Annotated in this window: 53 protein-coding genes, 4 tRNA genes and 1 pseudogene (1 of these 58 cut by a window edge); 33 read left to right on the top strand and 25 right to left on the bottom strand. The window is 62.0% G+C overall.

All coding sequences use genetic code 11. From position 1 onward, the window contains the following. The first annotated feature begins 108 nt into the window (after window positions 1–108). From SM763_RS15665 to SM763_RS15675, 3 genes are read left to right on the top strand one after another with little or no spacing between them, the layout of a single operon-like run. The gene (locus SM763_RS15665; protein WP_368999111.1) at window positions 109–891 is read left to right on the top strand and encodes a VWA domain-containing protein; all 783 of its coding nucleotides are present in this window, start codon (window positions 109–111) and stop codon (window positions 889–891) included. Then, window positions 888–2,435, top strand: coding sequence for a type IV secretory system conjugative DNA transfer family protein (locus SM763_RS15670; protein WP_368999112.1), 1,548 nt, complete (start codon window positions 888–890; stop codon window positions 2,433–2,435). The genes SM763_RS15665 and SM763_RS15670 overlap by 4 nt, the downstream gene beginning before the upstream one ends. Before the next feature lie 3 nt (window positions 2,436–2,438). Continuing rightward, complete coding sequence (locus tag SM763_RS15675; RefSeq protein WP_368999113.1) at window positions 2,439–2,861, top strand: hypothetical protein; 423 nt, start codon at window positions 2,439–2,441, stop codon at window positions 2,859–2,861. Between the two features lie 70 nt (window positions 2,862–2,931). Here the strand turns inward: SM763_RS15675 and SM763_RS15680 are convergent, their stop codons facing one another. Next, window positions 2,932–3,321, bottom strand: coding sequence for a hypothetical protein (locus tag SM763_RS15680; RefSeq protein WP_091846436.1), 390 nt, complete (start codon window positions 3,319–3,321; stop codon window positions 2,932–2,934). Between the two features lie 233 nt (window positions 3,322–3,554). Between SM763_RS15680 and SM763_RS15685 the strand changes: the two genes are divergently transcribed. The 3 genes and pseudogenes from SM763_RS15685 to SM763_RS15695 all read left to right on the top strand — a co-directional run. Continuing rightward, window positions 3,555–4,211 carry a hypothetical protein gene (locus SM763_RS15685; RefSeq protein ID WP_368999114.1) on the top strand — a complete coding sequence of 219 codons (657 nt, stop codon included), beginning with the start codon at window positions 3,555–3,557 and terminating at the stop codon, window positions 4,209–4,211. Further along, complete coding sequence (locus SM763_RS15690; protein WP_368999115.1) at window positions 4,208–4,909, top strand: hypothetical protein; 702 nt, start codon at window positions 4,208–4,210, stop codon at window positions 4,907–4,909. The genes SM763_RS15685 and SM763_RS15690 overlap by 4 nt, the downstream gene beginning before the upstream one ends. A gap of 27 nt (window positions 4,910–4,936) precedes the next feature. Then, a pseudogene (locus tag SM763_RS15695) lies at window positions 4,937–5,914 on the top strand (recombinase family protein); the annotation flags it as partial. A 559-nt stretch (window positions 5,915–6,473) separates the two neighbouring features. Here SM763_RS15695 and SM763_RS15700 read toward each other — a convergent pair. Then, window positions 6,474–6,557 (bottom strand) — tRNA-Tyr (locus SM763_RS15700). A 120-nt stretch (window positions 6,558–6,677) separates the two neighbouring features. Here SM763_RS15700 and rlmB point away from each other — a divergent pair. From rlmB to SM763_RS15720, 4 genes are all read left to right on the top strand, one after another. Beyond that, on the top strand, window positions 6,678–7,469 hold the full coding sequence (rlmB, locus tag SM763_RS15705; protein WP_065273016.1) for a 23S rRNA (guanosine(2251)-2'-O)-methyltransferase RlmB: 792 nt from the start codon (window positions 6,678–6,680) through the stop codon (window positions 7,467–7,469). Window positions 7,470–7,573: 104 nt separating this feature from the next. After that, a complete protein-coding gene (locus SM763_RS15710; protein WP_274833000.1) occupies window positions 7,574–7,825 on the top strand; it encodes a hypothetical protein in 252 nt (83 codons plus the stop codon). Window positions 7,826–7,984: 159 nt separating this feature from the next. After that, window positions 7,985–8,437: a YHS domain-containing (seleno)protein gene (locus SM763_RS15715; protein WP_368999116.1), complete on the top strand. Its 453-nt coding sequence runs from the start codon at window positions 7,985–7,987 to the stop codon at window positions 8,435–8,437. 296 nt (window positions 8,438–8,733) lie between these two features. After that, the gene (locus tag SM763_RS15720) at window positions 8,734–9,204 is read left to right on the top strand and encodes a CoA-binding protein (protein WP_368999117.1); all 471 of its coding nucleotides are present in this window, start codon (window positions 8,734–8,736) and stop codon (window positions 9,202–9,204) included. Between the two features lie 251 nt (window positions 9,205–9,455). Here SM763_RS15720 and SM763_RS15725 read toward each other — a convergent pair whose 3' ends face one another. The 4 genes from SM763_RS15725 to hisA are packed head-to-tail and all read right to left on the bottom strand — an operon-like array spanning window position 9,456 to window position 11,600. Next, window positions 9,456–9,773, bottom strand: coding sequence for a phosphoribosyl-ATP diphosphatase (locus SM763_RS15725; RefSeq protein ID WP_368999118.1), 318 nt, complete (start codon window positions 9,771–9,773; stop codon window positions 9,456–9,458). 15 nt (window positions 9,774–9,788) lie between these two features. Further along, window positions 9,789–10,550, bottom strand: a complete 762-nt coding sequence (gene hisF, locus SM763_RS15730) for an imidazole glycerol phosphate synthase subunit HisF (protein WP_368999119.1) — start codon at window positions 10,548–10,550, stop codon at window positions 9,789–9,791. Between the two features lie 2 nt (window positions 10,551–10,552). After that, entirely contained in the window at window positions 10,553–10,873 is a 321-nt protein-coding gene (locus tag SM763_RS15735) for a hypothetical protein (RefSeq protein ID WP_368999120.1), read from the bottom strand. A gap of 4 nt (window positions 10,874–10,877) precedes the next feature. Continuing rightward, window positions 10,878–11,600 (bottom strand): 1-(5-phosphoribosyl)-5-[(5-phosphoribosylamino)methylideneamino]imidazole-4-carboxamide isomerase, encoded by a 723-nt coding sequence (gene hisA, locus SM763_RS15740; RefSeq protein ID WP_368999197.1) that lies wholly within the window; start codon window positions 11,598–11,600, stop codon window positions 10,878–10,880. 158 nt (window positions 11,601–11,758) lie between these two features. On the opposite strand from hisA, the gene SM763_RS15745 reads away from it, so the two are divergent. Next, complete coding sequence (locus SM763_RS15745; protein ID WP_368999121.1) at window positions 11,759–12,157, top strand: DUF2147 domain-containing protein; 399 nt, start codon at window positions 11,759–11,761, stop codon at window positions 12,155–12,157. A 48-nt stretch (window positions 12,158–12,205) separates the two neighbouring features. Here the strand turns inward: SM763_RS15745 and SM763_RS15750 are convergent, their stop codons facing one another. The 3 genes from SM763_RS15750 to SM763_RS15760 form a co-directional block, all read right to left on the bottom strand. Next, entirely contained in the window at window positions 12,206–12,457 is a 252-nt protein-coding gene (locus SM763_RS15750) for a WGR domain-containing protein (protein WP_065273023.1), read from the bottom strand. 172 nt (window positions 12,458–12,629) lie between these two features. Continuing rightward, window positions 12,630–13,625, bottom strand: coding sequence for a calcium-binding protein (locus SM763_RS15755; RefSeq protein ID WP_368999122.1), 996 nt, complete (start codon window positions 13,623–13,625; stop codon window positions 12,630–12,632). Between the two features lie 397 nt (window positions 13,626–14,022). After that, window positions 14,023–14,559 (bottom strand): peroxiredoxin-like family protein, encoded by a 537-nt coding sequence (locus tag SM763_RS15760; RefSeq protein ID WP_368999123.1) that lies wholly within the window; start codon window positions 14,557–14,559, stop codon window positions 14,023–14,025. 137 nt (window positions 14,560–14,696) lie between these two features. On the opposite strand from SM763_RS15760, the gene SM763_RS15765 reads away from it, so the two are divergent. Next, entirely contained in the window at window positions 14,697–15,425 is a 729-nt protein-coding gene (locus tag SM763_RS15765; protein ID WP_065273784.1) for a helix-turn-helix transcriptional regulator, read from the top strand. A 31-nt stretch (window positions 15,426–15,456) separates the two neighbouring features. On the opposite strand, the gene hisH is transcribed toward SM763_RS15765, so the two are convergent. Together hisH and SM763_RS15775 are read right to left on the bottom strand one after the other, a co-directional pair. Beyond that, on the bottom strand, window positions 15,457–16,095 hold the full coding sequence (gene hisH / locus SM763_RS15770; protein WP_065273025.1) for an imidazole glycerol phosphate synthase subunit HisH: 639 nt from the start codon (window positions 16,093–16,095) through the stop codon (window positions 15,457–15,459). 55 nt (window positions 16,096–16,150) lie between these two features. Beyond that, entirely contained in the window at window positions 16,151–16,759 is a 609-nt protein-coding gene (locus SM763_RS15775) for a TetR/AcrR family transcriptional regulator (protein ID WP_368999124.1), read from the bottom strand. Window positions 16,760–16,862: 103 nt separating this feature from the next. Between SM763_RS15775 and SM763_RS15780 the strand changes: the two genes are divergently transcribed. Then, on the top strand, window positions 16,863–17,498 hold the full coding sequence (locus SM763_RS15780) for a DUF2306 domain-containing protein (protein ID WP_368999125.1): 636 nt from the start codon (window positions 16,863–16,865) through the stop codon (window positions 17,496–17,498). Between the two features lie 18 nt (window positions 17,499–17,516). On the opposite strand, the gene hisB is transcribed toward SM763_RS15780, so the two are convergent. Next, on the bottom strand, window positions 17,517–18,104 hold the full coding sequence (hisB, locus tag SM763_RS15785; protein ID WP_274830035.1) for an imidazoleglycerol-phosphate dehydratase HisB: 588 nt from the start codon (window positions 18,102–18,104) through the stop codon (window positions 17,517–17,519). Between the two features lie 214 nt (window positions 18,105–18,318). Between hisB and SM763_RS15790 the strand changes: the two genes are divergently transcribed. Continuing rightward, window positions 18,319–18,558, top strand: a complete 240-nt coding sequence (locus SM763_RS15790; RefSeq protein ID WP_065273027.1) for an Lrp/AsnC family transcriptional regulator — start codon at window positions 18,319–18,321, stop codon at window positions 18,556–18,558. A 92-nt stretch (window positions 18,559–18,650) separates the two neighbouring features. On the opposite strand, the gene SM763_RS15795 is transcribed toward SM763_RS15790, so the two are convergent. From SM763_RS15795 to SM763_RS15825, 7 genes are all read right to left on the bottom strand, one after another. Continuing rightward, complete coding sequence (locus tag SM763_RS15795) at window positions 18,651–19,469, bottom strand: calcium-binding protein (protein WP_368999126.1); 819 nt, start codon at window positions 19,467–19,469, stop codon at window positions 18,651–18,653. 154 nt (window positions 19,470–19,623) lie between these two features. After that, window positions 19,624–20,976, bottom strand: coding sequence for an aminotransferase (locus SM763_RS15800; protein ID WP_368999127.1), 1,353 nt, complete (start codon window positions 20,974–20,976; stop codon window positions 19,624–19,626). Window positions 20,977–21,189: 213 nt separating this feature from the next. Further along, a tRNA-Gly gene (locus tag SM763_RS15805) sits at window positions 21,190–21,264 on the bottom strand. Window positions 21,265–21,421: 157 nt separating this feature from the next. Continuing rightward, a tRNA-Gly gene (locus SM763_RS15810) sits at window positions 21,422–21,496 on the bottom strand. Window positions 21,497–21,609: 113 nt separating this feature from the next. Continuing rightward, complete coding sequence (locus SM763_RS15815; RefSeq protein ID WP_368999128.1) at window positions 21,610–22,506, bottom strand: NaeI family type II restriction endonuclease; 897 nt, start codon at window positions 22,504–22,506, stop codon at window positions 21,610–21,612. A 57-nt stretch (window positions 22,507–22,563) separates the two neighbouring features. Continuing rightward, complete coding sequence (locus SM763_RS15820) at window positions 22,564–23,523, bottom strand: DNA cytosine methyltransferase (protein ID WP_065273031.1); 960 nt, start codon at window positions 23,521–23,523, stop codon at window positions 22,564–22,566. Between the two features lie 187 nt (window positions 23,524–23,710). Next, window positions 23,711–23,785, bottom strand: a tRNA-Gly gene (locus SM763_RS15825). A 154-nt stretch (window positions 23,786–23,939) separates the two neighbouring features. Between SM763_RS15825 and SM763_RS15830 the strand changes: the two genes are divergently transcribed. Next, complete coding sequence (locus SM763_RS15830) at window positions 23,940–24,137, top strand: hypothetical protein (protein ID WP_274834960.1); 198 nt, start codon at window positions 23,940–23,942, stop codon at window positions 24,135–24,137. A gap of 18 nt (window positions 24,138–24,155) precedes the next feature. On the opposite strand, the gene SM763_RS15835 is transcribed toward SM763_RS15830, so the two are convergent. The 4 genes from SM763_RS15835 to SM763_RS15850 form a co-directional block, all read right to left on the bottom strand. Continuing rightward, window positions 24,156–24,542: an MAPEG family protein gene (locus tag SM763_RS15835; protein ID WP_274834958.1), complete on the bottom strand. Its 387-nt coding sequence runs from the start codon at window positions 24,540–24,542 to the stop codon at window positions 24,156–24,158. A 199-nt stretch (window positions 24,543–24,741) separates the two neighbouring features. Further along, window positions 24,742–26,316 (bottom strand): hypothetical protein, encoded by a 1,575-nt coding sequence (locus SM763_RS15840; protein WP_368999129.1) that lies wholly within the window; start codon window positions 26,314–26,316, stop codon window positions 24,742–24,744. 212 nt (window positions 26,317–26,528) lie between these two features. Continuing rightward, window positions 26,529–29,972 (bottom strand): pyruvate carboxylase, encoded by a 3,444-nt coding sequence (locus SM763_RS15845; protein WP_368999130.1) that lies wholly within the window; start codon window positions 29,970–29,972, stop codon window positions 26,529–26,531. Between the two features lie 136 nt (window positions 29,973–30,108). Next, on the bottom strand, window positions 30,109–31,299 hold the full coding sequence (locus SM763_RS15850; RefSeq protein ID WP_368999131.1) for an alpha-hydroxy acid oxidase: 1,191 nt from the start codon (window positions 31,297–31,299) through the stop codon (window positions 30,109–30,111). 172 nt (window positions 31,300–31,471) lie between these two features. On the opposite strand from SM763_RS15850, the gene SM763_RS15855 reads away from it, so the two are divergent. Next, entirely contained in the window at window positions 31,472–33,826 is a 2,355-nt protein-coding gene (locus tag SM763_RS15855) for an ATP-dependent helicase (RefSeq protein ID WP_368999132.1), read from the top strand. 669 nt (window positions 33,827–34,495) lie between these two features. Here the strand turns inward: SM763_RS15855 and SM763_RS15860 are convergent. After that, window positions 34,496–34,714, bottom strand: coding sequence for a DUF1127 domain-containing protein (locus SM763_RS15860; RefSeq protein WP_274828928.1), 219 nt, complete (start codon window positions 34,712–34,714; stop codon window positions 34,496–34,498). Window positions 34,715–35,026: 312 nt separating this feature from the next. On the opposite strand from SM763_RS15860, the gene SM763_RS15865 reads away from it, so the two are divergent. From SM763_RS15865 to murD, 9 genes are all read left to right on the top strand, one after another. Then, window positions 35,027–36,112, top strand: coding sequence for an Mrp/NBP35 family ATP-binding protein (locus SM763_RS15865; protein ID WP_368999133.1), 1,086 nt, complete (start codon window positions 35,027–35,029; stop codon window positions 36,110–36,112). 996 nt (window positions 36,113–37,108) lie between these two features. Continuing rightward, window positions 37,109–37,612, top strand: coding sequence for a division/cell wall cluster transcriptional repressor MraZ (gene mraZ / locus SM763_RS15870; protein ID WP_368999134.1), 504 nt, complete (start codon window positions 37,109–37,111; stop codon window positions 37,610–37,612). Window positions 37,613–37,615: 3 nt separating this feature from the next. Next, window positions 37,616–38,608: a 16S rRNA (cytosine(1402)-N(4))-methyltransferase RsmH gene (rsmH, locus tag SM763_RS15875; protein ID WP_368999135.1), complete on the top strand. Its 993-nt coding sequence runs from the start codon at window positions 37,616–37,618 to the stop codon at window positions 38,606–38,608. After that, window positions 38,605–38,967 carry a cell division protein FtsL gene (ftsL, locus tag SM763_RS15880; protein ID WP_274831768.1) on the top strand — a complete coding sequence of 121 codons (363 nt, stop codon included), beginning with the start codon at window positions 38,605–38,607 and terminating at the stop codon, window positions 38,965–38,967. Before rsmH ends, ftsL begins: the two co-directional genes overlap by 4 nt. Next, a complete protein-coding gene (locus SM763_RS15885; RefSeq protein WP_368999136.1) occupies window positions 38,964–40,748 on the top strand; it encodes a peptidoglycan D,D-transpeptidase FtsI family protein in 1,785 nt (594 codons plus the stop codon). The genes ftsL and SM763_RS15885 overlap by 4 nt, the downstream gene beginning before the upstream one ends. Window positions 40,749–40,766: 18 nt before the next feature. Then, window positions 40,767–42,269, top strand: coding sequence for a UDP-N-acetylmuramoyl-L-alanyl-D-glutamate--2,6-diaminopimelate ligase (locus SM763_RS15890; protein ID WP_368999137.1), 1,503 nt, complete (start codon window positions 40,767–40,769; stop codon window positions 42,267–42,269). After that, window positions 42,266–43,687 carry a UDP-N-acetylmuramoyl-tripeptide--D-alanyl-D-alanine ligase gene (locus tag SM763_RS15895; RefSeq protein ID WP_368999138.1) on the top strand — a complete coding sequence of 474 codons (1,422 nt, stop codon included), beginning with the start codon at window positions 42,266–42,268 and terminating at the stop codon, window positions 43,685–43,687. The genes SM763_RS15890 and SM763_RS15895 overlap by 4 nt, the downstream gene beginning before the upstream one ends. Before the next feature lie 12 nt (window positions 43,688–43,699). Beyond that, window positions 43,700–44,782, top strand: a complete 1,083-nt coding sequence (gene mraY, locus SM763_RS15900) for a phospho-N-acetylmuramoyl-pentapeptide-transferase (protein WP_065273045.1) — start codon at window positions 43,700–43,702, stop codon at window positions 44,780–44,782. Between the two features lie 232 nt (window positions 44,783–45,014). Beyond that, window positions 45,015–46,418 (top strand): UDP-N-acetylmuramoyl-L-alanine--D-glutamate ligase, encoded by a 1,404-nt coding sequence (murD, locus tag SM763_RS15905; RefSeq protein WP_274833466.1) that lies wholly within the window; start codon window positions 45,015–45,017, stop codon window positions 46,416–46,418. 222 nt (window positions 46,419–46,640) lie between these two features. On the opposite strand, the gene SM763_RS15910 is transcribed toward murD, so the two are convergent. Beyond that, on the bottom strand, window positions 46,641–47,834 hold the full coding sequence (locus SM763_RS15910) for a BaiN/RdsA family NAD(P)/FAD-dependent oxidoreductase (protein WP_368999198.1): 1,194 nt from the start codon (window positions 47,832–47,834) through the stop codon (window positions 46,641–46,643). 168 nt (window positions 47,835–48,002) lie between these two features. Here SM763_RS15910 and ftsW point away from each other — a divergent pair, with 168 nt between their 5' ends. From ftsW to SM763_RS15950, 8 genes are all read left to right on the top strand, one after another. Then, complete coding sequence (ftsW, locus tag SM763_RS15915) at window positions 48,003–49,172, top strand: putative lipid II flippase FtsW (RefSeq protein WP_274831772.1); 1,170 nt, start codon at window positions 48,003–48,005, stop codon at window positions 49,170–49,172. Window positions 49,173–49,200: 28 nt separating this feature from the next. Then, window positions 49,201–50,292 carry a UDP-N-acetylglucosamine--N-acetylmuramyl-(pentapeptide) pyrophosphoryl-undecaprenol N-acetylglucosamine transferase gene (locus SM763_RS15920; protein WP_368999139.1) on the top strand — a complete coding sequence of 364 codons (1,092 nt, stop codon included), beginning with the start codon at window positions 49,201–49,203 and terminating at the stop codon, window positions 50,290–50,292. 3 nt (window positions 50,293–50,295) lie between these two features. After that, window positions 50,296–51,711 carry a UDP-N-acetylmuramate--L-alanine ligase gene (gene murC, locus SM763_RS15925; protein ID WP_368999140.1) on the top strand — a complete coding sequence of 472 codons (1,416 nt, stop codon included), beginning with the start codon at window positions 50,296–50,298 and terminating at the stop codon, window positions 51,709–51,711. Between the two features lie 21 nt (window positions 51,712–51,732). Next, window positions 51,733–52,932 (top strand): APC family permease, encoded by a 1,200-nt coding sequence (locus SM763_RS15930; protein ID WP_368999141.1) that lies wholly within the window; start codon window positions 51,733–51,735, stop codon window positions 52,930–52,932. Then, entirely contained in the window at window positions 52,929–53,180 is a 252-nt protein-coding gene (locus SM763_RS15935; protein ID WP_274831776.1) for a DUF2484 family protein, read from the top strand. The genes SM763_RS15930 and SM763_RS15935 overlap by 4 nt, the downstream gene beginning before the upstream one ends. A 98-nt stretch (window positions 53,181–53,278) precedes the next feature. Continuing rightward, window positions 53,279–54,217, top strand: a complete 939-nt coding sequence (gene murB / locus SM763_RS15940) for a UDP-N-acetylmuramate dehydrogenase (protein WP_368999142.1) — start codon at window positions 53,279–53,281, stop codon at window positions 54,215–54,217. 354 nt (window positions 54,218–54,571) lie between these two features. Then, window positions 54,572–55,492, top strand: coding sequence for a D-alanine--D-alanine ligase (locus SM763_RS15945; protein WP_065273053.1), 921 nt, complete (start codon window positions 54,572–54,574; stop codon window positions 55,490–55,492). Continuing rightward, on the top strand, window positions 55,480–55,993 hold the 5' portion of the coding sequence (locus SM763_RS15950; RefSeq protein ID WP_368999143.1) for a cell division protein FtsQ/DivIB. The gene runs 380 nt beyond the window's last position; 514 of the gene's 894 nt are visible here — the first part of the coding sequence; its start codon is at window positions 55,480–55,482; its stop codon lies beyond the right edge, outside the window. The genes SM763_RS15945 and SM763_RS15950 overlap by 13 nt, the downstream gene beginning before the upstream one ends.

A 55,993-nucleotide genomic window follows, 5' to 3' on the forward strand; every position in this document is an offset into this window, starting at 1 on the left:
AGTTCGCATCGCCGTGCTGAACGGCTACACCGCGCTCGGCATACCCGTCACTGTGGCCGTAGGATAGGTCCGTCCGGGGAAAGGGGAACCACGCTCAGACCCCGATTTGTGCAACAGCGCCCTGCTGACGGTGAAGGCCTCGTCATTACGGCGCTCATCCGTGATGACGCAGGCAATCTGATCGATCCGCCGCAAGGAACGCTCGCTCTGTATAGAACAGGCGGCGAGCGGCTCTGCTTCGAAGAAGAAGTGGTGCAGGTTCGCGGTAGCACGCCCGTGCCGCTTACCGCGAGTGAACCTGCCGATCCGAACAACCGCCTTCCCATGAACTTCGTCATCTTGCTGGATCGTTCCGGCTCGATGATGAACGTCATGGATGATGTGAAGGCGGCGGCGCAAGCCTTCGTGGATGATCTGCCCGACAACGCCACTTGCGCGGTCGGGGCGTTCGCTGATGAGGGCGGCAGCTTCGAGCCGTCCGAAGGGCTCGGAGTTGGTCAGTGCATTGCCTCCAATTTCCCGATGCACGGGGTGGAGGCAGGCGGCGGAACGGATCTGTTCGCCCCCCTCAAGGTCACGTATGAGTGGCTCGCCGAAGAAAGGGCTGGCCAGCAAAGCGCGGTCATCACCATCACAGATGGGGCTGTCAACAGGCAGACCGATTTGGCGCATGTTGTCCGCGATCTCAAAGGCAATGCGCTGACCTTCGTTTACTTCCTGGGTGGGCGCGAAGAGCGATATCTTCGTTCTCTCGCGGACAGCTACCTCACCCATGAAGGCGATCTCGCCGATCAACTGCCGCGCTACTTCGAAGTCTTGAGCGAGACCTATTCGAGCCAGACTGTGCTGCGGCAGGTGGCCTGCGGCTCGGGTGAAAGCGCTCAGCCATGAGTTGGCGCGATTTCAAAAAAGAGCAGGATCAACGGCGTCTCTGGAGCTTCGATCCAGACAGCCATGGTTCTGCGAGGTGGGCGGATAGCGCCCACCTCACCGCACGGGGCTACGGCCCTGATGGTCGCCATACCCTTGGTTATCTGCCTGCAAGAGTTGCTAAGGGCCGCGCTGTTCCCGTCACCTATGACGGGGATCGCCATGAGTTGATCGTCGCGCCGACGCGCGGCGGCAAGGGCGTCTCGGGCGCGATCCCTCGACTTCTGGAGCATCCTGGCAGCGTCATCGTGCTCGACATCAAGGACGGCGAGCTTGCCCTGATCACCGCCAAATACAGACGAGATGTTCTTGGCCAGAACCTCATCCTGATCGATCCGATGGATGTGGTTGCCAGCAAGCTTGGGCTCACCAGCTCGTCCTTCAATCCATGCGCCCGCATCCAGCCTTTCGGCGATGATGCCTTTGACGATGCCATGCTCGCCGCCGATAGCCTGGTCATCCCTGACGGCGGGGCGGAGTCACATTGGTCGGGCGAAGCGGCCAGCATGATTGCAGGCCTTCTGCTTCATGCCGCCGAACATGGCACGGCCAGTCTCAAGGGCGTGCGCCAAACCTTGAATGCCAGCCGAGATGACTTCCGCGCTACCATCGATCAAATGCTGGCCTCGCCCTTTGAGCTGGTCAGGGCTGCTGGCGGGCGGATCGATAACAAGGAAGAGCGTGAGCTGTCGGGGGTAATCTCGACCGCGCAGCGCAACACTCACTTCCTAGAAAGTAGCAGGCTGGCGGATTGCCTGTCTGGTTCGGACTTCGATCCCAAGGATATCGGCGAAAATACCAGCATCTATATCATCTTGCCCGCGCGCCGCATCGCTGTGGCGCGTCGGTTTCTGCGGGTGCTAATCGGCGCGCTGATTGCCAGCGTGACGGCGCTACCCAAAAGACCGTCCGTGCCCGTGATGTTCCTGCTGGAAGAAATGGCCACGCTGGATCGCATGTCCATTATCGAGCAAGCGGTCGGCCTGATGGCCGGATTTGGCATGCAGTTTGTCATGGTGGTACAGGACTTCACCCAGCTCAAAGAACTTTACAAAACACGCTGGGAGTCTTTCCTCGCCAATAGCGCGTCCATTCAGTGTTTCGGCACAAATGACCGCTTCACAGCGGATTATCTCTGTGCGCTTTGCGGCCAGACCAGTTTGCACCAGCTCAGCCTGGACAGTGCCATCGAGCGCGGGCGGATACTGGGCGATCCCAATTTCCGATCCAGCAGTGATGCCAGCCAGTCTCGCCGCCTGATTACCTCGGACGAGATGATGAGCCTGCATCCATCCGTGCAGGTGGTGGCGCTTGCCGCTGCCCGTCCGATGATCGGTTACAGGCCCGTCTACTTTCTGGAGAAGCGCTTCCGCGATAGGCGCGGCAAGCCGCTCTACAGCATTCATCCAAGCCGTGTGGGCCAGCCTATCACGCGGAGTGTGGATTTCACCGCGCCCGGTCTCGCGCTTGGCGCGATGCTCGGCGACTATTTGAATGTGGGGTAAGCCATGGGAAAATTTGCCATTCTGACATGCGCCAACATCGTCTTCGGATATGCTGCGCTCGTCATTGTCCTGCGGGGCGTGATCAACCTGCCGCTCTTCCATGCGTATTTCGCGCAAGTAATCGGGCTCTTGGGGCCGATCCCGCTGTTCATCACGGCGGTTTGGAGCGCGGTCCTTCTCTGGCAGGTGCGCCAGGTCTCGAACTTGCGCATTGTCGATCTGCCCGATGTTTCCGACGCACTTGCAAGAGGACAGCACGATCCTATCCGCTTGGCGAGCGACACTCCCGCCGCGCCTGAACTTCTGGCGCGCGGTTTGGTATGGCTTGCGATTTTCGCAATGCCGACCTGGCTCGGCTGGCCGATGCCGATCCTTTGGCCTGCGATGCTCTACGGGCTTTGGGCGCTGATCCGCTGGGCGCTCTGATAGCTAAAAGAAAAAGCCCCGAAGCGGGTGCGTCGCTTCGGGGCTTGTCTTGTCGTCGGGGCGGCTGGTCTTAAGCGGCGAGGCTCAAGCCTGCGCCATGCAGGCGGCAGTAGCATTCGATCAAACGCAAGCGATCATAGGTGACTGGTCTCGGGTAGCGTTTCGGCATCGTCCCGCAAGGCGCGGCTTCGAGGACGTATGCCATCCAGCGGTTGCAGACGTCTGGGAACATGTCCGTGACTTCGGGGTGACGGAAGGGGCGCTGATCTGGGAAGTAGAGCCGCCCGTCATAGTCCTCGATTTCGGCCAGAACGCGCCGCCATGCGGCGTAGGAGCCGACTTCTTCGTGCATGGCGCGGGCTGGAAGCCAGATGCGCTCTCTGTAGAGTTTGCGGTTGGCGATGTGGTGATCGGCCAAAACGATGATCTTGTCGTCCTTTGTGCTGATGGATGGGGTCATGGTGAGCTTTCTTTATCTATGGGGTCATGGGGTGGTTTCCGTTGTGCTTTATTGTCGGCATCGTTCTACATGGGTCCTCTTTCTTCCGGCAGGGGCTCTTGCCCGTGCTGGGGTAGATGTGGGAGGTTTCCGAAGAATTTCAGATTCGGGGCTAAGATACGGGGTTAGGTGAAAACGTGATCTGTCATTTTTATCAGTATGTTGCGACGTTATTTTTGAACGAAAAATGAGCCATGAAAAACCGCTACTGCATAGGCTCCAAGCTTCCCGAGGCGACCTTTCGCGCGCTCGTGCGGGCCTACTTCACAGGTGAGAATACCGAAGATGCCGCCAAGACAACCAAGACCAGCCATGCCACGGTCAAGAACCTCTACCGCCGCATCACGTACCGCCTGATCGATGATCTGGAAATCTTCAGCTTCCACCGCGAGTTACTGACCGACTGCTTCGAGACGGGAGGGCGGCGTGTGGAAACCCTCAAGCGCTGCCTCTGGCAATGCCCTGGTGACAAGGGCTATGGCGACTTGCCTGACCGGGATACCTGCGCCGAATGTCCCTTCGCCGCCGAATTCAGGGAAGGCATGCAGTACGACCACGCTGCGCTAGCCATGTTTTTCGAACGCCGTTCGCTTGCGCCTCTGAGCTCTTTCAGTTTCGTCAACCGCGCCGCCTACATATTTTCACAGCACCGAGTGTTCTATGGCTCCCATGATGCACGCCGACACGATGCAGCAAGCTTCATTGCGCGGCTCAAGAAAAGGCCACTCGGTTCGGCGGGATCAAAGGAGCAGATCGCAGATCGCTATGTGAACTTAAGAGGCACGCGCCCCCTTTGGTACGTTACCACGCACGGCGAGGCTTACTACTTGCCGGACCACGACATGATGTGAGTAATCGCTTCGCATCCGTTTCCGATTTGTCGCTGCCGCGCATCGCGGCCAGCGTCAAACGGCAATGCCTTGGATGGCCAGCTTTTCATCATCGAACAACGATGATGGGAAGATCAATGCCGAGAAAACGAACACGCGCTGCGAAGCAAGGTTCACCGCAAGTTTGCGGGGAGCGCATAAATTATGCTAAGCTAAAAGAAGATAAAGAATTCAAAGAGCCACGCTCTTTGTACAAGGCTTCCGAGATTGAAAAAGCTCGGGACCAAAATCTCAACAGATCGGCTGAAGAGCATCAGGGGCAATGTTTAACTGACGCCCCTGTGCGTCCTATCGCGCCTATGCGCAGATGGGCAGGTGTTTTGATGAGTACGAATGGTTTTGATAATGCGCCGGATTTGGCCAGCACTCTTGGGTTTATCCTCAAAAAAACAGGGAAACCCACATACAAAATTGACTACAAATTCTATCGCACTTTCTTCGGAGACGAGATTAGCGATGAGGACAAAGATCAATGGATAGATATCATGATCATATTCGGAAACGCGTTCTATGACGCTGGCTTTGCCTATGAGTTCCACGGCCAAGCCTGTGGAAAACATGAGGAAACTCAGGATGACTCTGCCGCTTGCGGCCAAGGTGTGCTAAGCTCACGAGACATCACCCTGAGAGAACAGTTCAACCTGTGCGCGGCTGAGTAGACGGCCTCGCGAAGAGAAGGAGGAGTCATGAATCATGTAGGAACAAAAGCGGCTACACAGACCAAGGCGCTGATCTATTGCCGCGTCTCGGACAAGAAGCAAAAGACGCAAGGCCACGGCCTCGAAAGTCAGGAACACCGCTGCCGCAAGTATGCCGAGGATCGCGGCTACGAAGTCGAGATGGTCTTCCCTGATGACATCACGGGCGGCGTGGACTTCATGAAGCGCCCAGGCATGCGCGCCATGCTGGCCTATCTCGACGCGAAGAACGAAGACAATTACGTGGTCATCTTCGATGATCCGAAGCGCTTCGCCCGCCATACCGAATTCCACCTCAAGCTTCGCCGCGAATTCGCGCAGCGCGGGGCGCGGGTCGAATGCCTGAACTTCACATTCGAGGACACGCCCGAGGGGCTGTTCGTTGAAACCGTGATCGCCGCCCAAGGCCAGCTTGAGCGCGAACAAAACCGCCGTCAGGTCATCCAGAAGATGACCGCCCGCGTTGAGAAGGGCTACTACGTCTTTCATCCGCCAATCGGCTATAAATACGAGCGCGTGGCTGCGCATGGGAAGATTCTGGTGCCAAACGAGCCAATCGCCTCAATCATCCGCGAGGCTCTGGAAGGCTTCGCCGATGGACGTTTCACCTCCCAAGTCGAAGTAAAGCGCTTCCTTGAGGGCAAGCCCGACTTCCCGAAGAGCGGCAAGAGCGGCTACGTCCACCCCACGAAGGTGCGCGACATGCTGGAGCGCTCTGTCTACGCTGGTTGTGTGGAAGCGCCGAATTGGGGCGTAACTCTGCGCAAAGGGCATCACGAGGCCCTGATCAGCTTCGCGACTTACGAGCGCATCCAGGCGCGTCTCAAAGGCACGCTGAACGCGCCAGCCCGCAAAGATATCAATCAGGACTTCCCGCTGCGCGGATTCGTCCTGTGCGATGATTGTGGGGAGCCGATGACCTCTTGCTGGTCGAAGGGCCGCAATCAGCTTTATCCTTACTATCTGTGCGACACGCCGAGTTGCGACTCCAAGCGCAAGTCGATCCGCCGCGCCGATATCGAGGAAGGGGCAGAAGCTCTCCTGCGTAGCCTGCAACCCGCTGCGCAGCTCTTCAAGCTCGCGAAGGCGATCTTCACCGATATCTGGGAGATGCGCCGCGCTGACGCCCTTGGGGCGCGGAAAGCTCTGGAAGCACAGGTCATTGATACCAGCAAGCAGATCGACAATCTGCTCGACCGTATCATGAACTCGTCCAGCCCGTCCGTGATCGGGGCGTATGAAAAGCGCATCGAAGAGCTGGAACGCGAGAAGATCAGACTGGCGGAACGGGCCGAGTCGGCGGTGCCCAGCGAGGCACGCCTGAGCGAATTTATCGAACCGGCCATGGAGTTCCTGGCAAGTCCTTGGAATATTTATAAAAATGGCAACTTCGCCCTCAAGAGAACGGTGCTCAAACTGGCTTTTGCAGAGCCATTGAGGTATAGCCGGAATGAGGGTTATCGAACCGCTGAAACTACCTTTCCTTTCAAGGTGTTAGCGGATTTTTCATCCCTAAAGTGCGGGATGGTGGGCGACCCTGGAATCGAACCAGGCGTGCGTCTCCGCGAGGGAGTTACAGTCCCCTGCCACACCTTGCGGCCTGTCGCCCACTGTCAGGTGAGTGTTGCACCTAACGTGGAGGCGTGATTACTAGCGGCACCAACGGGCGTCAACAGGAAAATACCAAGTTTTCTGCGCTGGCCTGAAATTCCTTTTGTCGGAGAGAGCAATGTCCAAGAAACCCACCAAGAAACCCCAGTGGGTCATCGAAAAGGAACAGGCCAAGAAGGCAGGCGCGAGCGAAACCGTCTGGTTGTTTGGCCTGCACGCGGTGCGCGATGCGCTGATGAACCCGCGCCGGGAGAAACTGCGGCTGATCGTGACGCTGAATGCCCAGAACAAGCTGGAAGAGGCCATCGCGGCTGCCGGGATCGAACCCGAGGTGGTCGATCCGCGCAAGTTCAACGCGCCGCTGGATCCCAATTCGGTGCACCAGGGCGCGGCGCTGGAGGTGAAACCGCTCAACTGGGGCAGTCTTGCGGAAAACTGCATCGGCGCCGAAGTGCCGCGGGTTCTGCTGCTGGACCGGGTGACTGACCCGCATAACGTTGGCGCGATTCTACGTTCGGCCGAGGTGCTGGGCGCCAGCGCCGTGATCGGCACCCGCCATCACTCGGCGCCCGAAACCGGCGCTCTGGCGAAAACCGCCAGCGGCGCGCTGGAACGTCAGCCCTATCTGCGGATGCGCAACCTCTCGGATACCATCACCGAGCTGCAGAATATGGGCTTTCTGGTGCTGGGCCTCGATGGCGAGGCAGAGCAGACCATCGAACAGGCGCTGGAAGGGCGCAAGGACCGCCCGGTGGCGCTGGTGCTCGGCGCCGAGGGGCCGGGGCTGCGGCAAAAGACCAAGGAAACCGTGGATCAGCTGGTGAAAATCGACTTTGCCGGGGGATTCGGATCGCTCAACGTCTCAAATGCTGCGGCAATCGCCCTATATGCTTCCAGAGAAAGATCCTAAGCAGACAGGAGGCAGGCATCGCACATTCCAGCATTTCCGGAGGTAAGATCCTCAGTTGTTGTTACTGCGGCGTTCAATCGGCCTTCGTGCCGGGTGGGCGTGGCATGTCCACGCTGATATGCGGAACCTGCGGGGCGCCGCTTTCGGCGCAAAAGGCCCGGCCACTGGCGCCGGGCAAGGGGGCCAAAACCCCGGCGACGGCTGTGCCCGCGTCGCGGTCCAAGATTTCGCACCAGCCTGCGCCGGTGAAACCCGCCTACAAGCCGAAGAAGAGCAAGCCGCGCAAGAAACGCAAAAGCATGTTTCAAAAGGTGTTGTCTGAGGCCTTTGACGTGATCGAAGATATTTTCGACTGAGGCAGGCTGGTGGGGTTTACCCGACGCCTTTCCGAATGAGATCAGACCGGCCCTGTGGCCGCAGACACACGGCGTTCACTTATTCGTAACACGCCTGTTCAGCCTGATACGCATGGGGCAGAATTGGGTCATCTCAAATTGATCCTGTGGAGTCGTCTCTTGTTTCTGCGCCTGTTCGTTCTGGTTGCTGCCGTCCTGTTGTCCGTCCCGCCCCGGGGCGCGCTGGCGGATTCGCCCCTGTTTGCGGCGCGCGAAGGGGTGGCGCTTGGCGGTTATGACACGGTGGCCTTTTTCGACGTCGGAGAGGCCGTGGCAGGGCAGGCGCGCTATTCGGTTATATGGAAAGGCGTCGTCTGGCGATTCACCTCTCAGAGCAATCAGATCCGGTTTGAAATGAACCCGCGCGCCTATGCACCGATGTTCGGTGGCTATTGCGCCTCTGCCATGGCGCGGGGCGTGTTGAAGGCCGGGGACCCGCAGCTGTGGGTGATTGTTGACGGGCGGCTGTTCCTATTGAACAATGAGGGGGCGCTGACGCGGTGGCGGGCACAGGCGGCGCAGCTGATCGCCGAAGCCGACGCCCATTGGCCCGCCGCGCTGCATCCCGAGTAAAGGGCGCGCCGCGGAAATGTCTTCTGCAACCCCTTCAAAACGCCTTCAAAACCCGGCCCCTTTAAAAAACTGTATTGCCCCCTACATAAGAATCAGGCCTGCGGAGTGGAACATCCGTAGACCTTTTTCACTGTCCCTCGTTCCATACCTCGCGCCCGGGATCCCTTCCGGGCGCTTTTTTCTTGGCGGGCATTGCGCAGTGTTGATGGGACGGTCCATTCCTGCCGTCGGTTTTCCTGCGCGCGATGCCGCGAATTTGGCTTTTCCGGGCCGCGGCGGCGCAGTAGGGTCTGGCCATGACCAGCTATAGCGACGACCTTTTGCGCAAGATTCTGAAACGGACCCGGACCATCGCGGTGGTGGGGGTGTCGATGAATTCTGTGCGCCCAAGCTACTATGTGGCGCGGTATCTCAGCCTCAAGGGGTATCGGGTGATTCCGGTCAACCCCGGCCACGCGGGCAAGCGACTGTTCGGCGCCACCGTGCGCGCCAGCCTGTCAGAGATCGATGAACCGGTACATATGGTCGATATCTTCCGCCGCTCTGAAGCGGTGCCACCCATTGTGGATGAGGCGCTGGAGTTGTTCGCGGATCTTCAGACCATCTGGATGCAGATCGGCGTCGAGAACGCCGAGGCCGCCGCCAAGGCCGAGGCGCGCGGCGTCGATGTAATTCAGAACCGCTGCCCCAAGATCGAATACCAGCGCCTGTTCGGCGAACTCCGCATGGGCGGTTTTGCCACCGGCATCATTTCCTCGAAACTGTAGCACGTTGGGGCAGGGGGGCTCCCGCCCGTCGCGCGTCACATCAAAGATATGAAGGCTCCCTTTGGGCCGGGCGCCGCGCTTACTCGCGGCAGGAAAGGATCTGCTGAGAGGCGCCTCAGGGGCAGGCCTGCCCTGAAGCGCCATGGCGAGTGTATGTCCGACCTGAACCGCCTCAAGGGTGAACCGCGCCTTGCGCGGCCGCTGGCGCAGCCCTTGACCCGGATCAGATCGGGCGTCTGGAGTAGCAGGGGTTAGCCTTTTGGGCGAGCGGCCTTTTCGGCGATGCCGCTGAGGCCCTGACGCTCTGCCAGGACCGTGAGGACATCATCCAGTGCCACATCGCGGGCGGCCAGCATGACCAGGAAATGATAAAGCACATCGGCGCCTTCGCTGGCGAGTTTCGCCCTGTCGTCCTTCACCGCTTCGATGATCGCCTCGATGGCCTCCTCGCCGAATTTCTCGGCGCATTTCTCGGGCCCCTTGGACAGGAGTTTTGCTGTCCAGGAGCTGCTAGCGTCCGCGCCCTTGCGGGAGAGGATGGTGGTTTCGAGATCGTGCAGCAGGGTCATGACGGTGGGCCTTTCTCAGCCGAGGCGCATCGGGATACCGGCGGCGGCCATGTGTTCCTTGGCCTCCTGGACGGTATATTCGCCGAAGTGGAAGATCGAAGCGGCCAGCACCGCCGAGGCGCCGCCCTTGGTAACACCTTCGACAAGGTGGTCAAGTGTGCCGACCCCGCCCGAGGCGATCACCGGCACGTCCACCGCATCGGAAATCGCGCGGGTCAGGGGCAGGTTGAAGCCGGATTTGGTGCCGTCACGGTCCATCGAGGTCAGCAGGATCTCGCCTGCGCCCTTGGCCACAACTGTCTTGGCAAACTCCACCGCGTCGATACCGGTTTCGCGGCGCCCGCCATGGGTGAAGATCTCCCATTTGCCGGGGGCGACGGTCTTTGCGTCGATCGCCACCACGATGCACTGGCTGCCAAACTGCGCGGCGGCCTCGGCCACCACATCGGGGTTGGCGACTGCGGCGGAATTGAAGGAGACCTTGTCGGCACCGGCCAGCAGAAGCGCGCGCACGTCTTCCTTGGTGCGTACACCGCCGCCCACGGTCAGAGGCACAAAGCATTGCTCGGCGGTGCGGCGCACCATGTCGAACATGGTGCCGCGGTTTTCATGGGTGGCGTGGATGTCGAGGAAACAGATCTCGTCCGCACCAGCGGCATCATAGGCCTTGGCCGCCTCCACGGGATCGCCCGCATCGCGCAGGCCGACGAAGTTCACGCCCTTGACCACGCGGCCATCAGCGACATCGAGACAGGGGATGATGCGGGTTTTCAGCATCTTCAGCTCTTTCTTTTCCGGAGTGCGCCGATCAATGCCAGAATGGCCCAGGAAAGACCAGCGCCCATGACAAAGGGGGCAAAGACAAGTGGCCCCCAGGCCGCGAACAGTCCAAGCGCGTAGGCGGTGTCGCTGATATCGCGGCCAAGAAGGTGGCAGGGCGTCGCAAAGCCTTCGTTGACGGCGCAGCCAAGCACCGCGCCGAGGAACCAGACCGCGCCAAAAGCCAGCGCCCAGAGCAGGAGGGGGCCAAGGGTCAGCAGCGCAAGGATGCGATGCGCATTGCGTCCGATGGCTGGTCCCTGTCCCGGCTCCTGCGCCATGGGATCAGCCTTTCAGGATGGCCAGCGCCTCAGCGAGGTCGATGGCGCCGTCATAAAGCGCGCGGCCCGAGATGGCGCCATTGAGCGGTGCACCGCAGGATTTCAGCGCTCGAAGGTCCTCAAGCGAGGAGACCCCGCCGGAGGCGATCACCGGGATCGAGACCGCATTGGCCAGATCGGCAGTGGCCTGCACGTTGGGGCCCTTCATCGCGCCATCGCGCATGATGTCGGTGTAGATGATGGCGGCAACGCCTGCGTCCTCGAAGGACCTCGCAAGATCGGTGACCATCACGTCGGTTTCCTCGGCCCAGCCTTTGGTCGCGACCTTGCCATTGCGGGCGTCGATGCCGACGGCCACCTTGCCGGGGAATTCGCGTGCTGCGTCGCGCACCAGATCGGGGTTTTCCACCGCCACGGTGCCAAGGATCACCCGGGCCAGCCCCTTGTCGATCCAATTTTCGACGGTCTTCATGTCACGGATGCCGCCGCCCAGCTGTGCGGGCACCTTGCATTGCTTCAGGATTTCCTCGACCGGGGCGGCATTCACCGGCTCACCTGCAAAGGCGCCGTTCAGATCGACAAGGTGCAGCCATTCGCAGCCCTTTTCGACGAACTCCAGCGCCTGGGCGGCGGGGTTGTCGTTAAACACGGTGGTCTTGTCCATGTCGCCATGCAGAAGGCGCACGGCCTGGCCTTCCTTGAGGTCAATGGCGGGATAAAGGATCATGTCGCTGGCCTTTGTCATCAATGGGCGCCGCCGGGCTGGCGGCAGGGTTTTGCCGGTTCTATGGCACGGTCGGCGCCGGGATTGCAACGCGACCCAAAGTCAAGCTTGCCTGAAAACCACATGCCGCGCCAAGGTGGGGCAAACAGGGAGGTTTTGAGATGAAGACAGTCACATTGGGTCTGGCGCTGGCGATGTCGCTGGCCACCGGCGCGCTGGCCGATCAGGTTGCTGGCAAATGGAAGACCGAGGAGGGCGATGAAGGCGGTTATTTGCACGTGGATATTTCGCCCTGCGGCGCCAGCATTTGCGGCACCATCGCCACCGCCTATGACGCAAATGGCGGCGTGTCGGCGGATTATGAGCATCTGGGCAAGAAGCTGATCTGGGATATGAAGGCCGATGGTGGCGGCAGCTATTCGGGGGGTAAGATCTGGGCGCCGGATGCGGACAAGACCTACAAGTCCAAGATGCCGCTGGACGGCAACCGCCTGACCGTCAAGGGCTGCGTCGCAGGCGGGCTGATCTGCCGGGGACAGACCTGGAAACGGGTCAACTGAGAAACGGGTGAAGTGATCTCCCGCCGCATGGACGCGCCGGGATGTTGATCATAGCAGCCCAAGCTGAACCGGGATCGGCACAAAACCACGGCGGACCTGCCGGTCCCGCACCGTTTCGAACAGATGCATCGCCTCGGCGTGCTGGTTGAAATAGGCGCGCCGTTCCTGACCTCCGGGGGCGGCGATCGGACCCAGGGCCTGCTCGACGCACCAGTCGCCAAACAGGGTCTGGCTCAGCCGCAGCACGCAATAGCGGTGGCGGCCGTCGATATGGTCGAATTTTTCCAGTCTGATCTGCAAAGGGGCGGGGCCTGAACGGGTTTCACACCGGATCCGTATGCCGCGAAGCGGGCGCCCTGTCCATCGCTGTGCCGTCACAATTGCCGTATGTGTCATTGCTGTGTGGCATGGGGCTGCGTGGTAGGGGCTAAGGCCAGCCCCCGCAGGGGGGGCTGGCAGATTGCTAGGATGATCAGAAAAGGAAATCACCCACCGAGAGGTCATCAAGGCTGACGCCGTTCAGGATGATGACGTTCTGCCCGTCATCGCCCATGTCGTAGATGACGCGGCTGCCCGTGTCGGTCGCGGCATCGACAAAGGCGTCGAGGCTGGTCGCCTCATCCGTGAAGGCGGAGAGGTCCAGCACGTCCTCACCAATGGTGAAGTCCCGGACCACGTCGCGGCCAAAGTTGCCTTTGAAGATAAAGGTATCCTCTCCGCCGCCACCGATCAGCTTGTCGCGGCCGCCGCCGCCGTTCAGCACGTCGTTATGCGCACCGCCTTTCAGCTTGTCCGCGTGGGCGCCGCCCAGCAGAGTATCCTCGCCTTTGCCGCCTTTCAGAACGTCACGGCCAAGACCGCCTTTCAGCTTGTCGTCCTGCGCACCGCCGAGCAGCGTGTCACGGCCCGTGGCGCCGATCAGAACGTCCTCGCCGCGATTGCCCTGCAGACGGTCATTGCCAAGGCCGCCTTTCAGCCGGTCATCATTGCCGTAGCCGCTGAAGCTGTCATCACCGGCGGAGCCGAAGAAGCGGATGTCCTGCGCTTTCAGCTGATCGATCAGCGGATCGAAATCCGCGTCCAGCATGCCGTAGATCAGCGCCGCCGAGGCATCGGCGCCATCAACAGCGGGGGCGAACTCGATGGAATAATCCAGCTGATCCAGCGCGATGTCCTGGGTCCCGTTCGCTGCGTCGGTTGCGGTGGCGCCATAGCCCAGTTCAATTCCGCTGACTGTCCCGCTGAGCGTGTGGGTGCTCATGCTGTAAACAATGTCATCGCGCAGGATATAGGCCTGTGCATCCGGGGTTGCGGTGTCGGTGATCTGTGCCTCGGCGCCGGCGTAATCGCCGCCCAGGCCGTTGGAGAAGACACCGCGCCCGGCGGATTCGAAATTGGCGCTGAAGTCTTCGATATAGGCGGTGAAGTCGGTAACCTTGCGGTTGCCGGTTGTGATGGTGATCGTCATGGCATCTCCTGTGCCGACCTTCCGCTGATCGCATGACAAGCGTCAGATGGGGCCGGGCGTGACCGTGTTCGCGTTGCGAATTTCGAGTGATTTGCTGGGTCTGGGATGCGGCTGAGCTGCTGCATGGTGACTGGGCATTGGGCCACAGAGTCCGGTACCTGGCAGGGCTGTGCTACTCAGCCTGATAAAAATTGTCAAGAAAGGGCGGGTGGAAAACGCGGCTGCGCGTGAGGGGGGCGGTTCGTCTGGCGAAAACGCCGGTGCCGGACTGCGGGAGGGCAGCCCGGCGGGAACAACGCGCCAGATTGGAAGCTTCACCCGCGGCGCGTTGATCTCTGGGACCGGTCCGACTGTGTCGTCAGACCGGTCTATCAGTTATGCCTATCCGGCAGGTCTATCAGACGGCGCCGGTGTATTCGCCGCGCGCCGGATAGTCGTTGGCGATGGCGAAATCGAGCGCCGAGACCAGTTCCGAGAAATGCGGACGCACGAAGGGCATGGTCTGCACCGAGCCGTAGTAGAGGGTCTGCTCGGGGGTCACCATGAACAGGCCGGGTTCAGAGAACAGCGCGGGCTCTTCCAGACCGATCGAGGTGGTGCCGCGCGAGGTCGAGATGTAGAGACCCCATTGCTTTGCCACGTCCAGCGGCAGATCATAGGCAAAGCGCAGGGATTTGGCTTCGATCTTGTCGGCCATCGCCTGGGCGCGCTCTTCGCCGTCGGCGCTGATGGCGATGGTGGCAACGCCGCGCTCAGCGAAATCGGCGGTCTTCTTTTCCAGCTCTTTCAGGTAGTTGGCGCAGATCGGGCAGTGCAGGCCCCGGTAAAAGCAGATCACGGTGCCGCGTTCGCTGTCTGCCTTGGACAGATCAAAGGTGCCGCCGCCGAGCAGCGGCAGGGACAGGTTCGGGGTTTTCTGGCGGGGGATCAGCATTGCAGGTCTCCGAGTATGAATGTTGCTGCCGCAATAAGCGGCCGTGAGTGATGGTGGTGGCCTTGTGCAACGGATCTGGGCTTGAAAAATCCGAAAAATCTGACAAAAACACCGGAACTCTGCACGGGAGAGAGATAATGGACAGATTGTCGAGCCTGATGGCCCGGTTTCGCATGACGGTCGAGGTGGCAACGCCGGAGGCGGCAAACCTGCGTGTCTATACCGATCCGGACGGGGCTTTGGCGCGGCTTGTGTTCTTTGCCGGTGGGGCGGTGCCGCAGGCAGAAGACGGACCCAGCCTTGCGCTGCGGGTGGACTGGGCCGGGGAGCATAATCCGCTGGTGGCTGCATTGCCGGTGCGGGTCGAAGTGGCTTTGGCCGACGCGACAGGGCTGTGCGCGGTGCTCGATCTGATGCAGCAGGAGTTGGCCGTGCACCGCTGCGGCGCCGAGAGTATTCTGGCCAGCCTGGGGCAGGCGGCCATGGTGCGGCTGTTGAGGCACCTAATCGAGGTGGGCACGGCGGAGCCGGGCCTGTTGGCGGGGCTTTCTGATGCGCGGCTGGCCCGCGCCATCGTGGCGATGCATGACCATCCGGGCCGGGTCTGGACCACGCAAGATCTAGCGACCGAGGCGGGCCTGTCCCTGTCACGGTTTTCCGAGTTGTTTTCCCAGCAGGTCGGGGAAAGCCCGATGCACTATCTGCGGCGCTGGCGGCTGACGCTGGCGCGTCAGGACATGCTGCGCGGCGACCGGGTCGAGGCGGTGGCACGCCGCTATGCCTATGATTCCCCCGAAGGCTTCACCCGCGCCTTTCGCAAGGCCTATGGCTGCGCTCCGGTGTCTTTACGCAAAAGCGCAGCCTAGGCTGCAGGCAAAATGACCGGGGGCAGGAGGCTCAGGGCGCCCAGGTCAGGAAATTGCCGATCATGCGCAGGCCGACGTGCTGGCTTTTTTCCGGGTGGAACTGCATGCCCAGCATGGTGCCTTTGCCGATGACAGCGGTGACATCGCCGCCATAGTCCACATGCGCCAGCCGTTCGGCCGGATCCGCCACGCGGAAATGGTAGGAGTGCACGAAGTAGCAGTGATCGCCAGATGAAATGCCCGCAAAAACTGGGTGATCGTGGTCGATCACTAGATCGTTCCAGCCCATATGCGGCACCTTCAGGGCGGGATCCTCGGGGGTGATCTTCACAACGTCGCCGCCCACCCAGTCCAGGCCGGGGGTGTCTTCGTATTCATGGCCGGTGGTGGCCATCAGCTGCATGCCGACACAGATTCCAAGGAAAGGACGTCCCTTGTCCTCGACCGCGTGGACCATGGCATCATAGATGCCCTTGTGACCGCGCAGCTCGGCGGCGCACGCGGGAAAGGCACCATCGCCGGGCAGCACCAGACGGTCTGCGCGGGCCACAACATCGGCGTCGGATGTGACCACAACCTCACCCGCGTCCATTTCGCGCGCCATGCGCTGAAAGGCCTTTTCGGCAGAGTGGAGATTGCCGCTTTCGTAATCGATGATCGCCGTCAGCATGGGGCCTGGTCCTTCCTGTCTTGCGTCTTTGAAGTGGCCGGAAACCGTCCCGGGGTCAAGAGGGCGCTACAGGCTCAAGTCGGTCCAGCAGGGCGATCACCTGCGTCAAAGGGCCGTCGTCGATGGGGGGCGGCGGGTTGCCGAACTCCCCGGCGAGGTAGAGCAGGGTAAACCCGTGGATCAGCGACCAGATCTGGGTTTCAACCACCAACCGGTCCTGACCGGGCGCCACAAAGGGCGCGGCCACCGCGCGTAAGGTCAGATAGGCGTCGGCCTCTTCCTTGCCGCCGCCATGGACCAGACCCGCAAGTCCCTGATCGCCAAAGATCACCGCGAGGATGCCGGGATGATCCAGCCCGAATTGCAGATAGCCCCGGCACAGCGAGTGGACCCGCCCGCGGGGATCCTGCGCGCCGCTGTCGCAGGCGCTTTGCAGGTAGGAAGAGAACAGACGAAAGCCTTCCTCGGCGATGGCTTGTTTCAGCCCCGCCAGCCCGTCGAAGTGATGCGCGGGCGCCGCGTGCGACACCCCGGCGCGTGCAGCGCATTTGCGCAAAGACAGCGCGCTGAGGCCGCCTTCCTCCAGGAGATCGATGCCTGCCTTGATCAGAGCGGCCTTCAGGTCGCCGTGGTGGTGGCGGCTTTTCACGTCTTCATTTGTCATGCGGCAGGTATCGCCCTTCATCTTGACGGCGTCAAGTTTGCCTGTCAGATGTTAACTTGACAGTGTAAAGTTTGAGTCGCCCAAGGGCGCAAGGAGGGATGAGATGTCGAGCGAAACCCGGGCGATGGGCTATCCCAGATGGGTTGTCATGACGATGTGGGGGGCTGCGGTGCTGATCGCGGTGGGATCGTACCGGTTCCTGATTGCCGATATCGCGCTGGTGATGCCCGCGATGCTGCATCACGCGTTGGAGCGGCCGTTGATGCTCTACCTGCACATCGGCCTTGCGCCGATCTCGCTGGCACTGCTGCCGGTGCAGTTCTCCACGAGGATCCGTCAGCGGCGCCGTGGGCTGCACCGCTGGCTGGGGCGTCTATACGGCGTCGCGATCCTGCTGGCCGGGATCAGCGGTATCTGGCTGGCCTATACAACCGAGGAGGGGCCGGTCGCGGCGGCGGGCCTGGGGGTGTTGTCGCTGCTCTGGCTATGGGTGACGGGCACGGCGATCTGGCATGCGATGAGCCGCCGAATTGCGCAGCACCGGGTCTGGATGATCCGCTCTGCCGCACTGACGTTGGCGGCTGTGACGCTGCGGGTTTACCTGCCCGTCGGGGTCGCGACCGTGGGGTTTGAGGCCAGCTATCCGATCATCTGCTGGCTGGCCTGGGTGCCCAATCTGCTGCTTGCGGAATGGATCCTGCGCCGGGGCCGTGGCGCGCCGCTGGGCGCCACGGTCTGATTGCGGTCTGAAAAGACGTCAGAGCGCGCCCTTGGTCGACGGGATGGCGTCTGCCTTGCGCGGGTCGGTTTCGACCGCATCGCGCAGGGCGCGGGCCACGGCCTTGAACGCCGCTTCGGCGATGTGGTGGCTGTTGAACCCGTGGATCTGGTCGATATGCAGGGTGATGCCGCCATGGGTGCTGAGCGCCTGAAAGAATTCGCGCACCAGTTCGGTGTCGAAGGTGCCGATCTTGGGCGTCGGCAGAGTTACGTTCCAGATCAGGAAGGGGCGCGCCGACAGGTCCAGCGCGCAGCGCACCTGGGCATCGTCCATCGGCAGGTGGCATTCGCCATAGCGGCGGATGCCCTTCTTGTCGCCAAGCGCGGCGACCAGTGCCTGACCCAGCGCAATGCCCGTATCCTCGACCGTGTGGTGATCGTCGATGTGGTAATCACCCTTGGCACGAATGGTCATGTCGATCAGCGAGTGCCGCGCCAGTTGGTCCAGCATGTGATCGAAAAAGCCGACACCGGTCTGGTTATCATATGCCCCGGTGCCATCGAGGTTGATCTCCACCGAAATCTCGGTCTCGGCGGTGGAGCGGGTGATCTGAGCGCTGCGCATCTGCGGGCCATCCTTCGTCAAACTGCCCCTTGGGCCATATGGCGCCCATGGGCTGGTGCTGCGCTTATAGGGTGCTGGGGCTGTCTCACTCAAGAGCGCGTAAGTCGAAACTCAGGCCCTGTTGCAGCTGCATCTGTGGGATTGCGCCTGCCTGCGCGCCGTGCCAGCTTAGCGGCCAAATCGTTACTCAAGAAAACCCAATGAAGGGGCGCCCATGTCGACCTGCGTTTTCATCCAGATCCGCTGCAAACCCGGCACCACCTACAAGGTGGCCGAAGATATCGCTCTGCGCGAAATTCATTCCGAGCTCTACTCCACCAGCGGCGAATACGACCTGCTGATGAAGCTTTACATCCCCAAGGACGCGGATGTCGGGAAGTATATCAACGACCACCTGTTGGTGATCCCGAATATCGAACGCTCGCTAACCACGATGACCTACAAGGTTTTCTGAGCCGTCAGCACTGCTGATGCAAAACGCCTGATCTCCGGCAGGGGATCAGGCGTTTTTCGTTCCTGTGCCGATGCGCCTGAAGCAGACTTAAATCAGAACAGGAAATCCGACCCGTCCAGATCGGAAATATTGGTATCCGCCAGGGTAATGCTGCCCGCGCGATAGGAAATCACGGCCTCGTTGCCATTCTGGGTCAGCGTCAGATCGGAAAAATCATCAACGCTGCGGTGTTTGATGGCAATGAGGTCAGTCCCATCGCGCCAGTCCTCGATCGTATCATCGCCGATGTTGCGCCCCTTGAACTTGAAGGTGTCGGCGCCGCGGCCCCCCACCAGCATGTCATCGCCCTGATCGCCCTGCAAAAGGTCACGGCCGCCGCCGCCCTTGAGGGTATCATTGCCACGCCCGCCCCAAAGCTTATCACCGCCCCCCCGGCCCAGCATTTCATCATTGCCATTGTAGCCTTTGACCTTGTCTCCGCGGGACCCCAGATCGAAGAAGTCATCTCCGGAAAAGACCTGTTTGAACAATTTCACATTGTCCCGATTACGGTCTGTTTCAGACACGCGGAAGAAATCTTCTGCATCAATGTTGAGATTGGTGACCGTTGTGGTGAAATTGGTGCCGGTTTCGGTGACGCCCTCGATCAATCCGGAATACGGCGTCAGGATACTGTGGCCGTCGCGGGTGATGCTTTGGAATTGCAGGCCAGTCCCGTTGTAGACATCGGGAGAGGTGTCGGGGATCGGATCAAAGCCGGGAATGCCAAGATCGGTATTTCGCATCAGGGTAAACCCGGTGGAGGACGCGTCCGTGACTTCGGCCTTCAGGTTGAAATGAAAACTGAACCAGCCGATGCCGCTCTGGGTCATCACGTAGCGTTCCGTGCCTTCATAGATCAACTCAACCATATGCATGTCTCCTGCAATTACTGATACCAAACCGGTTTCAGTTACAGGTCAAAGCGCTGGCGGGAGTAAGGGGAAAATACAGCAGAAGAGACGCAGATCGGCAGGGCCGAGATCGCGCCCCGGTCTTTGGGCAGTCCGGGGCGCGAGGGTGGGCCTAGCCGTCGATCAGCCCTTCGGCCTTCAGCGCTTCATAGGTGCTGTCCACGGCGGATTTGGCGCGTTTCAGCATTTCGTCCACTTCCGCCTTTGTGATGATCAGCGGCGGGCAGAAGGCGAGCGCGTTACCCGCCACGGCGCGCAGGATCAGGCCTTCGTCCTGGCAGGCCTTGACCGCGAGGGCGCCGCCCTTGCCGCCGGGTACGGTTGCGCCCGTGGTCTTGTTCGACACCAGTTCCAGCGCCGCGATCAGCCCCTTGCCGCGGACCTCGCCCACCAGCGGGTGATCAGTGAAGATTTCGCGAAGTTGCGCCTGCATGTAATCACCGACCTCGGCCGCATGATCAAACAGGTTGTCACGCTCATAGATTTCCAGCGTTTTGAGGGCGGCGGCGCAGGCGGCAGGGTGACCGGAATAGGTGTAGCCGTGGCCAAAGACGCCGACCTCGTTCGAGGGCGCAACCATTTCCTTGTACATCCAGCCGGGGATCACGGAGGCGGAGATCGGGAAATAGGCCGAGGAGAGCTGTTTGGCGAAGGTCATCAGGTCGGGTTTGATGCCCATGGTGGTGCAGCCGAAATCGGCGCCGGTGCGGCCAAAGCCGGTGATGACTTCATCCGCCCAGACCAAGATGCCATATTTGCGCAGAACTGCCTGCAGTTTCTGGTAATAGCCTTCGGGCGGCACGATCACGCCAGAGGCGCCGGTGATCGGCTCCATGATCATGGCGGCGATGGTGTCAGGATTCTCGGCAATGATCTGCTGCTCCAGATTGTCGATGATACGGTCGACAAATTGCGCTTCGGTCTCGTTCCCCTTGCGGCCGGTGTAGTAATGCGGTGCGTCCGAGCGCAGGATGTGCAGAGCCTCAACGGGCGCGTCGAAATGCGCCAGGTTTGCGGGCAGGGAGGTCAGCGATCCAGCGGCGACGGTCACACCATGATAGCCACGCTCGCGGGTGATGATCTTGCGTTTTTCCGGTTTGCCAATGGCATTGAAGTAGTAACGCAGCATCTTGTAATGGGTGTCATTGGCATCCGATCCGGAGTTGCCGAAGAAGAAATAGGCATCCTCGATTGGCACCATGGTCTTCAGTTTTTCCGCCAGTTCCTGGATCGGCGCGTGGGTCTTGCCGCCAAAAGTGTGGGAAAAGGACAGTTTGGTCAGCTGCTCGGTGATCGCCTCGATCAGCTCGGTGTTGCCATAGCCCAGCGAGGTGCACCACAGACCTGCCAGACCTTCGATATATTCCTTGCCGTCGGTGTCGTAGACATAGATCCCCTGGGCGTGGTCAATGCACATCTGCTCGGTCGCGGTCAGGTTGGTGGTGGGATAGATGACAGGTGCCATGACTGAACTCCTTTGAAGAAAAACGCGCGGGGCGGGCTGGAACGGCGGACTGCACGGGGCAGGGCTGCGGTAAGCATTGGCGCGTTTTACAGATGGCGTCAAAAGGAATTTGATCAAAAGGTGGCGGCGGGGTGATTGGCCTATGAGATAGGGGTAGGGAGGAGGGGGCCAAAAATGCAAAAACCGCCCCGGAGGGCGGTTTTTGTATCCAAATGGAGCGGGCGAGGCGATTCGAACGCCCGACCCTAACCTTGGCAAGGTTATGCTCTACCCCTGAGCTACGCCCGCGCTGCCATTCGGTGAGCGGTGTTTAGGAAATCGCGCCGGGGGCTGCAAGGGAAAAATGCTGACTCTATGGGGATTTCTGCGGCGGGCCGAATGAGGGACGGAATGCGGGAGTGGAGAAACAAAAAGCCGCCCCGGAGGGCGGCTGTTTTGATCCGAATGGAGCGGGCGAGGCGATTCGAACGCCCGACCCTAACCTTGGCAAGGTTATGCTCTACCCCTGAGCTACGCCCGCGCTGCCATTCGATGAGCGGGTATTTAGGAGCTTCGCGGGGACTGTGCAAGAGGAAAATCATGCCCGCCGGCAGAGAAATGCAGAGCCGCCCGATGGGTGGGGGAGGCTGGCATTCACGCCCTGGGCAGATCGAACCCGGCCTGCAGCGCCATGCGCCGATGCTGCTCTGTTTCAGGCTGGCAGGAGACAAAGGCGCTGGCGGGGCAGGCAGGCAGGTCCAGCGCGCGGATCAGCTGGCCATCGTATTGTCCCGACAACAGCAGGATCCCCTCGCGCTCCAGAATGTCGCGGGTGCCGCGTCCCTTGTCCGAGCGGATGCGGCGCATGAAGTCCTTTTGCTGGGCCACTGCCTCGACCACGTCGCGGTCGACCGGGCGGCCCTGAACAAGCCGGAACAGCCGCGCCATGCGTTCGTTGCCGGTGGCGCCGGAGAAGATCCGGGTGACGGTCTCCTCGGGCAGGCTGCGCCAGAAATTCGCTGGGTAGGGATGATCCCTCAGCAGCCACAGGATATGGCCGAACCCCATGGCAGAGACAGAGCGTTTGGCGTCCTTGTTCTGCCCGGCAGTGAGGTAGTCGGGCCGCGCCAGGATCAGGCCAAGGTAACAGCGCGCACGAGCCTCGTCCGCGGCCACCAGCAGGCAGACTTGATCCAGCGCTTCGGTCGGGATCATCCAATTGCTGCCCATGGTGTTCTTGATATCCATGTCGCGGCCCAGAACCTCGGTATCCAGGCGGCCCCGGGGCAGCCGCAAGAGGGCGCGCAGCTCGATCTCGACGCGGGTGCCGATATAGGTCTTTTCGGTCTTTTCCAGTTCCTCATAGGCGCGGCGCCCGGTTTTCGGCGTCATGATCACATCGTCGATGCAGGTGCGCAACATGGCTGGAAACCGGCTCGCCAGTTCCATCGCGCCACCTGCGCGGGAGGTGATCTCGCCTGCGATCTCGGTCAGGAGGTCATAATCCGGGTGTCCGGGCAAAATCAGGCTGTCGGGAAGGGTCTGTTTCATCCTGGGCTCCGCCCGGCCGCCGGGCCCAGCCCTTGGCCCAGATTGGGCAAGGCGGTTTTAGGCCCGCACGGCATGAAGGTTCGGCTTGGCAATCGCGGCGCGCAACTGGCGGGCCACCGCTTCGGCCACCGGCGGCGGGAAGGCATTGCCGACCTGACGGTAGGCGTTGGTCTTGGCGCCGGTGAAATGCCAGGCGTCGGGAAAGCCCTGGATGCGCGCCACCATGCGCACGGTCAGGCGGGGCATATCGTTGTGAAAGGGATCGGGCGCCTCATTGGCGATGGTGCGCCCCTCGACACCAAGAGCGGCCCAGGCGCGGCGCGCACGGGTGGGACCCAGATCCGGCCCGCCATGTTTCTTGGAGCCACCAACGATGGTTGGGGCGATTTCATCTGCCTTGGCGGCCCAGTCTTCTGCGCCGCGCCAGCCACGTTCCTGCATAAGGTCAAGCAGGGTGGCGCCCACCGTGGGCGGGTTGTGCGGCAGCGGGTCGGGCCAGTTGAACTGCCCAGCAAATTCCTTGCGCAGGGCCACGATGGCCACGCGCGGGCGCAGCTGCGGCACGCCAAAGTCCGAGGCGTTCAGCAGCCGCCAATCAGTTTCATAGCCCAGTTTCGACAGCTGGCCTTTGAGCTTTTCGCGGTAGTCATGAAACACCGCGTCCAGAAACCCGCGCACGTTTTCGATCATCACCGCGCGGGGGCGGGTGGCATCGACGATATCGATGGCATCGTCAAAGAGGTTGCGCTCGTCCTGTTCGCCCAGCTGTTTGCCAGCGACGGAAAACGGCGGGCAGGGCAGGCCGCCGGCCAGCAGGTCGATGCCCTTGTAATCACTGGCTTCTTCCTTGAACCGGCGCACGTCCTCTTCCAGCACGTTCCATGTGGGGCGGTTGTGGCGCAGGGTGGCGCAGCAGTGTTTGTCGATCTCGACCAGCGCGGTGTGATCAAAGCCCGCACGCTCCAGCCCAAGGGCCTGGCCGCCTGCACCTGCGCATAGTTCAACCGATGTCAGCATCCTGCCTGTCAGCCCCGTTTGTCGTTCTTGCTCTGTTCCTTGCCCGGAAGTGGTACTCGCAATGGCGATTCCGCGCAAGTGTCTCGCGGCGTCTTCCCCTGCGGCGACAGGAGCTAGCAAGGCCCAAAAACACCAGAATCCGAAAACACCAAAGGCCGCCAGGGCGGCGGCCTTTTAGTGGTCCAAATGGAGCGGGCGAGGCGATTCGAACGCCCGACCCTAACCTTGGCAAGGTTATGCTCTACCCCTGAGCTACGCCCGCGCTGCCATTCGATGAGGGGTGAAATATTCATTCCGCCGCGGGGCTGCAAGTGGAAAATCGTGCCGCCCCGGAAAAAACTCTCATTTTCTGCGACGGAACCTGCGGGCTGCTGCGTTTCATACAGATGAAAAGAAACAGAGGGGAGCTGTCTAAGATGAAACCTGCCGACTATGCCCGTATTGGCGCGCTGATCGCGACCATAGCGCTGGCCAAGGCGCTGTCGCCCGCGGGGGGACAGAGCCCGGAAACCGCATCTGAGGTTGACCCGGGCGCGATCCGGCCCGCGCCGGTCTATGTTAAAACGATCAGCGCCCCCGAGGTCACGGCCCCGGTGCAGGGGCACGACGTTTAGGCTCAGCCACTCTTCACCTTAGAAAAGCGCGTGCGCGATCAAACCCAGCCCTGCGACGAGCAGCATCAGAAGGTTCAGCACGATCCCGGCCTGACGCAGGATCAGGATCTGCGGGCGCGCGGTAAAACCGACCGCGTGCATCAGCCGTCCGCCCAGCAACATCACCCCCAGCGCATGCGTGGCCAGTGCCGGTGCGCCCTGTGCTTCGCTCAGCGCCAGAAGAACCAGGCCAAGCGCAGTATATTCCACGAAATTTCCCTGCGCGCGGATGGCCATCAGTAATGCGCGATTGCCGCCATCTCCGACAGAAATCTTGTGTTTCAGCCGCTGACGACTGACGCCAAGCGACAGGTAGACAAACAAGAGCGCTGCCCCGCCGGCATAAAGCGATGTAATCGGAAGCATCGGCCTATCCTCTACATAGGAATTACAGTGTCATAAGTGAGTTCGTTTTTGGAACCTAATACTGAACAATCCTGCGGGGCTTTTGAAGCCGATTCAGAGCGGGTTCACGCGAGGGAATGCGCGCCGCGGAAGCGCGGGCGGGATGCCGAGGGCAGCGGGAGTGGTCCCCACGGCCCTTGGGGCGTATCCGTTGAGGTGATTACTTGACCGGGATCTTGTGCTTTTTCAGCGCCTTGGCCAGTTCGTTGTCGACCAGTTTCATCAGCGCCTTGTCCTTGGCGGCGGCCTTGGCAGCCATATCGGTCATCTGTGCCTCGCGTTCCTTGCCGGTGGCGCGGGACAGAATCACGCCATAGCCGACCTTCAGGCTTTCATCGCTGACCTTGTTCATCACCTCAGCCCAGAGCTTGGCCTTAAGCGTATTTGGGATGTTGTTGGTCTTGGCCAGTTTCGCCAGCCGGTCCGGCAGGATCGTGCCCTGCAGAAGATCCTTGTTCTTATAGGCCCATTTTTTCTGGAAGCTGCCGAGGTTCTTCACCATCCCGCCAAGAAGTGCCGAATAAAGAAGTGAGGTTACGATGGCCTGGAATTCCTTTTCGGTCGGGGGCTTGCCGGTCTTCATGATCCGGCCGACTTCCTTCACGGCTTCACCCAGAACGGTTTTGATCACCTCTTGTCCGGAGCCGGCGATGTAATTGGCGATGAATTTCTCAAGCTGTTTGGTGGACAGGAAGGCGACCTTGGACGCCAGCTTGGGTGCGACCCATTTTGCCGCATCATCGCAAAAGCCGAGCGGTACCTTGCTGCCGATCCCGCCGGTCAGCCCGCCAACCGTGCCATCGATCACCATGGCCTGGATCGAACCCCAGACGGTCACCTTCTGACCGCTGGCATGTTTGCCAAGCTCCTGACTGGCGCTTTGCAGGAGGCCGACACCGGCACCAGAGGTGACAGCCGCACCGCCAGCGGTCATGCCCGCTCCGGTCACCAGAACCGGGGCGGCCAGCGCCCCGACGACGGCAAAACAGGCAGCCGACGAAACCGACAGAACAGTGGCCGTGGTCCGGGCAGAGCCGGTGAATTCCTTCAGAAACCGCAAAAGGTCCGCGTTGAAGGCGCCAATCGCCTTTTCTGCCTCGGGCAGGGCCTCATCGATCAGCTTGAGGTCCTTTGTCATGATCGCCCGCTCCAGCTTGCCACTGGCACGGATGGAGCGGCCACAGAGCTTGTTATCGGGCATCTTGACCGATCCGGCCTCGATGATGATGACCTGCGCTACGGCGTTCAGCACGCCATCTTTCAGCTGAGCCACGTCCAGATAGTGCTGATAGGTCTCCAGCGCGGTTTCATGGTTGCGCAGGACCGATTTCATATAGGGCGTCAGCCGTTTGAGGACGTCCAGCTTGACCTTCTCGTATTCCTTGGGCGTGCAGCGGATCTTCTTGCCGCGGAAAGTGACCTCCATCATGGGTTGTTTGGCGGCCTTTTCCTCTTCGGCCTTCATCTTCTTGTAGGCTGGCAGCAGCGTCTTGAAGGTGCGCCCGCCGGGATCGATGACCTTGTCGGGGTTTTTGAAGCCGCTTTTCTTCTGAAAGGTGCCGATGGCCTTCAGCAGGCCGGTGTCCATCTTCTTTGAGGCGCCAAGGGGGCCGATCTTATTGGCCTCCAGCATCCTGCGCACCAACAGCACGTCGTCTGGTTTGTTCTTGACCTCATCCCCGGAACTGGAGCGTGGGGACTGACCGACAGGAGCTGTCAATTTCGCTGAAGACATTGGAAACCTCGAAAACTGGATAAAAACTGGCAGCTATTTTGGGCTGGTCCCGCAAAGGATCAAGATTGACAGCAGCGAAATGAGGAGGCTTGCCAAATTTTCCCCGTTGTCGCGTATTCGCGGGGCAGTGGATCCGGCCTGCGTGCGGCACGAAAAAAGCCGCAGCCTTTTTGGGCTGCGGCTTGTGGTTTATTGGGTATGGGCCTTGTGTCTTATTCCAGCTCGATGAGGAGGTCCTTTGCATCGATCTGGCCGCCGGGCTGGACGTGCACGGCCTTGACCACCGCGTCGCGTTCGGCGTGCAGGCCGGTTTCCATCTTCATGGCTTCGATGGTCAGCAGCATATCGCCCTCATGCACCTGCTGGCCAACCTGTACCGCGACCGAGGCGACGACGCCGGGCATCGGCGCGCCGATGTGGTCGGGGTTGCCCGCTTCGGCCTTGGGACGGGCAGCGGTGGTGGATTTCACCAGACGGTTCGGTACCCGGATCACCCGCGGCTGGCCGTTGAGTTCGAAGAACACCTTCACCTCGCCGTTCTCATCGGTCTCGCCGATGGCCTGCAGGCGGATCTCCAGCGTCTTGCCGGGGTCGATCTCGGCCGAGATTTCCTCGCCCGGTTCCATCCCGTAAAAGAACGCCCGTGTCGGCAGGCTGCGCACCGGGCCGTACTGGCGATGGCGGCCCATGTAATCGAGGAACACCTTGGGATACATCAGGTAGCCATTCAGATCCTCGTCATCGACTGCCTTGCCTTCCAGCTGCTGGGACAGCTCGGCGCGGGTGGCTTCCAGATCGACCGGCTCCAGATGTTTGCCGGGGCGCTCGAGGTTGGGCTTTTCGCCTTTCAGCACCTTGTCCACGATACCCGCCGGAAAGCCGCCCGGCGGCTGGCCAAGGTTGCCGCGCAGCATGTCGACAACGGAATCGGGGAAGGAGAGGTCGGTCTGCGGATCCTCCACCTCTTCGCGGCTGAGGCCCTGGCTCACCATCATCAGCGCCATGTCACCGACCACCTTGGACGAGGGCGTCACCTTGACGATATCCCCGAACATCTGGTTCACATCCGCATAGGTCTGGGCGACCTCGTGCCAGCGCTCTTCCAGCCCCAAGGAGCGGGCCTGCGCCTTGAGGTTGGTGAACTGGCCACCCGGCATCTCGTGCAGGTAAACTTCCGAGGCCGGAGCCTGAAGGCCAGACTCAAAGGCTGCGTATTGCGCCCGCACCTGTTCCCAGTAATCGCTGATCTCGCGGATCTTGGCGATATCCAGCCCGGTGTCGCGGTCGGTGTTGCGCAGACCTTCGACGATCGACCCCAGACAGGGCTGCGAGGTGCCGCCACTGAACGCATCCATCGCTGCATCCACTGCATCGACGCCCGCATCGGCGGCGGCCAGAATGGTCGCCCCGGCGATGCCGGAGGTGTCATGCGTGTGGAAGTGGACCGGCAGGCCGACCTCTTCCTTCAGCGCCTTCACCAGCTGACGCGCGGCGGCGGGTTTCAAGAGGCCCGCCATATCCTTGAGGCCCAGAATATGGGCGCCTGCGGCTTCCAGATCCTTGGCCATGCCGACGTAGTATTTGAGGTCATACTTGGCCCGGTCCGGGTCCATGATATCGCCGGTATAGCAGATGGTGCCTTCGCAGATCTTGCCGCTCTCCACCACCGCATCCATCGCGACGCGCATGTTCTCCACCCAGTTGAGGCTGTCAAAGACCCGGAAGACATCGACGCCGGTGATCGCAGCCTGTTTCACAAAGGCCTGCACCACGTTGTCCGGGTAGTTGGTATAGCCCACCCCGTTGGAGGCGCGCAGCAGCATCTGGGTCATCACGTTGGGCATCGCCTCGCGCAGGTCCCGCAGCCGCTGCCAGGGGCATTCCTGCAAGAAGCGATAAGCCACATCAAAGGTGGCCCCGCCCCAGCATTCCACCGAGAACAGCTGGCTGAGGCTTTGTGCATAGGCGGGTGCCACGCGGATCATGTCGATGGAGCGCATGCGGGTGGCGAGCAAGCTCTGGTGGCCGTCGCGCATGGTGGTATCGGTCAAGAGCAGCTGCCGCTGCGCCTTCATCCAGTCGGCCACCGCCTGGGCGCCTTTCTGCTCCAGCAGGTTGCGGGTGCCATAGGGCAGGGCGCCGGTCTCGACCTTCGGCGGGCGCGGATCCTTCAGACCCGCTTTCGGCTCGGCGCGGCCCTCGGTCTCCGGGTGACCGTTGACGGAGATGTCGGCGATATAGGTCAGCACCTTGGTGCCGCGGTCCTGGCGCTTGGCGAAGTTGAACAGCTCCGGCGTCTCGTCGATGAACTTGGTGGTGTATTCATTGCTGAGGAAGGTCGGGTGCTTCAGCAGGTTCTCGACAAAGGCGATATTGGTGGAGACACCGCGGACCCGGAATTCGCGCAAGGCGCGGTCCATGCGAGCAATCGCCTTTTCCGGGGTCGGTGCCCAGGCGGTGACCTTGGTCAACAGGCTGTCGTAATAGCGGGTGATCACCCCGCCCGCATAAGCGGTGCCGCCATCAAGGCGAATGCCCATGCCGGTGGCCGACCGATATGCGGTGATGCGGCCATAGTCAGGGATGAAGTTGTTGAGCGGGTCCTCGGTCGTCACACGGGTCTGCAACGCATGACCATTGAGGCGGATCTCGGACTGATCGGCCTTGCCGGTGGCCTCGGCAATGCTCTTGCCCTCGGCGATCAGGATCTGCGCCTGCACGATATCGATGCCGGTGACTTCCTCGGTGACGGTGTGCTCCACCTGCACCCGCGGGTTCACCTCGATGAAGTAGAACTTGCCGGTTTCCATATCCATCAGGAATTCGACGGTGCCGGCGCATTCATAGTTCACATGGGCACAGATCCTGCGGCCCAGATCGCAGATCTCGGCGCGCTGCGCCTCGCTCAGGTAAGGCGCCGGGGCGCGTTCGACCACTTTCTGGTTGCGGCGCTGGACTGAGCAATCCCGCTCGAACAGATGATAGATCTCACCGTGCTTGTCGCCAAGGATCTGCACCTCGACGTGGCGGGCGCGGGTGATCATCTTTTCGAGATAGCCTTCGCCATTGCCAAAGGCGGCCTCGGCCTCGCGGCGGCCTTCCAGAACTTTCTCTTCCAGCTCTGCCTCGGAGAGGATCGGCCGCATGCCGCGACCGCCGCCGCCCCAGGAGGCTTTCAGCATCAGGGGATAGCCGACCTCACCCGCTTCCTTGCGGATGGCGTCCATGTCATCACCCAGCACTTCGGTCGCGGGAATGACCGGCACGCCTGCCTCGATGGCGACGCGGCGGGCCGAGGCCTTGTCGCCAAGCGCGCGCATGGTCTCGGCCTTGGGGCCGATGAAGGTGATGCCATTGCGGGCGCAGGCATCGACGAAATCGGGGTTTTCCGACAACAGCCCATAGCCCGGATGGATCGCATCAGCGCCGGATTCCTTCGCGACCCGGATGATCTCGTCAATCGACAGATAGGCCGCCACAGGCCCCAAGCCTTCGCCGATCCGGTAGGCCTCATCCGCCTTGAACCGGTGCAGGCCCAGCTTGTCCTCCTCGGCGTAGACCGCAACGGTCTTCTTGCCCATCTCATTCGCAGCCCGCATCACGCGGATCGCTATCTCGCCGCGGTTGGCGATCAGAATTTTCTTGAAGTCGGTCATATCTTCCCCCGAGGTCGTTCAGTCTGGCGATGTGTTAGGCGCATCTTGGCGTGCAGTATACCCGTAGTACTGGGTAGTGCGGGGCATGATTGCGCTCTCATTTTGTGCTTTTCCGCCGCGCGGAGCGAAAGCGGGCTCACGGGGCGGTGTGGTTGAGCGGTCTGGCCGCTGGCAAAGAGGCAAGATCGGGCGTGCCGAGTTGGCCCATGTTCGCCTCTAGATCCTTTTTCAGGATGTCGATCAGATGGTCGGGACCGGTCGGCCCCAGCGCGGCCAGCGCGAAGTGAAAGGCGCGGCCCAGCATGACGAAATCGGCGCCAAGCGCCAGTGCCCGGAGGATGTCGAGGCCACCTTCGATGCCGCTGTCAAAGATCAGCGGCAGGTCCGTGGCGGCGCGCAGCTCGGGCAGCACTTCGATGGCGGCGGGGCTTCCGTCGAACTGGCGCCCGGCGTGGTTCGACACCCAGAGCCCATCGACGCCGATCTCCTCCAGCGGCTGCGCGTCCTCGGCGCGCATCACGCCCTTGATCACAAAAGGACCATCCCAGTGATCGCGCAGCCAGCGCGCATAGTCCCAATCGGGCGAGGTGCGCAGCAGATACCCGATATGGGCGGTGGAGGAACGGCTCTCACCGGTGGCCTCGGCGGTGTATTTGTCGAGCGTGCGCATATGCGGCATGCCGCCCTCGTGCCGGTGCTGACGGGCCATGCCCATGGCCCAGGCCGGGCGCATCGCCACCTGCGCCAGCAGGCGCGGCGTGAGGCGTGGCGGCTGGGTGAGGCCGGATCGCGTCTGCCGTTCCCGCCGTGAGGCGACAGGGACATCCACGGTCAGCACCAGCACCTTGAAGCCCGCGTCCCGGGCCCGTGCCAGCATGTCCTTGCGGATGCCTTCGTCCTTGGGCGGGTAAAGCTGGAACCAGGCCTGCTCGCCCAGATGCGGCGCCAGATCTTCGGGGCATTGGCTTGCAACGGTCGACAGGCTGTAGGGAATGCCGGTGCGGGCGCCGCAGCGGGCCAGGTGGCCTTCGGCATCTGGCCAGATCAGTCCCGACATGCCCACCGGCGCAATGCCAAAGGGCAGGGGCAGCGTCGCGCCAAACAGCTGCGTCGACAGGTCGATCTCAAGCGGGCCATGCAGGATGGAGGGCAGGAAGCCGACCCGGTCCAGCGCGGTGCGGTTGCGCCTTTGGGTGGCTTCGGTGCCGGTGGCGCTGTCCAGATACTCCCAGACAAAGCGGGGCAGGCGCTTGCGTGCTGCTGCGCGCAGGTCAGACAGGCCGGGGTAATGCAGGTGCAGATCCTGGTGCATGTTCATGCGGCGCATAATTGCTGCTTTGCAGCGAAAGTCTAGCGAAAATGTTACAGAATTCTAACAGCGGGCGCAGCTAGACGCAGAGAGCGGCGCCACAGTATGTAGGTCAACTGCCAAAAAGAGGAGCGAACATAGTGTGAACGTCCTCTTTCCCGCGCAGATGAATCACGCTAGGATCACGCCCATGAGCAGTTTCGATGAAATGGACGCCTTTGAGGGCGCTTCCCTCGCCGCCCGCGCCATGGCTGCGCGCCCCAAACCCTATCTGGACGGGCTGAACCCAGCCCAGCGGGACGCCGTGGAATGCCTGGACGGGCCGGTTCTGATGCTGGCGGGCGCAGGCACCGGCAAGACCAAGGCGCTGACCACCCGGATCGTGCATCTGCTGACCCTTGGACAGGCGCGCCCGAACGAGATCCTCGCCGTGACCTTTACCAACAAGGCCGCGCGCGAGATGAAAGAGCGGGTCGGCCGGATGCTGGGCCAGCCTGCCGAGGGCATGCCCTGGCTCGGCACCTTTCACTCGATCTGCGTCAAGCTGCTGCGCCGCCATGCGGAACTGGCCGGGCTGAAATCGAATTTCACCATCCTGGACACCGACGATCAGATCCGCCTGCTGAAGCAACTGATCCAAGCCGCCGGGATCGATGATAAACGCTGGCCCGCGCGGATGCTGGCCGGGATCATCGATGACTGGAAGAACCGCGCCCTGACACCGGAAAACGTGCCGGTGGCCGATGCCAGCGCCTATAACCATCGCGGCACCGAGTTCTACGCCCAGTATCAGGCCCGCCTGAAAGAATTGAATGCCGTCGATTTTGGCGATCTGCTGCTGCATATGGTGACGATTTTCCAGAACCATCCGGATGTGCTGTCTCAGTATCAACGCTGGTTCCGCTACATCATGGTCGACGAATATCAGGATACCAACGTCGCGCAGTATATGTGGCTGCGGCTGCTGGCGGCCGGGCACAAGAATATCTGCTGTGTCGGCGATGACGATCAATCGATCTATGGCTGGCGCGGCGCCGAGGTGGGCAATATCTTGCGGTTCGAAAAGGACTTTCCCGGTGCCAAGGTGGTGCGGCTGGAACAGAATTACCGTTCGACCGAGCATATTCTGGCGGCGGCCTCCGGCGTGATCCGGGGCAATGCAGGGCGTCTGGGCAAGGAGCTGTGGACCGAGGCAACCGGCGGCGAAAAGGTGGGCTTGATCGGCCATTGGGACGGTGAAGAAGAAGCGCGCTGGATCGGGGAAGAGATCGAAGCCATGCAGCGCGGCACCCGCGGGCAGGATCCGGTGGATCTGAACCAGATGGCGATTCTGGTGCGGGCCAGCCACCAGATGCGCGCCTTTGAGGACCGTTTCCTGACCATCGGTCTGCCCTACCGGGTGATTGGCGGGCCGCGATTCTACGAGCGGCTCGAGATTCGCGACGCCATGGCCTATTTCCGGCTGGTGGTCTCGCCCGAGGACGATCTGGCCTTTGAGCGCATCGTCAACACGCCCAAGCGGGGCCTTGGCGACAAGGCGCAGCAGAAGATCCAGATTGCGGCGCGCGAGAATGGCGTTTCGCTGCTCGAAGGGGCGCGGCTGGCCGTCGACAGCGGTGAGATCAAGGGCAAGGGCGGCGCGGCGCTGCGTCAGCTGACCGAGGATCTGCGCCGCTGGGGTCGGATGGCAGGCGATTCCGACATCACCCATATGGAGCTGGCCGAGATTATCCTCGATGAAAGCGGCTATACCACCATGTGGCAGATGGATAAGAACCCGGATAGCCCGGGCCGTCTGGAGAACCTCAAGGAACTGGTGAAGGCGCTGGAGAATTTCGAGAACCTGCAAGGCTTCCTCGAACACGTCAGCCTGGTGATGGACAACGATAAACAGGACGCCGAGCAGAAGGTCAGCATCATGACCCTGCACGCGGCCAAGGGTTTGGAGTTTCCGGCCGTCTTCCTGCCGGGCTGGGAGGATGGGTTGTTCCCCTCGCAGCGGTCGATGGATGAAAGCGGTCTTAAAGGTTTGGAAGAAGAGCGGCGCCTTGCCTATGTGGGCATCACCCGGGCGGAGAAGATCTGCACGATTTCCTTTGCGGGTAACCGCCGGGTCTTTGGCCAGTGGCAGTCGCAGCTGCCCTCGCGGTTCATTGATGAACTGCCCGAAGAACACGTGGAGGTGCTTACGCCGCCGGGCCTTTATGGTGGCGGCTATGGCGCTGCGGCGGGCGGTACGCCAGTGCAGTCCCGAATCGACGAACGGATGGCGCAGGCGGATGGCTATAATTCGCCGGGCTGGAAGCGCATGCAGGCGCGGGCCGGGGAGCGTGGGCTGTCGCAGCCAAGGGAAAGCCGCAATCAGGTGATCGATCTGACGGCGACCTCCAGCTTTACGATTGGAGAGCGGGTGTTTCACCAGAAGTTCGGTTATGGCGCGATCACCGGTATCGAAGGTGACAAGCTGGAAGTGGATTTCGAAAAGGCCGGGGTGAAAAAGGTGATCGCGAAATTCGTCACCGCCCATGACGATGTGCCGTTTTAAGCTGTTCCGGGGCAGATCCGCTTGCTCGCTGCTCTGACCGCCTTTTGATCTGAGAATGGAATGAATTGCCCCGTTGCAACGGCTGCGGCGCGAGAAGGGCGGGCGCGCAGCGGCTGGCGATGGTGTCGGGTGATTTCTGGGGTGCGTGAAATGCAAAAACGGCGGTGCCAGGGAGGAGGAAGGCACCGCCGTTCTTTTCAACATTCGGCCAAATGGGAGGAGAGACCGAATGTATCAGCGTCCGGGTCTGATCCCGGTATGAGGTGCGGCGACACCAGGGAGGAGGAGAGGTGCCGCCGCTCTGAACAACATCCGGCCAAATGGGAGGAGGGCCGGATGCATCAGGTCCCGGGTTTGAGCCCGGTATGAAGTGCGGCAGCACCAGGGAGGAGGAGAGGTGCCGCCGCTCTGAACAACATCCGGTCAAATGGGAGAAGAGACCGGATGTATCAGCGTCCGGGTTTGATCCCGGTATGAGGTGCGGCGACACCAGGGAGGAGGAGAGGTGTCGCCGCTCTGAACAACATCTGGTCAAAAGGGAGGAGAAGACCGGATGTATCAGATCCCGGGTTTGATCCCGGTATGGGGTGCGGTGACATCAGGGAGGAGGAAGATGTCACCGCGGAACACAGGCCCTTTAGGGAGGAGGAGAAAAGAGCCTGATCTCGGTTATGCGTTTTCGTATGCGGCTTGGTAGGCCAGACGTTTGATCATCGAGCGGTTCAGCCCCAGATCCGCCAGTTCGCGGTTCGACAGGGCGGAGAGCTCATTCAGGGTTTCGCGGTACAGACGGTAACGCGCGATTTTCAGTTTCAGCTCGTCGATCAGGCCCAGGCCGTTTGCGGCCAGCGAGCCCTTGTGGGCGGTGATGTGATTTACTGCAGCCATTGGGCAGATCCTCAGTTCCGTAAATTTCCGTGTGCCGTTAAAGGCGTTTCTTGAACACCAATTTAGGGAAATGCTGCAACTGCACAATCCCAAGAGTCAGCATTTCTGCCATGCAGCATTTGCATGGGTCATCTGGGGGAAGTGCGGAAAATTGGTGTGGTTTTGTGCGGGGTTGGAAAAATTGCCTATTCTTGCGGCGGTTTGTGTCTGGGATGTGTAAAGCTGCCGTTACGGCAATCGCGCTTGGGCTGGCGCGGACGCTCCTATATAGGGTGGGCGCCCAAAGAGGGGCAGGAAAGACAGGAGAGCGCCATGCCGGTGACCCACGATCAGATTCGCGCCGCGCTGGAGCGGCTGGCCTTGCCGGATGGGGGCACCCTGGTGTCCCGGGATATGTTGCGGGCGCTCAGTGTCGACGGTGACACCGTCCGCTTCGTGATCGAAGCGCCCAGCCCGGCGATTGCCCAGCAGATGGAACCCCTGCGCCGCGCCGCCGAAACGGCGGTCCTCGCTCTTGATGGCGTGTCCAGCGTGACGGCGGCGCTGACCGCGCATGCTCCGGCGGCATCCGCACCCGGTGGCGGGCAGGGGGCGCCCTCGCTCAAGGTCGGCGGCCACCCGAAACCGCAACAAGGGCCGATCAAGCCCGCTGGGGTGGCGCGCATTCTTGCCATCGCTTCGGGTAAGGGAGGCGTCGGTAAATCTACAGTCAGTGCCAATCTCGCGGTGGCCCTTGCGCGACAGGGGCGGCGGGTTGGTCTGCTGGATGCAGACATTTATGGTCCCAGCCAGCCGCGCATGATGGGGGTAACGGGCAGGCCTGCCAGCCCGGACGGCAAGACCATAGAGCCGCTGCACGCCCATGGCGTCACGGTGATGTCGATTGGCTTCATGGTGGATGAGGCAAAAGCCGTGGTCTGGCGCGGTCCGATGCTGATGGGCGCGTTGCAGCAGATGCTGGGGCAGGTCAATTGGGGAGAGCTGGACGTGCTGATCGTCGATCTGCCGCCCGGCACCGGTGATGTGCAACTGACGCTGTGCACCAAGGCAGAGCTGACCGGCGCCATCGTTGTCAGCACCCCGCAGGATGTGGCGCTGATCGACGCACGCAAGGCGCTGGACATGTTTGGTCAGCTGAAAACCCCGGTTCTGGGACTGATCGAGAATATGTCCTTCTTCACCTGTCCCGACTGCGGCGGCGATCATCACATCTTTGGTCATGGCGGGGTGGCGGCCGAGGCTGAAAAGCTGGGCTTGCCGCTTCTGGGGGCGCTGCCCATCGATCTTGAGACCCGCTTGGCGGGGGATGGTGGCACGCCTGTTGCCGCGGGCGAGGGGGCCATGGCCGAGGCCTATGGCCGGATTGCCTCTGGTCTGGTGCAGGGCGGTATGGCCTGATCCGGTTTTCCGGTCAGTCTGCATCTATCTGAATACACAATAGGTGCCGGGCTGCGCAGGCGGTCCGGTGTCTTCATTTTGTCGTGCAGGCCTGCCTCTGCCGTGATGTCCCGCCCCGGATGGGTCGCTGTTGCGGTCCCTGTTGCCTCTGCGAGGCGTCACCGCTCTGTGCTGGTGGGATGCGATCCCTTTGTCTGGGCGCGGGGCGGGCGGGGCCTGCCGGGGTGCGGCTTGATCTGGTGCGATCAGGCTGCGGTTTTGTGCCTCTGTCCCATGTCATCCCATTAGGACCTCCCAATTTTTTGTCCCGACCCTCGTGTAGTCGCGGTCGATGGGAAACCATGGGCCGCACTGCAGAGGTCGGGTCGTGGGAAATCATGGGCTCGCTGCGGTGGTTGCGGGTCCCGCCGCGAATCACATCTGCCCAATTCCATGGGGCCAAGGGGTGTTTCGCCTCTCCCTGCCCGGGTCGTTGCAGGAAGGGGTGGGGGTGTACCGTGAACATTGGTGTGTCCCGCGAGTGTCTTGAAACTTTTTCTGGGAAACTATGGGTCGTTTTGGGGCGTTGTTGTGGCCACTATATGTAGTTACTTATCATTAACCTTGCCCAAATTAGGCGGAATTTGGCCGAAGTGTTAATGAAAGGTTAACGGAAATTGAGGCATTTGGCCCATGCTTGCCCACGTTGCCGTGAAGAAATTAGTTGCCGTACCCTGAATTCCCATAGTATCCCTTTCTACATCGACAGAGAGCAAGGATGGGGCGTCAAACGACCCCGTAAAAATCAAAAAAAGCAGGTTTCATACAGGCCTTCGCTTTCATCGAACAAAGAGATCCGGCGCGCGGGCGAGCAGACATCCCCCCAGATGGCGTGCGCAGTCGGACACCCCCGCACAGCGGGACAGGCGGCGGGTTGATCAGTGGCAGCAGATCAGCCCGCCCCTTTTACTTTCGGGGGCAGATATCTCGCGAGGGACGCGAAAAAGGGACGGTAAATTGGGCCGCAGGTTCAGAGGCGAAAGCCACCATAAGGTGGACAGCAAGGGGCGGGTGTCGATACCCGCCACCTTTCGCCGTGTTCTTGAGGCCAGCGATCCCAACTGGCAGCCCGGGGACAGCCCCGAACTGGTAATCGTCTACGGCGATGAGCGCCGCAAATTCCTGGAATGCTACACCATCGAGGCGATCGACGAGGTCGACGCCAAGATTGCAGCCCTGCCGCGCGGCTCGCGCGAGCGGAAGATTTTGGAACGCATGTTCAACGGCCAGTCCCTGCCGACAACGGTGGACGAGACCGGGCGTCTGGTGCTTCCGGCCAAGCTGCGCAACAAGATCGGGCTGGAGGGTGAGGCTTTCTTTATCGCGGCGGGCGATACCTTCCAGATCTGGAAGCCGCAGACCTATGAAGAGGTCGAAATGGCCGAAGCTGAAAAGCTGATGGAAGATCTGCCCGAAGATTTCGACCCACTGGAATTTCTTGATGGCGCCGGAGGGGCCTGAGGCATGACGACCGAGCACACATCCGCATCTGGTCCTCATATCCCCGTCTTGCTGCGCCCGCTGTTGAAGGCAGTGGCGCCGGTGACCGGGCGTTGGCTTGATGGCACATTTGGGGCAGGGGGCTATACCCGCGCTCTGCTGGAGGCAGGTGCTGATCAGGTGATCGCGGTGGATCGCGACCCGCTGGCCTTTGAAATGGCCAAGTCTTGGGCGGGGGAGTATGGCGACCGGCTGGTGCAGCAGCAGGGCGTGTTTTCCCGTATGGATGAATACGCGCAGGATCTGGATGGCGTGGTGCTGGACCTTGGCGTCTCTTCGATGCAGCTCGATCTCGCCGAACGCGGCTTTTCCTTTATGAAGGACGGCCCACTGGATATGCGCATGTCGCAGAAAGGCCCCTCGGCCGCCGATCTGGTTGCGGAGCTGAGCGAAGCCGAGCTGGCCGACATCCTGTTCTACTATGGCGAAGAGCGCGCCAGTCGCCGGATCGCCCGCGCCATCGTCAAGGCGCGCGAGATTGAACCGATCACCACAACGTTGCAACTGGCCAGCCTGGTGGAATCCTGCCTGCCGCGCGCCAAACCCGGACAATCGCACCCGGCGACGCGCAGCTTTCAGGCGCTGCGCATTGCGGTGAACGCGGAATATGACGAGCTGTTCGAAGGTCTGCTGGCCGCTGAACGGGCGCTGAAACCCGGAGGGCTTCTGGCGGTGGTGACCTTCCATTCGGTCGAGGACCGCATGGTCAAACGGTTTTTCCAGCACCGCGCTGGCAAGACAGGGCGTGCAAACCGTTATGCCCCCGAAATCGAAGAGCAGCCCGCGCAGTTCGAAATTGTCACCCGCAAGGCGGTCGGCCCGGATGATCAGGAATTGGCGGAAAACCCGCGCTCCCGCTCGGCCCGCCTGCGCGTGGGGCGGCGAACCGATGCGGCACCTGCACCGATCTCGGCCCGCGATCTGGGCATGCCACAGCTAAAGGAGGCGCGGAAATGAAGACGCTTTTATACGCTGTCACCGCTCTGGCGGTTTTTGGTCTGGCCTTCTGGGCCTATCGCGAAAACTACGCCACGCAGCAGGTCCTGAAGGAAACCCGCAATCTGCAACGCGAGATCGGCGCCGCACAGGTGCGGCTGGGCGTTCTGCGCGCGGAATGGGCCTATCTCAACCGCCCCGACCGTCTGATCGGTCTTGCTGAGCTGAACTTTGACCGGCTGGGCCTTCTGCCGCTGCGCCCCGATCAGTTCGGTCGCGTGGACGAGGTGTCGTACCCGCTTGAGCAGGACTTCAGCATTGCAAACGGTGTCGATGTTTCCGGGTTGAACCGGGATCGCGGTGCAGGAGAGCAGCCATGATCCGCACGCCTCTGCGCCCTCTGGCTCGTATTCTGAACGCTCGCGCCGCCGGGCAGAACCCGGATGTCATCGAAGAAGAGAACATTCGCCTGCGGCACGAGGAAATGCAGGCGAAATCGCGCCAGCGTGCCGAAGGACGTCTTTTGGTTCTGGGCGTGTTTTTCCTTTGTGCCTATGCTGCGGTGATCGGCCGGATGGGCGTTCTGGCGACCTCTGAGCCAAGCGAGCCGGTAGCCAGCGCCGCAGGCAGCGCCATCGCTGCGCAGCGCGCCGATATCGTCGACCGGCAGGGCCGTATTCTGGCGACCAATTTCGAGACGCACTCTCTTTACGCGCAGCCGCCGCAGATGATCGACCCGGAGGGCGCCGCTACGCGCCTGGCCGAAATTTTCCCGGATCTGGACCGCGAAGATCTGGTCGCGGATTTCACTGGCAAGCGCAAGTTCCTGTGGATCAAGAAGAAAATCAGTCCCGAGCAGAAGCAGGCGGTGCATGATATCGGCGATCCCGGCCTCTTGTTCGGCCCGCGCGAGATGCGGCTTTACCCCAATGGCAGCGTCGCGGCCCATGTTCTAGGCGGCGCCGGTTTTGGCAAGGAAGGCGTTTCGGCAGCCGAGGTGATCGGTGTGGCCGGGGTAGAAAAACAATTCGACGAGTATCTGCGTGACCCCGGCAATGGCGATAAACCGCTGCAACTCTCGCTGGATCTGACCATTCAGGCTGCTGCTGAGCGGGTGCTGGATGGCGGCATGAAGCTGATGAACGCCAAGGGGGCCACCTCGATCCTGATGGATGTGCACACGGGTGAGGTGATTTCGGTGGTGTCGCTGCCGGATTTCGATCCCAACGAACGTCCGCGTCCACCCACCTCGGGGTTCGACCCGTCGGTTAGCCCGCTGTTCAACCGCGCGGTGCAGGGCGTTTATGAACTTGGCTCGACCTTCAAGATTTTCGCGGCAGCGCAGGCGATGGATCTGGGGTTGGTGACACCGGAGACCGTGATCGACACCCGTGGGCCGCTGCGCTGGGGCAAATTCGCGATCCGAGATTTCCACAACTACGGCAACGAGTTGTCGGTGACCGAGATCATCGAGAAATCCTCGAATATCGGCACCGCACGGCTGGCGCAGCAGATTGGCGCCGAGCGGCAGAGAAGCTTCCTCGGTGAGCTGGGCATGCTGGAGCCGACACCATTCGAAATCGTCGAGGCCAGCGGCGGCACGCCATTGACCCCGAAAAACTGGTCCGAGCTTTCGGCGATGACCATTTCCTACGGCCACGGAATTTCGACCACGCCGATGCATCTGGCGGCGGGTTATGCCGCCATTGCCAATGGCGGCTATCACGTCAGCCCGACGGTTCTGAAACAGCGGGGCGCTCAGCACGGTGAGCGTGTGCTTTCTGAAGAAGCAGCGAAGGCGGCCCGCACCATGCTACGCCGCGTGGTGACCGAAGGCACTGCCAGCTTTGCTCGGGTGCCCGGCTACCAGGTGGGCGGCAAGACTGGGACTGCGGACAAGCCACGCCCGCGCGGCGGCTATTACGAGGACAAGGTGATCGCCACCTTCGCCTCGATCTTTCCGGCGCAGGATCCAAAATACGTGCTGGTCGTGACGTTGGATGAACCTTCGGTCTTCGCCTATGACGAAGAGCGCCGCACGGCAGGCTGGACCGCTGTGCCGGTGGCGGCCGAGATGATCAAGCGGGTCGCGCCGCTGCTGGGGCTGAGACCGCAAGTTGAACCCACCGAGGTGGCTGATATAACCCTCACCTCTAACTGACTCAGGTGAGGGCGCCTCATGAGCCGCAATACCCCGCAAGACAGACCGGACCCACGTCCCCTCAGCCAACTGGGGCTCACCGCCCGTGGCGGCGCGGACCCGATGATTTCCGATCTGGTGGTCGACAGTCGCCGGGTGGGCGATGGTGCGCTTTTTGCGGCTCTGCCCGGCAGTCAGGTGCATGGCGCCAATTTCATTCCCGCTGCCCTGCAACAGGGCGCAGCGGCAATCCTGACCGATGCCGCCGGGGCCGAGATTGCAGCCCGCCCCCTGTCCGAAAGCCACGCGGCGCTGATCGTTGTCGAGGATCCGCGGCAGGTGCTGGCCTATACCGCCGCCCTGTGGTTCGGCGCCCAGCCACAGAACATGGTTGCGGTGACTGGCACCAATGGTAAAACGTCGGTTGCGACCTTTGTGCGGCAGATCTGGATGGCGCTGGGCCATGAGGCCGTGAATCTTGGCACCACTGGGGTCGAAGGCGCCTGGAGCTACCCTCTGGCCCACACCACGCCCGAGCCTATCACTCTGCACCGCGCCCTTGCGGCAGCGGCAAAGGCCGGTGTCACACATGCCGCGATGGAGGCGTCTTCGCACGGGCTGGATCAGCGGCGCCTTGACGGGGTGCAGCTGGCGGCAGCGGGTTTTACCAATTTCACCCAGGATCATCTGGATTATCACCACACCTTCGAAGAGTATTTCGCAGCCAAAGCGGGTCTCTTTCGCCGGGTGCTGCCGGACGAGGGCGTCGCGGTGATCAATATGGACGATGCCCGGGGCGCCGAAATGCGCGCCATCGCGGCGGGACGCGGACAAGAGGTGATTACCGTGGGGCGCGGCCTTGGCGATCTTTCGCTGGTGGGGCAGCGCTATGACGGCACCGGGCAGGACATAAGGTTCTCGTGGCACGACAGACCTTTCATGGCCCGGTTGAACCTCATTGGCGGCTTTCAGGCGGAAAACGTGCTGATGGCCTGTGGGCTGGTGATCGCCAGTGGCGAAGAGCCCGAACGCGTTTTTGAAACGCTGCACGAGCTGACGACGGTGCGCGGACGGATGCAGTTGGCGGCGACCCGTGAGAACGGCGCCTCTGTCTTTGTGGATTATGCCCATACGCCCGATGCAGTCGCTACCGCGATCAAGGCGCTGCGCCCGCATGTTTTGGGCCGTCTCGTTGCCATCGTCGGCGCCGGCGGTGACCGGGATGCGGGTAAACGACCGCTGATGGGGCAGGCGGCGCATGACAATGCTGATGTGGTTATCGTCACCGACGACAACCCGCGCAGCGAAGATCCGGCCGTGATCCGGGCCGCCGTCAAAGGCGGCGCACCCGACGCGATAGAAGTGGGCGACCGCGCCGAGGCGATCCTGCGCGGCGTTGCAATGCTCGAGCCGGGCGATGCGCTGCTCATCTGCGGCAAGGGGCACGAAACCGGACAGGTCGTCGGCAGCGATGTGCTGCCCTTTGATGATGTGGAACAGGCGAGCATGGCGGTGGCCGTACTCGACGGGAAAACCGTATGAGCGCGCCGCTGTGGACCGCGGCCGAGGCCGCCGCCGCAACCGGCGGTGAGGTGCGCGGCGACTGGCAGGTCAATGGCGTTTCCATCGACACCCGCACCCTGCAGCCCGGTGATTTGTTCGTGGCGCTGAAGGCCGCGCGCGATGGCCATGATTATGTCGCTCAGGCGCTGCAGGCCGGTGCAGGCGCGGCGCTGGTTTCACGTATTCCCGAAGGCCTGCCCAAGGAAGCGCCGCTGCTGGTCGTCGAGGATGTGCAAAAGGGACTTGAGGCGCTGGGCCGTGCCGGACGTGCGCGCACCAATGCGCGCGTGGTGGCAGTGACCGGCTCGGTCGGCAAAACCTCGACCAAGGAAATGCTGGCGCGGATCCTGTCGGATCAGGGTCGTACCCATGCCGCCGTCGCCAGCTACAACAACCACTGGGGCGTGCCGCTGACGCTGGCGCGGATGCCACAGGATACGGAATTCGCCGTCATCGAGATCGGCATGAACCACCCGGGTGAAATTGAGCCGCTGGCGCGGCAGGCCCGCCCGCATGTGGCGATGATCACCACCGTGGCCGCCGTGCATCTGGAGGCCTTTGATGACGTCGCCGGAATCGCTCGTGAAAAGGCAGCGATTTTGGATGGGCTGGAGCCGGGCGGTATCGCCGTGCTCAACGCTGATATCGACGAGGCCCCGGTCCTGCGGCAACGGGCGGAACAGCTGGACGTTTCGGCGCAATGGTTTGGCGCAAGCGCACCCGATGCGCGGCTGATCGCAACGCAGGTGACAGGCGAGGAAACCGTGGCCAGGGCCGAAATCCTAGGTGCTGAGGCCGAGTTGCATATCCAGTCACTGGGCGCGCATTTTGCCATGAATGCGCTAGGAGCGCTGCTTTGCGTCAATGCGCTGGGCGTTGATCTGGCAGAGGCCATCCGCAGTCTGGCGCTGTGGTCGCCGGTGACCGGGCGCGGCGCGCGCGAAATGGTGGAGCTGCCACAGGGGCAGGTTCTGCTTCTGGATGACAGTTACAATGCCAATCCAACCTCGGTGAAGGCGGCGCTGGACGTGCTGGCGGCCACCCCGGTGGCAGAGGGCGGGAGTAGGATTGCCTATCTTGGCGATATGAAAGAGCTGGGACCGGAGGAGGTCGCACTGCATGCGGATCTTGCCCGCCATCCTGCCATCGCAGAAATCGATCAGATCCATTGCGTCGGGCCGCTGATGCAGCATCTGGCAGAGGCCTTGCCGGATGAAAAACGTGGCGGCTGGCACGCGGACAGCGCGGCAGCAAAGGCTGATCTTCCGGGGCAGATTGGGGCTGGCGACGTGGTTCTGGTCAAAGGCTCGCTCAGCATGAAGCTCGCCTCCATCGTTGACGGGATCCGCGATTTGGGTCATGGCAGCCGGAACTCTGATGCAAATTCTACCAAGTGAGGACTGGCTGATATGCTTTATTGGCTGACGGCGCTGTCGGATGGCGGTGATTTTTTCAACCTCTTCCGCTACATTACCTTCCGGGCCGGAGGGGCCTTCATGACGGCGCTGGTCTTTGGCTTCCTGTTCGGCAGGCCGCTGATCGATGTGCTGCGCAAGCGGCAGGGCAAGGGGCAGCCGATCCGCGACGACGGACCCGAAGGGCATTTCTCCAAGGCCGGGACCCCGACCATGGGAGGTTTGCTGATCGTCGGCGCCTTGCTGACCTCGACGTTGCTCTGGGCGCGCTGGGACAATCCCTTTGTCTGGCTGGTGCTGTTCGTGACGCTGGCCTTCGCGCTGATTGGCTTTGCCGATGATTATGCCAAGGTGTCGAAACAGAACACGGCCGGGGTGCCGGGCAAGCTGCGGCTGGGCCTTGGCATTCTGATCGCCGTGGTCGCGGCGGTCTGGGCCTCGGCCTATCACGGGGCAGAGCTGCAGAACCAGCTGGCAATGCCCGTGTTCAAGGACACGCTGATCAATCTGGGCCTGTTCTACATTCCCTTCACCGTCTGCGTGATCGTGGGATCGGCCAATGCGGTGAATCTGACCGATGGTCTGGACGGTCTGGCCATCGTGCCGGCGATGATCGCCGGGCTGACGCTGGGAGTGATCGCCTATGTTGTGGGGAGGGCCGACTTTTCCCAGTATCTGGACGTGCACTACGTCAAGGACACCGGTGAGATCTTTATCTTCACCATGGCGCTGTTCGGCGCCGGGCTTGGCTTTCTTTGGTACAATGCGCCGCCTGCAGCGGTGTTCATGGGGGATACCGGTTCGCTGGCCTTGGGCGGTGCGCTGGGTGCCATCGCGGTGGCCACAAAACACGAGCTGGTGCTGGCCATCGTTGGCGGGCTTTTCGTGGTCGAGGCGCTGAGCGTGATCATTCAGGTGCTCTATTTCAAACGCACCGGCCGCCGGGTGTTCCTGATGGCGCCGATTCACCATCACTATGAGAAAAAGGGCTGGGCGGAGCCGACCATCGTGATCCGGTTCTGGATTATCTCGCTGATCCTGGCGATGATTGGTCTGGCAACGCTGAAAGTGCGCTGAGCACTTGCACGTCATAAGGTCGAAAAAGGAGGCTGCGGCCTCCTTTTTTGTGCGGCGGTCTTACGCTTGGCATGCGGAAAACGCCCGCCCCCTTCGACGGGTAGGCCCGCCTGTCACGGGGGGGGGCGTGGCGCGCGCAAAATGCGCGCACGGGGGTGGTTTGCGGCGGCTTGCAAAGGCCGTGGTGGCGGTGCACTCTGCGCCGAAATTTGATCAAAGGATGAGGGCGGTCATGATCCCGGTCAGAGGGTTTGAAGGGGCGCGGGTCGCCGTTCTGGGATTGGGGCGCTCCGGCCTTGCTACGGCGCGGGCCCTCAGGGCTGGCGGCGCCGAGGCGATCTGCTGGGATGACAACCCGGAGGCGCGGGAACGGGCCGAGGCAGAGGGGTTCTCCTGCGCCGATCTGAGCCGGGCTGGTGCCTTTGACGGGATCGCCAGCCTGATCGTGTCCCCGGGTATTCCGCATCTCTACCCAAAGCCCAACCCGGTTGTGCGCGCGGCCCTGATGGCCGGGGTGCCGGTGGACAATGACATCGGGCTGTTCTTCCGCTCTGTCGCGACAGGAGAATGGGACAAGTTCGACCAGCCGCCCAAGGTGGTGGCCATCACCGGATCGAACGGTAAATCCACCACCGTCGCATTGTTGCAGCATATCCTTGAGCAGGCCGGGCGCGACAGCCAGATGGCGGGCAATATCGGCCGCGGGGTTCTGGATATCGACCCACCGGGCAATGGCGGCGTGATCGTGCTGGAACTGTCCAGCTATCAGACCGAACTGGCGCGGGCGCTGACCCCGGATGTGGCGGTCTTCACCAACCTCAGCCCGGATCATCTGGACCGGCATGGCGGCATGGGCGGCTATTTCGCGGCCAAGCGGCGCCTGTTCGCAGAAGGCGGCCCTGATCGCGCCATCGTCGGTATCGATGAGGATGAAGGGCTGTTTCTGGCCGGACAACTGTCCGAGGCCGCCAGTGATGACCGGGTGATCCGCATCTCGGCAGCGCAGAAGCTGACAGGGCCGGGTTGGCAGGTGTTTGCCCGCAAAGGGTTCCTCAGCGAATATCGCAAGGGGCGGCAGGTGGCCTCGATCGATCTGCGCCCGATGCAGGGCTTGCCGGGGGCGCATAACCATCAGAATGCCTGCGCCGCCTATGCCGCCGCGCGGGCGCTAGGGCTGGCGCCGCGGATGATCGAAGGTGGGTTGGAGAGCTATCCCGGTCTGCCGCACCGCAGCCAGACCATCGCCGAGGCGGGCGGGGTGCGCTACGTCAACGACAGCAAGGCCACCAATGTGGACAGCGCAGTGAAGGCGCTGAGCGCTTTTGGCAATATCCGCTGGATCTGCGGCGGACTGGAAAAGGATGGCGGGCTGGAGGCTCTGAAAGGTCACACAGGTTCTGTGCGCCGGGCCTATGTGATCGGCCGCGAGGCGGCGACCTTTGCCATGCAGTTGGATGTGGACGCTGTGGTCTGCACCACCATGGGTGAGGCAGTGGCGCAGGCGATGGCAGAGGCTGAGCCGGGCGACACGGTTTTGCTCGCCCCGTCAGCGGCCAGTTTCGATCAATATGACAACTTCGAGCAGCGCGGTGAGGATTTCATCGCTGAGGTCACGCGCAGATTGGAAAACGGTTAAGGGCTTCGGGCTCACCCAAGCGGAAATCCGTTTCGGTTCCACCCTCGTCCTGCTTCTGCCCTGCCAAACCCGCCTTTGCGGCGCAAGCAAAATGGCCGTCTCCCCGCCGCTGGCGGGGCCCCTCGGCAATTTGACTGGCGCCCCTGCGACGGATTTGACTGCCGGGCCGCAGGCGAGGGCGGCTCCGAAGCGGAAATCCGGGCGCTCGATCAGGGGCGGTGATCAGCGGGTGGCGGCGATGGCTGTACCTGCGGCATGGCCCGAGGCCCAGGCCCACTGGAAGTTGTAACCGCCAAGCCAGCCAGTCACATCCACCGCCTCGCCAATTGCGTAAAGACCGGGGCGGGATTTGGCCTGCATGGTTTTTGAGGAGAGCGCATCGGTGTCGATGCCGCCCAGGGTGACTTCGGCGGTGCGGTAGCCTTCGGTGCCGCCGGGTGTCAGCTGCCATTGGTTGAGTTGATCACAGAGGGCTTGCAAGGCGGCGTCGGATTGGTCGGCGAGGCGGGCCGTCAGGTCGTAGGCCGGGGTGAGCGCCTCTTTCAGATAATCCACCAACCGGGCAGGAAGGTGGCGGGCCAGTTCGGTGGCAATCGCGCGCTTGCCCGCGATCTGCCGCTGGCTGCGCAGCGCCGCGAAAATATCGGTTTCGGGAGCGAGGGTGACTGTGATCGCCTCTCCTTCGTGCCAGTAGGAGGAGAGCTGCAGTACCGCGGGGCCGGAGAGGCCGCGGTGTGTGAAGAGCAGCGCCTCGTCGAAACTGGCGCGCGCGTTGGAAAGGCGCGCGGGCAGGGATACACCGGCCAGGGCGGAAAAGCGTCCTTCGGGGAAGGTGAAGGGGACAAGGCCGGGGCGGGTCGCGGTCACCGGCAGGGCGAACTGGCGGGCGATGTCATAGGCCAAGCCGGTGGCGCCCATCTTGGGGATGGATTTGCCGCCCGTCGCCAGAACCAGATTGCGGCAGGTGACGTGGTGATCCTTGCCGTCTTTGGTCAGTGTCAGGGCAAAGCCATCATCGCGCTGTTCAACGGGGCCTACGGAGGTCTGCAGCCACAATTCGGCCCCGGCCTTTGCCATCTCTGATGTCAGCATCGAGACGATCTGTTTCGCTGAGCCGTCGCAAAAAAGCTGCCCGAGGGTTTTCTCGTGCCAGGCGATACCGTGGCGGTCCACGAGTGAGATGAAATCCCATTGCGTATAGCGCGCCATCGCGGATTTGCAGAAATGAGGGTTGCCAGAGAGGTAGTTGCTCGGATCGGCGTAAAGGTTGGTGAAGTTGCAGCGCCCGCCACCGGAAATGCGGATCTTTTCGCCCGGCGCCTTGGCGTGGTCGACCACCAGCGTGCTGCCGCCGGTATGGGCTGCGCACATCATGCCTGCTGCGCCGGCGCCAAGAATCACGGTGTTTACCTGCATAAGGGCATCGACCATGGAATGACCTCTCGCGCAAGGGAGCTGTCCCGGGCGCAAAATCCTGCCGCGCCGGGATCAAGACACTGGTCTGATCACGGGTTTCGCGTTACTGTTCCATTACAGACCCCGAAAAACGGGGCGTATCACGAGGCAAAGAGCGGCGGTGTTTCCATGACTGAGATGGTCTATGGTGCGGTTCCTGTACAATCAGGTGAACCTATTCTTCCCAAATGGTGGCGAACCTTGGACAAATGGACGATGTCCTGCGTCCTGATGTTGTTCGTGCTGGGGTTGCTTCTGGGGCTTGCAGCCTCAGTGCCGCTGGCCGAGCGCAACGGGTTCGGCAATTTCCACTATGTGCAGCGACAAGCGGTGTTTGGCGGGGCGGCTCTGGTCGCCATGGTGCTGACCTCGATGATGTCGCCGACGCTGGTGCGGCGGCTTGCGATCATCGGCTTTGCTCTTGCCTTTGTGGCGCTGGCGCTGCTGCCCATTTTCGGGACCGATTTCGGCAAAGGCGCGGTACGCTGGTATTCGCTGGGCTTTGCATCGCTGCAGCCGTCCGAGTTCCTGAAGCCCGGTTTTGTCGTGGTTGCGGCCTGGATGATTGCCTCGAGCCAGCAGATCAACGGCCCGCCGGGCACGCTGATTTCCTTTGGCCTGTGCATGAGCGTGGTGCTGATGCTGGTGATGCAGCCCGATTTTGGTCAGGCCTCGCTGACGTTGTTCGGCTGGGGCGTGATGTATTTTGTGGCCGGGGCGCCGATGCTCCTTTTGGTTGGCATGGCGGCGGTTGTGGTCATGGGCGGTGTGATGGCCTATTCCAGTTCCGAACACTTTGCCCGCCGCATCGACGGCTTTCTGAACCCGGATATCGATCCCACTACCCAGCTTGGCTATGCCACCAATGCTATCCGCGAAGGCGGGCTGTTCGGCGTTGGAGTCGGGGAGGGGCAGGTGAAATGGTCGCTGCCTGATGCCCATACCGATTTCATCGTCGCGGTTGCTGCCGAGGAATACGGGCTGGTTCTGGTCACGGTGCTGATCGGGCTTTACGCCACGGTGGTTGTGCGCTCGCTGTTTCGTCTGATGCGCGAGCGCGATACATTCGTGCGGCTCGCGGGGACAGGCTTGGTCTGCATGTTCGGGGTGCAGGCCATGATCAACATGGGGGTTGCGGTGCGGCTCTTGCCGGCCAAGGGCATGACCCTGCCATTCGTCAGCTATGGCGGCTCTTCGCTGATCGCGACGGGCATTGCCATGGGAATGCTGCTGGCCTTTACCCGTTCGCGCCCGCAGGGTGAGATTGCAGATTATCTGCGTGGCCGCGGTCGCGGCTGACGCATTAGGTACGAAACGACGCGGGTTTATGACACAGAAACTGCTATTGATGGCGGCAGGCGGCACCGGGGGGCACATGTTCCCGGCGCAGGCCCTGGCCGAAGAGATGCTGCGCAAGGGCTGGCGGGTGAAACTGTCGACCGATGCGCGCGGCGCCCGCTATACCGGCGGCTTTCCTCATACGGTGGAAATCACCGAGGTGTCCTCGGCCACCTTTGCCCGCGGCGGACTATTGGCCAAGGCGCTGGTAGGACCGAAGATCGCCGGGGGCATTGCCAGCATGGCCCTGCAGATGCGGCGTGACCGCCCCGACGCGGTGGTGGGCTTTGGCGGCTATCCGTCGATCCCGGCGCTGGGCGCGGCGACGCTGCTGGGTCTGCCCCGGATGATCCATGAACAGAACGGTATTCTGGGCCGGGTGAACCAGTTGTTTGCCAAACGCGTGGCGCAGGTGGCCTGCGGCGTATGGCCGACCGAATTGCCTGAGGGTGCCAAGGGCGTGCACGTGGGCAACCCGGTGCGCCGCGCCGTGCTGGAGCGCGCGGGCGCGGCCTATATTCCACCGGGCGATTATCCGATGTCGGTGCTGGTGATGGGCGGCAGCCAAGGCGCGCGCATCCTGTCCGATGTGGTGCCCGGCGCGATTGCAGCCCTGCCCGAAGGGATCCGTCGCCATCTGCGCGTGGCCCATCAGGCGCGCGATGAGGATGGCGAACGCGTCAGCGCCTTCTACGCCGAACATGGCGTTGCTGCCGATGTTCAGCCTTTCTTTCACGATGTGCCCGCACGGATGAGCGAGGCGCAGCTGGTGATCTCGCGCTCCGGGGCCTCGTCGGTTGCCGATATCTCGGTCATCGGCCGCCCGTCGATCCTGATCCCATTCGCCGCCGCGGCGGGAGACCACCAGAGCGCTAATGCGCGTGGGCTGGTTGATGCGGGCGGGGCGGTGCTGATCCCAGAAAGCGCCCTTGACGTTCAGGCGCTGTCAGAGCCGATCTCTGCCGTTCTGAGCGCCCCGGATGCGGCTGCCCAGATGGCCCAAGCAGCATTAAGTGTCGGCGTTCCCGATGCCACCGATCGTCTGGTGGCACTGGTCGAACAGCTGGCGGAGGAAGGATAGACCATGACGCCCGCAACCAAACTGCCCGGAGATGTTGGCCCGATCCATTTTGTCGGCATCGGCGGCATCGGCATGTCCGGCATCGCCGAGGTCCTGCTCAACCTTGGCTATGTGGTGCAGGGGTCTGACCTCAAGTCGTCAAAGATCACCCAGCGGCTGGAGGGCCTCGGTGCGCTGGTTTTCGAAGGTCAGCGGGCTGAGAACCTGGAAGACGCCGAAGTCGTCGTGATTTCCTCGGCGATCAAGCCGGGCAACCCGGAACTGGACGAGGCCCGCCGTCGTGGTCTGCCCATCGTGCGCCGGGCCGAGATGCTGGCCGAGCTGATGCGGTTGAAATCCAACATCGCCATTGCCGGCACCCATGGCAAAACCACCACGACTACGATGATGGCCGAGCTGATGGTGGCCGGGAATTTCGACCCCACCGTGGTCAACGGCGGCATCATTCACGCCTACGGATCGAACGCCCGCATGGGGCAGGGCGAATGGATGGTGGTCGAGGCGGACGAAAGCGACGGCACCTTCAACCGCTTGCCTGCGACCATCGCTGTGGTCACCAATATCGACCCCGAGCATATGGAGCACTGGGGCGACTTTGATACTTTGCGCGACGGGTTTTACAACTTCGTCTCGAACATTCCTTTTTATGGTGTCGCGGTCTGCTGTACCGACCACCCCGAGGTGCAGGCGCTGGTGGGGCGCATCACCGACCGCCGCGTTGTCACCTATGGTTTCAACGCACAGGCGGATGTTCGTGCCGTGAACCTGACCTACAAGGCAGGCGTTGCCCATTTCGACATCCTATTGCAGGCCGAAGGTCAGAAGATCGAAGGCTGCACGCTGCCGATGCCGGGGGATCACAACGTCTCCAACGCGCTGTCGGCGGTGGCCGTGGCGCGCCATCTGGGCATGAAAGGCGAGGAAATCCGCGCTGCGCTGGCTGCATTCGGCGGGGTCAACCGCCGTTTCACCAAGGTGGGCGAAGTGAACGGTGTTACCGTGATCGACGATTATGGCCACCACCCGGTGGAAATCGCCGCCGTGCTGAAGGCCGCGCGTCAGGCCGTTGGCGCTGATAGCAATGCTCGTGTCATCGCCGTGCACCAGCCGCACCGCTATTCACGCCTGTCTTCCCTGTTTGATGATTTCTGCGCCTGCTTCAACGATGCCGATGTGGTCGCCATCGCCGAGGTCTTTGCCGCCGGTGAGGACCCGATCGAAGGAGCCAGCCGCGACGATCTGGTGGCGGGGCTCATCCGCCACGGACATCGCCACGCCCGCGCGCTGCTGAACGAGGACGATCTGGAGCGTTTGGTGCGTGAACAGGCGCGCCCCGGTGACATGGTCGTCTGCCTCGGCGCAGGTACTATCAGCGCCTGGGCCAACGGGCTGCCTGAGCGGCTAAGCAAAAGCCAATAGCCCCCGCGAAAGGACACTGCCATGGCTGAGCCGCTGAAACGCCGTATTGGCCTTGGTCTTCTGACCGCCTACGGCGTCGGCGTCATGGTCGGGGCCGGGATCTATGTGCTGGTCGGAGCGGTTGTCGCCGACGCCGGGATCTGGGCGCCGCTATCTTTTGTTTTGGCAGGGCTGATCGCCGCGCCCACTGCGCTCAGCTATGCGGAGTTTTCCTCACGCGTGCCCGAAGCCGCCGGAGAGGCTGCCTTTGTCGGGCAGGGGTTTGGCTCGCAGTCCCTTGCCTTGCTGGTGGGGCTGGCCGTGGTTGTGGCCGGAACCGTCTCTGCCGGCGCGGTGCTGCGTGGCGGCGCCGGGTATCTGACGGCGGCAACCGGCGTGGATGGAACCCTTGCGATCATCGCCATGGGGTTGGCGCTGGTGGCGGTGGCCGTGATTGGCGTTCTGGAAAGCCTGTCGTTGGCGGCGGTTTTTACCGCGATTGAGCTGACCGGGCTGGCGCTGGTGATCTGGGCCGGGGGTACGGGCGATGTGTCGCCGGATTGGGCCCTGCCGCAGGACCTGCCGGGCATTACCGTCTGGGCGGGCCTTGGCCTTGGTGCGGTTCTGGCCTTCTTTGCCTTCATCGGGTTTGAAGACATCGTCAACATGGCCGAGGAGGTCTCGGAGCCGACCCGCACCATGCCGAAGGCGATCCTTTTGTCGCTGACCATCACATCGATCATCTATGCGCTGGTCTGCTGGGCTGCGGTTCGTACTGTCCCGGTGGCCGACCTTTCGCAATCCGGCAGCCCGCTGGCACTGGTCTGGCAGACAGCGCGCGGATCGAACCCCGATTTCCTGTCCTATATCGCGGTCATTGCTGCGCTCAATGGGATCCTGGCGCAGATCGTCATGGCCTCGCGGGTGCTGTTCGGATTGGGCAAACGCAGTCCGGCGCTGGCCCTGTTCCATCACGCCCACCCCCGGTTCGGAACGCCGGTGCTGGCCACGCTGGTATTGGGTGCGGCGGTGATCCTGACGGCCCTGTTCTTCTCGGTGGATCGGCTGGCCGAGGTTACGTCCTCGGTGTTGCTGTCGGTCTTTGTGTTGGTGAACCTCGCGCTGATCTTGCAGAAACGCCACGCGCCCGGCGCGCCCTTTCAGGTGCCGATGGCGGTGCCGATTGTGGGGCTTGTTCTGTCCGCCATCGCCCTGACTGCAGCCGTGGGAGGTATGTTGTGAGCCTGTCCCTGATCCTTGCCGCGCTTTGGGCGCTGACGGCCAATGTCCTTGCCATGATACCCAGCCGCGACAATCACTGGCGCCGCGCCTATGCACTGATCGCCGTCGGCATCCCGATCCTTGGCTATGTCACCTATGAAAACGGTCCATGGTGGGGGCTGGCGGTGCTGATCGCGGGGATGAGCGTGTTGCGCTATCCAGTGATTTATCTTGGGCGGTGGCTGCGCCGGGTGGTCCTGCGGGGCTGATATCGGGTTCTGCCCGAGGTATGCGTGGGGATTGGCAGTACTTTCTTCCCATCCGAGTTTGGCTTAAACCCTGCAGGAAACCGAACGAGTGGCCCATCATGACCGAAATCATCAAATCCCTGCCTGCCGTGCGTGGACGCCTGACCGAGGGGCGAAGCCTGTCGGAACTGACCTGGCTGCGGGTGGGCGGTCCTGCGGATGTGTTGTTCCAGCCCGCTGACATCGAGGACCTTCAGGACTTTCTGCGCGCCCTGCCTGCAAATGTCACGGTCTTGCCCATGGGGGTTGGGTCAAACCTCATCGTGCGCGATGGCGGTATCCACGCGGTAGTGATCCGGCTCGGGCGTGGCTTCAACCAGATCGAGATTGACGGCGACACCGTCACGGCAGGCGCGGCGGCGCTGGATGCCCATGTGGCGCGCAAGGCGGCTGATGCGGGGCTGGATCTGACATTCCTGCGCACCATCCCCGGTTCCATCGGCGGCGCGGTGCGGATGAATGCGGGCTGCTATGGTTCTTATACCGCCGATGTGTTCCACACCGCCACCGTGGTGACGCGGGCCGGGGAGTTGCAGACACTCAGCGCCGATGACCTGAATTTCGCTTATCGCCAGACCACATTCCCCGAAGGTGCGGTGCTGGTTTCGGCCACTTTCAAGGCGCCCCGGGGCGAGGCGGATGCCCTTCATGCCCGCATGGAAGAGCAGCTGAAGAAGCGCGATGAGACGCAGCCGGTCAAGGATCGTTCGGCTGGCTCCACCTTTCGCAATCCGGCGGGGTTTTCCTCGACCGGGCAGGCGGGGGATGTGCACGATCTAAAAGCCTGGAAAGTGATCGAGGATGCCGGTCTGCGCGGTGCCCGCCTTGGCGGTGCGCAGATGAGCGAGAAACACCCGAATTTCCTGATCAATACCGGGGATGCCACCGCCGCCGATCTGGAGGCGTTGGGAGAAGAGGTGCGTCGCAAGGTGCTGGAGAATTCCGGCATTACCCTGCAGTGGGAAATCATGCGGATCGGCGAAAACCTGCCGGACTAAAGTGGCGCCAGCCCTGTCAGTGTCACCCGTAATCCACGCCGCGCTGGGCGAGTGTGGGTAATTCGCAATCATTCGCTCCGGCATGATTGTTTTGGCTGGAACGGCGTGTGAAATTCGGGCAAGAAAGAGACATCCATTAAGGTTGGTAAAGAGGACGTTAAGGTCCCGGTAACTCTTTGGGCAGTATGATGACCTATGGGACGTGATTTGCCGCGCCCCACGGCATGATTGCCTTCTGATGCAAGCAAAAGGATCTCTGTCGCCGATGCGGTGGTGATCCCAGAATAATGAACGCGGCCGAATAACGGACGCGAGAAACAGGGGCGTTAAGCCCGATGAATTGAGGCACTTGTGGTGAGTGAGTCGAGCAGGACACTCCCGACAGTGGCGGTATTGATGGGCGGCCCCTCGGCTGAGCGTGAGGTGTCCCTGTCCTCCGGGCGTGAATGCGCCGCCGCGCTAAGGGGCGAAGGCTATCAGGTGATCGAACTGGACGCGGGTCCGGATCTGTGTGCGCAGCTTGAGGCTGCGGCACCTGACGTCGTGTTCAATGCGCTGCACGGTCGCTGGGGCGAAGACGGCTGCGTGCAGGGCCTGCTGGAATGGATGCGTATTCCCTATACCCACTCTGGTGTGCTGGCCTCGGCGCTAGCGATGGACAAACAGCGCAGCAAATCCCTGTTCCGCAGCGTTGGCCTGCCGGTGGTTGCCAGCGAAATCTTTGCCCGCTCTGAGGTCGAGGCGTCCCATGTGATGGCGCCTCCCTATGTGGTCAAACCCAATAATGAAGGCTCCAGCGTTGGAATCTACCTGGTGCATGAGGCCGCCAATGCGCCGCCGAAACTCTCGGACGACATGCCCGATCAGGTGATGGTTGAAACCTATGCCCCGGGGCGCGAGCTGACCGCGACCGTGATGGGCGACAAGGCACTGACAGTGACCGACATTCTGACCGATGGCTGGTACGATTATGATGCGAAATATCAGCCGGGCGGATCGCGCCATGTGCTGCCTGCGGATCTGCCGCAGGAGATTTTCGATCTGTGCCTGGAATACGCCAAACGCGCCCATGATGCACTGGGCTGCCGGGGCGTGAGCCGCACCGATTTCCGCTGGGACGAAAGCCGCGGCGCTGAGGGGCTGATAATCCTGGAAACCAACACTCAGCCCGGCATGACGCCGACTTCGCTGGCCCCCGAGCAAGCCGAACATTTCGGCATCACCTTTGGGCAGCTTTGCGCATGGATGGTGGAGGACGCCTCATGCGGTCGCTGATCCGGCGCAAGAGCAAGGAACACAGCGGAGCGTCCGATCCGGCGCCTTCTCGCCTGAAGTACCGGTTGCAGCGCTGGATGCTGACGCCAGGGATCCGGTTCGGTCTGCGGGTCGGGGTGCCGATCTGCCTGCTGGCTGCGGCGGGAACCGCGTTTCTGGCGGATGAAGGGCGGCGCGACGCCTTGCAAGGCACGATCAATTCGATCCGCGCCTCGATCGAGGAGCGTCCTGAATTCATGGTCAACGTCATGGCCATCGACGGGGCAGGGACCAGCGTCTCCGAAGACATCCGCGAGGTGGTGCCGCTCGATTTTCCGATCAGCTCCTTCGATCTGGATCTGGGCCAGATCCGCGATGTGATCGAAGGACTTGACCCGGTGCGCACCGCCAGCGTGCGGATCCGCCCGGGCGGCATTCTTCAAGTCAATGTGGAAGAACGTAAACCGGCGCTGATCTGGCGTAGCCGCGACGGGCTGGCGCTGCTGGATGAAACCGGCGCGC

The sequence above is a fragment of the Pseudophaeobacter sp. C1-32P7 genome (assembly GCF_041008775.1).
GTDB classification, from domain to species: domain Bacteria; phylum Pseudomonadota; class Alphaproteobacteria; order Rhodobacterales; family Rhodobacteraceae; genus Phycobacter; species Phycobacter gallaeciensis_A.

Excerpts from the sequence above, each read along its gene's own strand:
- SM763_RS15670 (WP_368999112.1), top strand. The coding sequence starts at position 888 with ATGAGTTGGCGCGATTTCAAAAAAGAGCAGGATCAACGGCGTCTCTGG.
- SM763_RS15675 (WP_368999113.1), top strand. The coding sequence starts at position 2,439 with ATGGGAAAATTTGCCATTCTGACATGCGCCAACATCGTCTTCGGATAT.
- SM763_RS15680 (WP_091846436.1), bottom strand. The coding sequence starts at position 3,321 with ATGACCCCATCCATCAGCACAAAGGACGACAAGATCATCGTTTTGGCC.
- SM763_RS15685 (WP_368999114.1), top strand. The coding sequence starts at position 3,555 with ATGAAAAACCGCTACTGCATAGGCTCCAAGCTTCCCGAGGCGACCTTT.
- rlmB (WP_065273016.1), top strand. The coding sequence starts at position 6,678 with ATGTCCAAGAAACCCACCAAGAAACCCCAGTGGGTCATCGAAAAGGAA.
- SM763_RS15710 (WP_274833000.1), top strand. The coding sequence starts at position 7,574 with ATGTCCACGCTGATATGCGGAACCTGCGGGGCGCCGCTTTCGGCGCAA.
- SM763_RS15720 (WP_368999117.1), top strand. The coding sequence starts at position 8,734 with ATGACCAGCTATAGCGACGACCTTTTGCGCAAGATTCTGAAACGGACC.
- SM763_RS15725 (WP_368999118.1), bottom strand. The coding sequence starts at position 9,773 with ATGACCCTGCTGCACGATCTCGAAACCACCATCCTCTCCCGCAAGGGC.
- hisF (WP_368999119.1), bottom strand. The coding sequence starts at position 10,550 with ATGCTGAAAACCCGCATCATCCCCTGTCTCGATGTCGCTGATGGCCGC.
- SM763_RS15735 (WP_368999120.1), bottom strand. The coding sequence starts at position 10,873 with ATGGCGCAGGAGCCGGGACAGGGACCAGCCATCGGACGCAATGCGCAT.
- hisA (WP_368999197.1), bottom strand. The coding sequence starts at position 11,600 with ATGATCCTTTATCCCGCCATTGACCTCAAGGAAGGCCAGGCCGTGCGC.
- SM763_RS15745 (WP_368999121.1), top strand. The coding sequence starts at position 11,759 with ATGAAGACAGTCACATTGGGTCTGGCGCTGGCGATGTCGCTGGCCACC.
- SM763_RS15755 (WP_368999122.1), bottom strand. The coding sequence starts at position 13,625 with ATGACGATCACCATCACAACCGGCAACCGCAAGGTTACCGACTTCACC.
- SM763_RS15760 (WP_368999123.1), bottom strand. The coding sequence starts at position 14,559 with ATGCTGATCCCCCGCCAGAAAACCCCGAACCTGTCCCTGCCGCTGCTC.
- SM763_RS15765 (WP_065273784.1), top strand. The coding sequence starts at position 14,697 with ATGGACAGATTGTCGAGCCTGATGGCCCGGTTTCGCATGACGGTCGAG.
- hisH (WP_065273025.1), bottom strand. The coding sequence starts at position 16,095 with ATGCTGACGGCGATCATCGATTACGAAAGCGGCAATCTCCACTCTGCC.
- SM763_RS15775 (WP_368999124.1), bottom strand. The coding sequence starts at position 16,759 with ATGACAAATGAAGACGTGAAAAGCCGCCACCACCACGGCGACCTGAAG.
- SM763_RS15780 (WP_368999125.1), top strand. The coding sequence starts at position 16,863 with ATGTCGAGCGAAACCCGGGCGATGGGCTATCCCAGATGGGTTGTCATG.
- hisB (WP_274830035.1), bottom strand. The coding sequence starts at position 18,104 with ATGCGCAGCGCTCAGATCACCCGCTCCACCGCCGAGACCGAGATTTCG.
- SM763_RS15790 (WP_065273027.1), top strand. The coding sequence starts at position 18,319 with ATGTCGACCTGCGTTTTCATCCAGATCCGCTGCAAACCCGGCACCACC.
- SM763_RS15795 (WP_368999126.1), bottom strand. The coding sequence starts at position 19,469 with ATGGTTGAGTTGATCTATGAAGGCACGGAACGCTACGTGATGACCCAG.
- SM763_RS15800 (WP_368999127.1), bottom strand. The coding sequence starts at position 20,976 with ATGGCACCTGTCATCTATCCCACCACCAACCTGACCGCGACCGAGCAG.
- SM763_RS15815 (WP_368999128.1), bottom strand. The coding sequence starts at position 22,506 with ATGAAACAGACCCTTCCCGACAGCCTGATTTTGCCCGGACACCCGGAT.
- SM763_RS15820 (WP_065273031.1), bottom strand. The coding sequence starts at position 23,523 with ATGCTGACATCGGTTGAACTATGCGCAGGTGCAGGCGGCCAGGCCCTT.
- SM763_RS15830 (WP_274834960.1), top strand. The coding sequence starts at position 23,940 with ATGAAACCTGCCGACTATGCCCGTATTGGCGCGCTGATCGCGACCATA.
- SM763_RS15835 (WP_274834958.1), bottom strand. The coding sequence starts at position 24,542 with ATGCTTCCGATTACATCGCTTTATGCCGGCGGGGCAGCGCTCTTGTTT.
- SM763_RS15840 (WP_368999129.1), bottom strand. The coding sequence starts at position 26,316 with ATGTCTTCAGCGAAATTGACAGCTCCTGTCGGTCAGTCCCCACGCTCC.
- SM763_RS15845 (WP_368999130.1), bottom strand. The coding sequence starts at position 29,972 with ATGACCGACTTCAAGAAAATTCTGATCGCCAACCGCGGCGAGATAGCG.
- SM763_RS15850 (WP_368999131.1), bottom strand. The coding sequence starts at position 31,299 with ATGCGCCGCATGAACATGCACCAGGATCTGCACCTGCATTACCCCGGC.
- SM763_RS15855 (WP_368999132.1), top strand. The coding sequence starts at position 31,472 with ATGAGCAGTTTCGATGAAATGGACGCCTTTGAGGGCGCTTCCCTCGCC.
- SM763_RS15860 (WP_274828928.1), bottom strand. The coding sequence starts at position 34,714 with ATGGCTGCAGTAAATCACATCACCGCCCACAAGGGCTCGCTGGCCGCA.
- SM763_RS15865 (WP_368999133.1), top strand. The coding sequence starts at position 35,027 with ATGCCGGTGACCCACGATCAGATTCGCGCCGCGCTGGAGCGGCTGGCC.
- rsmH (WP_368999135.1), top strand. The coding sequence starts at position 37,616 with ATGACGACCGAGCACACATCCGCATCTGGTCCTCATATCCCCGTCTTG.
- ftsL (WP_274831768.1), top strand. The coding sequence starts at position 38,605 with ATGAAGACGCTTTTATACGCTGTCACCGCTCTGGCGGTTTTTGGTCTG.
- SM763_RS15885 (WP_368999136.1), top strand. The coding sequence starts at position 38,964 with ATGATCCGCACGCCTCTGCGCCCTCTGGCTCGTATTCTGAACGCTCGC.
- SM763_RS15890 (WP_368999137.1), top strand. The coding sequence starts at position 40,767 with ATGAGCCGCAATACCCCGCAAGACAGACCGGACCCACGTCCCCTCAGC.
- SM763_RS15895 (WP_368999138.1), top strand. The coding sequence starts at position 42,266 with ATGAGCGCGCCGCTGTGGACCGCGGCCGAGGCCGCCGCCGCAACCGGC.
- mraY (WP_065273045.1), top strand. The coding sequence starts at position 43,700 with ATGCTTTATTGGCTGACGGCGCTGTCGGATGGCGGTGATTTTTTCAAC.
- murD (WP_274833466.1), top strand. The coding sequence starts at position 45,015 with ATGATCCCGGTCAGAGGGTTTGAAGGGGCGCGGGTCGCCGTTCTGGGA.
- SM763_RS15910 (WP_368999198.1), bottom strand. The coding sequence starts at position 47,834 with ATGCAGGTAAACACCGTGATTCTTGGCGCCGGCGCAGCAGGCATGATG.
- ftsW (WP_274831772.1), top strand. The coding sequence starts at position 48,003 with ATGACTGAGATGGTCTATGGTGCGGTTCCTGTACAATCAGGTGAACCT.
- SM763_RS15920 (WP_368999139.1), top strand. The coding sequence starts at position 49,201 with ATGACACAGAAACTGCTATTGATGGCGGCAGGCGGCACCGGGGGGCAC.
- murC (WP_368999140.1), top strand. The coding sequence starts at position 50,296 with ATGACGCCCGCAACCAAACTGCCCGGAGATGTTGGCCCGATCCATTTT.
- SM763_RS15930 (WP_368999141.1), top strand. The coding sequence starts at position 51,733 with ATGGCTGAGCCGCTGAAACGCCGTATTGGCCTTGGTCTTCTGACCGCC.
- murB (WP_368999142.1), top strand. The coding sequence starts at position 53,279 with ATGACCGAAATCATCAAATCCCTGCCTGCCGTGCGTGGACGCCTGACC.